This is a genomic window from Pedobacter jeongneungensis, from assembly GCF_039538295.1.
GTDB classification, from domain to species: Bacteria; Bacteroidota; Bacteroidia; order Sphingobacteriales; family Sphingobacteriaceae; genus Pedobacter; species Pedobacter jeongneungensis.
Map to the genome: position 1 here is coordinate 1 of NZ_BAABBY010000003.1, position 57,671 is coordinate 57,671.

Here is a 57,671-nt window from a genome sequence, read left to right on the forward strand (position 1 = left end):
CCATTCCGAACAGAGAAGTTAAGCCCACCAGAGCCGATGGTACTGCGGTAACACGTGGGAGAGTAGGTCGGTGCCAAATCTTAAAAGAAACCCTTTAACAGAAACGTTAAAGGGTTTTCTTCGTTTACAGGGGTTTGTAAATGACTTTTTAGCATTAAAGAGTTGAGAGAAGTTAAGGGTTGTTCCCGCAGATAGCGCTGATCGCCGCAGTGGCTGTTCCATTATCTATCTTCCATTTTACATCTTCCATCACCTCTATCCCTGGTTATATAGCCCTGATGGAAGCGATATCCCTTTTGGGCAAAGATGATTGCTTATGTTAGAATGATTTCCCCAAAAGGATTAAGCGTACAGCAGGACGGAACCCAACCTAAATGCACAGAAACCTGCGCTCCAAAAAAATATCAATATTTGATGATCTAAAGCCGCTTTGCATAATCTTTAAACTACGCATAAACCAATTTAAGCCAATGTTAATAATTTAGGTCACTTTTAAAACTGATTTAGCGCTAAATATGTTAATATCATAAGGTTTGCCACAATATTTGGTTATCTTTGTTGTTAACAATATATAAACAAAAATAATGAGTTTTTTTGCAGATAAAAGAAGGGAAGTAATGGTGCATATAGAAAAGTATATGCTGGAGATGATGGATACCTATCTTAAACCAATCGATACTAACTGGCAACCGTCTGATTTCCTTCCTGATTCTACTAGCGATACATTTTATCAAGATATCAGAATTCTAAGGGATAATGCAAAGGATCTTTCTTATGACCTGGTAGCGGTATTAATCGGAGATACCATTACAGAAGAAGCTTTACCTACATACGAATCGTGGTTAGCCATGGTGCAGGGACCGAGCATGAAAGAAGATGGCGGCTGGATGAAGTGGAACAGGCACTGGACTGCAGAGGAAAACCGTCACGGTGATTTGTTAAATAAATATTTATACCTGTCTGGTCGTGTTGATATGCGCCAAATGGAAATTTCTACGCAATACCTTATTGCTGATGGTTTCGATATCGGAACTGGTCATGATCCTTACCGTAACTTTATCTATACTTCTTTCCAGGAGATGGCAACCAATATTTCGCACAGAAGGGTAGCCTCTTTAGCAAAAAAAGACGGCGATACTTTATTGTCCAGAATGTGTGGTGTAATTGCATCGGATGAAGCGAGACATGCAAAAGCATATAAAGATTTTATGAACCGTATTTTCGAGGTTGATCCTAATGAAGCGATGCTGGCTTTTGAAGATATGATGCGCCAGAAAATTGTTATGCCAGCACATTTTTTACGTGAGGTAGGTTTAAAAATCGGTCAAACCTTTGGCCATTTTACGGATGCTGCACAACGTTTGGGTGTTTACACCGCAATTGACTATGTTGAAATTATGCAACAGTTAATTGTTGACTGGAAAATTGAGGGAATGCGTGATTTAAATGAGGCTGGTGAAAAAGCCCGTGATTATATTATGGCTTTACCTTCGCGTTTATTACGTGTTGCCGAAAGAATGAAAAACCCAACAATAGATTATAAATTTAGCTGGATTGCCGGATAATAGCATTTAACAGATATATGGAAGCCCCGATTTTACATCGGGGCTTTTTTGTGCGTTGCGTATCGTCGTCATCTCGACTGAAGCGAAGTCCCGAATGTTTGGGAGAGAGATCTATCTCGATAGATTTTGCTTCGCAGAGCCTTGGGTTCTCGTCTGCGCTGCACTCCGCTCGAAATGACGACTTCTTGCGACTTACTATCGCCATTTCATTTTTTTTGAATAAAAGATGATCTCTATTTAATAATAAACATCTCCTTGTTTTGCGAAGTTAAATCCATTTTTCAAAACCTGTTTTTGGGTGGTTGGATCCCAAAGCATAGGATTGGTATGGTTAAAATGGATCAGAAAGATCTTACTTTTAATGTTGCGGGCTTCTTTGCTGAACAATTCTTCCGTTTCGGTTACGAGTGGGTGTGGAACTTCGGCAATTGGCCTGTTTCCAAGTTCGTTATTGCTGTAAAAAGTAGCATCTATCATCGCTACATCGACTTTTTTTACCTCATCAATGATGTTTTTATTCCACTTGCTCCACTTATCTATGTCAGGAATAAATAGATACTTCTTGGTTGGTGTTTCGATTTTAAAACCAGCAGTCTCCGAAAATTCATCTCTATGCGGAACAGTAAAAGCTGTTATTTTATTATCAGCGATGTTTATAGACTGATCAGCTTTTAAGGTAATCAGGTTAATATTATTGAGTTTTACCAACTGGCTCCAGGGACCGTTCTGTTCGATAAATGATTTTAATTTAGGCAGTACATAAACCTTTAAACCATTTGTAGACATTACTTCTCTTCCAAATTCCATTAATCCGGTATAGTGGCCGATATGGGCGTGGGTAATGAAAATACCCTCAGGTAAATAGGGATAAGCTTCGTTTGTACTCTTTCTAAAATCCTGTAGCTGTTGTTTTATATCTGGTGTAGCCTCAAACAACCACCATTTTTTTGTTTGTGGATCTACTAATGCGAGTGAAACGACATTTTTTCTTAATTTTTCATCTTTCCATGCCATTTTACAACAGTTTTTCTGACAGCCCATATGTGGGTAACCGCCATCTTGTGCAACGCCCAATACCAGAATAAAAGATGACTTTGGTGCTTCCTGCGCCCAGGTTTTGAATGAAAAACTGAGCATGAAAAATAATACTATTGCTCTCATTTACATGTTTCTTCTATATTGACCGCCTACTTCATAAAGTGCTTTGCTAATCTGACCTAAGGAGCAGATTTTGCAGATTTCCATCAGCTGTTCAAAAATGTTATCACCTGCAATGGCTGATTTTTGCAATTGTTTTAACAAATCTGCCGAACGATCTGCGTTACGGTCCTGGAATTTTTGCAGTGCCGAAATCTGATACTGTTTTTCCTCTTCTGTGGCCCGAATTACTTCGCCGGGAACAATGGTAGGGGAGCCATTTTTGTTTAAAAATGTATTAACGCCTACAATCGGATATTCGCCGGTATGTTTTAAAGTTTCATAATACAAACTTTCTTCCTGGATTTTTCCTCGCTGGTACATGGTTTCCATCGCACCTAAAACGCCGCCACGATCGTTGATGCGTTTAAATTCAGCAAGAACGGCATCCTCAACCAGATCGGTTAGTTCTTCGATGATAAATGCACCTTGTAACGGATTTTCGTTTTTGGCGAGGCCTAACTCTCTGTTAATAATCAACTGGATGGCCATGGCTCTTCTTACCGATTCTTCAGTTGGTGTGGTAATGGCTTCATCGTAAGCGTTGGTGTGCAGCGAATTGCAGTTATCGTATATGGCATAAAGTGCCTGTAAAGTAGTACGGATATCGTTAAAATCAATTTCCTGGGCATGTAATGAGCGGCCAGAAGTTTGGATATGGTATTTAAGCTTTTGTGAGCGATCGTTTCCTTTATATTTATTCTTGATCGCCTTGGCCCAGATTCTTCTGGCTACGCGACCAATAACGGCATATTCAGGATCAATCCCGTTGGAGAAAAAGAAAGACAGGTTTGGCGCAAAATCATCAATGTGCATGCCCCGGCTTAAATAATACTCTACGAAAGTAAAACCGTTACTCAGGGTAAAAGCAAGTTGCGAAATGGGGTTGGCACCTGCTTCGGCAATATGATAGCCCGAAATGGATACCGAATAGAAGTTCCGTACTTTTTCGTCAATGAAATATTTCTGGATATCGCCCATCATCCGCAAGGCAAATTCAGTAGAAAATATACAGGTATTCTGCGCCTGATCTTCTTTTAAAATATCGGCCTGAACGGTTCCACGAACTGAGCTGATGGCTTTAGCCCTGATTTGCGCATAAATATCGGCAGGTAAAACCTGATCGCCGGTTACGCCTAAAAGCATTAAGCCTAAGCCATTGTTTCCTTCAGGCAAAGTTCCGTTATAAGTTGGTCGCGGTATTTTTTTTTTAGCTTTATAGATGGCAACAATTTTAGCCTCAACTTCTTTGGTTAAATCATTTTCGATGATGTATTTTTCACACTGCTGATCGATTGCTGCATTCATGAAAAAGCCCAGTAACATGGGCGCCGGGCCGTTAATGGTCATGGATACAGAAGTTGATGACGAACAAAGATCAAACCCGGAGTATAGTTTTTTGGCATCGTCCAAAGTGGCAATACTCACCCCTGAATTACCAATTTTCCCATAAATATCAGGTCTTACGTGCGGATCTTCGCCATACAAGGTAACAGAATCAAAGGCGGTAGATAAACGGTGCGCCGGCTGACCTAAAGAAACATAGTGAAAACGTTTATTAGTCCGTTCGGGGCCACCTTCACCTGCAAACATCCGTGTTGGGTCTTCGCCATCTCTTTTTAGTGGAAAAACACCAGCTGCATAGGGGAATTCGCCGGGAAGGTTTTCGGTTAGCAACCACCTTAAAATATCGCCCCAATCTTCGTATCTCGGTAAAGATACTTTAGGGATATTCAGTTTGGAAAGTGATTCGTAGAATAAGGGTTGTTTTATCTCTTTATCGCGTACTTTATAAATGAAAAATTCTTCTTTATAAGCCCTTTTGGTTTCGGGCCATTGGCGGAGCAGGCGTTTGCATTCACCATCCAATTGTTCTTCGAAGAAAGCATAAACCCCCTCTAAATCTCCCCCTGCTGGGGAGACTTTTGATTTGTCAGGTAAATTTGCCTCACTTAACAGATCAATTACACCTTTGAGTTGATACATTCTCCGGGCAGTGGTTGCCTGTTTATCTACCCATTCGTTATACATCTGGCTCGCTTCGGCAATTTCTGCTAGGTAACGGATGCGATCGGGTGGAATGATGTATATTTTTTCGGATTGATCGGAAGTTAATTCCATTTTGGCCTTAAAGTCGGTTCCGGTTTTTAATTTAATCTGGTCCATTAAGGCCACGAACAGGTTATTCATGCCCGGATCGTTAAACTGCGATGCCATGGTGCCATAAACCGGAATTTCATCGTCTTTGGCATCGAAAATATTATGGTTGCGTTTGTATTGCTTGCGTACATCACGCAGGGCATCTAAAGCACCGCGTTTATCAAATTTATTGATGGCCACGAGATCGGCAAAATCTAACATGTCGATTTTTTCAAGTTGTGTAGCTGCTCCAAACTCTGGCGTCATTACATATAAGGAAACATCACAGTGTTCGGTTATTTCAGTATCTGATTGGCCAATCCCTGAGGTTTCTACGATAATTAAATCGTAACCAGCTGCTTTACAGATATCGATGCTTTCCTGTACGTTTTTCGATAAAGCCAGGTTTGCCTGACGGGTGGCTAAAGAGCGCATATACACCCGTGGATTATTGATGGCATTCATCCGGATACGGTCGCCGAGTAAAGCGCCACCTGTTTTTCTTTTTGAAGGATCGACAGAGATAATGGCCAGGGTTTTATCTTTCACTTCTACCAAAAAACGACGTACCAGTTCATCTACAAGAGATGACTTTCCGGCACCACCTGTTCCCGTGATTCCCAAAATAGGCGCCGTGTTATTTTTGGAGAGTTTTTTTAATTCGTCGACAAATTTCTGGGCACCTTCGGGGTCATTTTCTGCAACGGTAATGGCTCCGGCAATGGCTTTAATATCTTTCGTCGGGATGGTTTCGAGCTCGTTGGTGATATGGGTTTTGGTAACGAAATCGGTTTGGATGAGCATGTCGTTAATCATGCCCTGTAAACCCATTTTACGGCCATCATCAGGAGAGTAGATCTTGGAAATTCCATAGGCCTGAAGTTCTTCAATTTCTGAAGGTAAAATCACACCGCCACCACCTGCAAATATTTTAATATGACCAGAACCCTTTTCCTGCAAAAGATCGTACATGTACTTAAAATATTCGATATGTCCGCCCTGATAGGACGTCATGGCAATACCCTGAACATCTTCCTGAATGGCGCAGTTTACCACTTCATCTACAGATCTGTTATGGCCAAGATGAATCACTTCTGCACCTGAAGACTGGAGGATTCGGCGCATGATGTTAATGGTTGCGTCGTGTCCATCAAAAAGGGAGGCAGCGGTTACAAAACGGATTTTATTTTTAGGCTTATAGATTTCTACTTGTTGCATACTATGGGATTTAAAAGACCGGCATGCTCAAATTACCAATCCTTGTTTCCAAATATATTTGGTATGCAAATGTACTAAAATATGCTGCTTAACGCGCGAATACCCTATACCGTTATGGCTTTTGGTTCAGTTATAAATCCTGTCCGAATTGTAGTAAATAACCGTTATTATCATAAATGGCAAACTCCCTCATGCCATAGTCAAAATCTTCCAGGGGATAACAGATATCACATTGATCTTTTAAATTTTCCCAAAGCGCAGCAACTTCATTTGTATTGATGTAGAGAGAACCGCTCATGATCGGTTTTGGAATGTTGCGGTGCTGGTTAGGAGCGCAGAACATCATTTCTATGCCATCTTTGCTGAGGGTTAACCAGCTAAGATCGTCAGATTTTGCTACGCAGGTGAAGTTTAATATTTCAGAATAAAAGGTTAGGGTTGCTTGCATATCATGCGATTCCAGCATGGGCGTGAGTTTGGTAGCGGTGTATGTTGACATGATCTAAAATAAGAGAAAATATGGAATTTTAACAAGTAGACATCATTTCTAGTGGGGTTACCTTAGCACGTCATTTTGAGCGGAGTGAAACGTAGTCGAGAACCCGAAGGCTCTGCAAAGCAAAATCTATCTTGAGATAGATCTCTCCCTGCCCGAAGCAGGCGGGCGCTCCACTGCGTTCCGGTCGAGATGACTATAAAACAAAAAAACTATGCTGGTGGGCATAGTTTTATTAAATTATTTATTGGTGATTTCTGTAATCGGTTCTCCGACGGTTCCGTTCGGAGTTTGGATATGCAGCAGTGCGGCCAGTGTTGGTGCAATATCTGTCATATAATGCATTTTGTTTGTTGCACCGGGTTTAATTCCCCAACCCATAAAAACCAATGGAATATGCGAATCGTAGGGATTCCAGTTTCCATGTGTGGTACCCGTGCTACCCCCGTTGAACCAGTTGGGCTGTAAAACGTAATAGATATCGCCACTTCTTCGTGCATTGTATCCATTGGTAATCATTTTTTTCTGTATTTCCTGAAGTGTAGATTGCGATATTTTAGCAATGTCAACCGCATTTTGGAAACCATCTAATTTTTTCAGGAATTCAACTGATGCTGCTTTAATTACATCGAAACTTACATCGCCTTTATCGGTTTTGTCATGATCGAAAATGATCTGGTTGTTTTGAGATCTTAAAACCACATTATTCACCTTAAATTTATCATTTAGGTAAGTGTTTAACTTGCTTGCAACATCACGGTCGCTTACTACACCTGAAGGTAATTTATTCTCCTGCATAAAGCCAGGTACATGTGCAGCACCATGATCGGCCGTTAAAAATACGGTGTAATTGCCTTTACCTACTTTTTTATCCAGGTAGTTAAAAAACTCTTCAAAATCTTTATCTAAACGCAAATAGGTATCTTCTGCTTCAATAGAATTCGGACCGTAGGCATGACCAACATAATCGGTAGATGAACAGCTTACCGCTAAGAAATCGGTAATGTTATCCTGACCTAAATCTTCTGATAAGATGGCTAATTTGGCCAGATCCAAAGTGATGGTGTTGCCATAAGGTGTACTTCTGATGGCATCGAAATTTTTATCAACGTTTTGTGTTAACTGGTGAGGAAATGTACTCGATTTACCCTCGTAAGCTTTCTCATCAGCTGTACTGTTTACATAGGTATTAATCGGATATAAAGTTTCCCAGTTTTTTGCGTAAAACTTATTCGCCAGTTTTAATTTATTGTAATCAGCAATCCAGGTAGGTACTTCTTTCATGTAATAGGTACTGGTTATCCAGTTTCCGGTGCTACCCTGGTACCAGTATGCCGCATTTGCCGCATGACCGGCAGGCAAGATGGAACCCCTGTCTTTTAATGAAATACCGATTACTTTTCCCCTGAAATTGGTGGCTAACCTTAACTCATCAGTAATGGTAGTGGTTAACATATTTTTCGGCGACATATTGCCTTCGGATGAAGGGGTACTGCCAACAGTTGATACTGAGGAATCTTCGGTACAGTAAACATTCTTTTTAGTTTCTGGATCATACCAGTCGTTACCGATAATGCCATGAACCGCCGGAACTGAACCGGTATAAATACAAGTATGGCCGCAGGCTGTATAAGTTGGTGTATAAGGAATAAATGTGTTTTCTACAGAAAAACCTTCGTTAATCAATCTTTTAAAACCACCGTTGGTATAGCGGTTATAGTAACGGTATAGATAATCCCAGCGCATTTGGTCGACCACTAAGCCAACCACCAATTTAGGGCGGGCAACTTCGGCGGGGAATGCTTTAGCAGTTGCTGTAGCAGGTTTTTTAGTTTGGGCTGAGGAAAGCGAAATCGAAAAAATAGAAATGGTAAAGATTAGACAGGATATTTTCTTCATTGTGTTTTAGTTAAAGGGCTAAAGTAATAACTTTTAAGTGAAGATATTTTGAAGTTTATGTAAAGATTTAGAAACTATTGCAATATTGACAGGCTAACCGGATATGTAGTATTAATTACGCGCAAACGTTTGCCTTATTGATACAAGTCAAAAAGCGGGTAATTGGTTTAATACTTTGATTTTGAGGCACAGAAATCATCAAGTTCGGATTAGGTATCTCATTTTTAAGCTGTTAAAATAATTATTTCAGGTCAAAAAGCGCAGTCAATCGTTTGTGTAGACAAAAAATAATATCAGCATATTTTTATGAGTAGCTTTAATTACCAAATACATTCTCAACCTAATCTAAAAAAATATGAAACCATTTACTTTTTTTCCCTGGTCGTTAACGGCTTGGATGATGCTGTTATTTTCACTGATGTCTTGTCAAAAAAACATTATTGCTGAAAATCCCCAATTATCAATCCCCAAAATGAGTTCGGTAAATACAGCTCTTGTCAGCGGAGAAAACGCTGCTCCATCAGAACATCTCTATTTTTCTTTTCCGTCTGATGCTATTGCCAAAATACATAAGATAAAAATTACACAATCTGCCAATGCCGAATATTTTTCTGTACATAATTATTCGGGTGGCTATGCAGGCTTACAGCAAACGCCTGATAATTCTTTTGGAACGCCAAATATCCTTATTTCTTCATTATGGGATCCGAACACTGCTGGCGGAATCTATTCTGAAGTGGCTTATACGGGCCCACAAACCATTAGCAGCAGATTTGGAGGAGAAGGTGATGGATATAAAACAATCAATCCATACCAATGGGCACTCAACACCTGGTACAATATAGCCTTAAGGGCATGGAAACGTGACGGGAAATTATATATAGGCACTTTTATTCAAAATCAATCGAACGGTGTCTGGTTTCATACCAGTACATTGGCTATTCCTGAGCGGACTACCTTTCTGGGTTCGGGTAACGATGCCTTTTTAGAAAACTGGGTTGGAAGCAATCCTGATTATGATGGAAGATATGTTAGAAAGGCATTTTTTAAGGATTGCTGGAACTTAAATACAAGCAATACATGGGAAAAACATACCAGCAGAAGTTTTAGTGCCAATGCAGGAGATGAAGGTAGAAACGGGATTTACGACAGGGCTTTTAATTCAGGTTATGATACTGCCGAAGATGCTTATTTTATGGAACATGGAGGAAATACGCAACCTGGTGCCGGTTTTAGCACTGGACGCACATTAAGCCTTCCGGCACAAAGCAACCAGGGCACTGCACCTACCTTAACCATTGGAGAAGTACAATCTGCAACAGCTATTGCCAGTGGTAATACGGTTACCGTAAACTGGGTAAATAATCAGCTGAAAAGTCCGCAACTTTCTTCAAAAATAGAATTACTAAATTCATCAGGTGGAGTAGTTAGTACGGTAAATGAGGTATTGCCTCAAGAAAGATCTGTAACCATTTCCAGCACCTTAGGAACAGGCAGTTATTCAGTCAGAATTACCATTACTGATATTTTTAACCAGAATTCAACACCATTAACAGTGCCGGTTACGAATGGCATTTCAGCAAATACCTGGTATAAAATAAAAAATGCATCAAGCGGACTTTACCTCGCCATAGAGAATAACAGCACAGCTAATAGTGCCTTTTTAGTTCAAAGTACCAATGCTACCGGAAATGGCCAGAAGTGGCAATTTAATACGCAGGGGACAAGTTATGTTGTTGTTAATGCCAACAGCACCAAAGCATTGGACATTTCAGGAGGGATACAGGCATTAAATGGTAATATCATTCAGTACACCGTTACAAATGGGGCAAATCAAAAATGGAATTTAATTCCTGTTGGCGCCAATAAATATGTAATTCAAAGTAATCTTTCGAATCACTATGTTCTTGACAATCCGGGTAGTGGTACAAGCAGTGGTACTAAGATTGTTCAGTATAGTATGAATGGTACTTCCGGATCATCAAACCAGCAATGGCTACTGGAAGCACAGTAGTTTAATATAAGCAAAGGAGATGATTTATTTGATCTCCTTTGCTTATATCGCTTCGGCTACCACAAATGTACTTCCACCAATAAAAACCAAATCTTTTGGATCCGCAGATTGAATGGCCTTTTCTTTGGCCTCGGCTACTGATGCATAGCTTTTTCCGTGTAAATGATAAGCTGCCGCCTGTTTTTTAAGTTCATCGGCTTTTAAACCGCGTTCTAAATCTGGTTTACAAAAATAGTAAGTGGCATTTTTAGGCATTAAGGATAAAACTTTCGAAATATCCTTGTCATTTACCATCCCGAAAACAATGTGCAGTTTTTGATAAGGGGTTTGCGCAATATTTTTAATTACTTCGGTAATGCCTGCTTCATTATGGCCGGTATCACAGATGACAAGTGGGTTTTTTCTCAGGGTTTGCCAACGCCCCTGTAAACCGGTTTGTTTTTTAACCAGACTGATGCCTTTATAAATTGCATCTTTATCAGTTTTAATTTCAGTTTTCTCATTCAGTACCGCTAAGGTTTCAAGAACGGTTAAAATATTTTTGTGCTGATAAATGCCGGTAAGATCACTTTGAAGATCTTTGTATTTAATATTTCCTGCCTTATAAACGTTTAGGGAAAGTTTACTGTTTTTGATTTTAAAATCCTGGGCAGTTAATACGGCGTCGGCAAAAATGATAGGCGCATCCTCAGCTTTTGCTTTTTTAATAAACACCGGTGCCGATTCTTGCTGCGTTTCGCCAATAACCACAGGGATATTTTTTTTAATGATACCTGCCTTTTCGCCTGCAATTTCTGCCAGGGTATTGCCCAGCATGTTCATATGGTCGAGGCTGATGTTGGTAATGACCGATATTTGCGGGGTAATGATGTTGGTTGAATCTAACCTTCCGCCTAAACCTACTTCGATTACAGCCACATCTACCTCGTGTTTAGCAAAATGATCGAATGCCATGGCCACGGTAACCTCGAAAAAAGAAGGCTCCGTTTTTTCGATCAGTTTTTGCTGGTCTTTTACGAACGATACGACTTCAGTTTTGCTGATCATTTTCCCGTTGATGCGGATGCGCTCGCGGAAATCTTTTAAGTGTGGAGACGTATATAAGCCTGTTTTATAGCCCTGCGACTGTAGCACGGAAGCCAACATGTGCGAAGTTGATCCTTTTCCATTAGTACCGGCTACATGGATGCTTTTAAATTTATCCTGTGGATTATCTAAAGCCTCACAAAGAATAATGGTATTGGTTAAATCCTTTTTAAAAGCAGACGCGCCAACGCGGGTAAACATCGGGAGTTTACTGTATAAAAAATCAAGCGTTTGTTGGTAGTTCATAATAGGAGCCAAATATAAGCGATTGGCGTTTGAAGTTCAAATGGGATTGGGCTCGTCTTCCGAAGTTTTGAAATTGCATGTGGGGTGGCGGAACTTCGGAAGTCTTTAACTGAACTTAGACAGGGACATATATATGCGGTGTTCTGTGAGGACACAGACCACGACGCGGGAACTTCGGAAGTATATGAGTTGATCTGTGAGGACACAGACCACGGCGGGATAAGCGGGGTTGGTGAATTTTGGAAGTATATGAGGTGGTTTGTGAGGAAATAAATCACTGCGTGGTGAATATTATGTTGAACAAAAAAGGTCTGTGAAAACACAGACCTTGGTTTATATAATATCTTAAAATTTTATTTCACTTTAAAGTTGAACATAACGATCCCGGTTTGTACATCGGGGGCAGATTCGAGTTTGTTTAAACTGGAGCCTAATACCGCCTGTTCGCATTTTCGCCAGAGCGCTAGATCAGATAAGGTAGTTCCTTTTGCACCAGCACGGGCCTGAACAACTTTTCCATTCTTATCCACTCGGATCTGAACGGCAATTTTACCTGCGCTTTGTCCATCATCCTGAATTCTTGGAATATCGATAAACTTTCTGCTGGCTAATGATAATTGTACATTGCCATTTCCAGAGCCACCTTCACCATAATTGGATGCTAACGGATCGCCGTCTTTATCACCCTGGTTTCCTGGTGTATTTCCGGTTCCATCACCCTGGCCCTGGCCGGTGTTTTTCTTGCCTTTGTAAAGCGCATTCTGGTTAATCACCGGTTTGGCAGGCTTATCTTCAGTTACCGGAGTGGGTGCCGTTTTGGTTGGTTTTGTAGGCTTGGTATTAACCGCAATGGCATCTTCAGTATTTTGTGTCTGCACTTCTTTATCGCTACTTTCGGTAGAAGTGGTTGGGGTAACTTTTTCCTCGGGTGTTACTTTTTCTGGTGGTTTCCCGTTTGCATCCGGATCTGCTGAGGGTTCTTCAATACTGGTATAATCGTCGCCCATACCTTCAGCCGAAGTTCCGTAATTTACCACCATACCGCCCATACCCACTTCTTCAGGTGGCTGGAATGAACCAATCACAATAAAAAAGCTGATCAACAACAAAAAGCCCATAATACCGCTTGCAATAGCAATGGCTTTAGGATAATTATTTTCCCCGTTAGGTACGTTTTGTGCTTTGTAGTTCATTATTTTTTAGGCTCAACGGCTACAACAAGTTTCAATTTTAATTTATTGGCAATATCGTTTACCACAAATCCATCCTGATAGGTTACATTACGTGATACATATAACAAAATGGTCATATCGGGTGCCAGTTTCTGGTATGAGGCCAATGTAGGCTCTAATTCTTCAATGCTAACCGGTTTCTTTTCAACGAAATATTTCAGGTTTTCGTCTATGGTAACGGTAACGGCTTTTTTGGCGGTCGATTGTTGTCCGCTGGATGATTGCGGCAATAATAATTTAACTACAGTAGGATTTACTACAGCCGAGGCCAGTAAGAAGAACAGCATCAGGAAGAACATAATATCGTTCAACGCTGAAGTATGTACTTCTACCGATCCTTTTGTTCTTTTGCGTAAATTCATTATTTGCCTGGTTCTTCTAGTAAATCAATAAAATCAATTGCATCGGTTTCCATTTTAAGGATGATTTTCTCCACCATGATGTTTAAAATGTGGTACAGTACGTAAGCGATGATACCGATAATTAATCCGGTTGCCGAAGTAATCATTTTGGTATATAAACCGCCAGAAATGGTACCAATTTCAATAGCACCCTTAATGGATACCTGGTGGAAGATGGTAATTACCCCCACAATGGTACCTACGAAACCTAGCATTGGTGCAATACCGGCAACAATACCCAATATACTGATGTTTTTCTCTAATTTAGAAACTTCGAGTTTGCCTACATTTTCAATGGCACCTTCAATATCTTTAATGGGACGGCCAATGCGTTTTAAACCTTTTTGCAGCATGCGCGAAAGGGGAGAGTTATTGTTTCTCAGCAATGACATGGCGCCGTCTAAATTACCCGACTGAATGTAAGACCTGATCTGCACCATAAGGTTGGCTTCGTCTTTAGTGGCCTTTTTGATGGTTAAGTAACGTTCAACAAAAATAATCAAGGCTAAAAAAGCAAGGAAGGTTAACGGGATCATTACCCAACCGCCTTTAAAAAGAAGATCGATAAAATGTAATTGTTCCTGTGGCTGTGTTACTGCCTGGTTAACCGCATTTGCGGTGTCTTGTAATGCTTGTGTGGTGTCCTGAATTAATAAATTTATCATTATGGTTGTGTGTTGTGTTTTTGTTGTACGAAATACCCTTTGCCTTTAAGTTTTTCCTGTAAAATATTTTTTTGTTTCAGTGCTTCCTGTTCAGATGGAAAGCTCGCTATACTTACCTTTTTTAAGCGGCCCGGCACGCTGGCAATTTCTGCTTTTAAACCGATTTTTTCCATTTGCTTAACAAATACAAGCGCTTTTTTTTCTGACTGGAATGATGCTGCAATAACATAAAACGTAGAAGGACCGGTGTTTGGTACAATTTTATCTTCTTTTGGTTTTTCAGCAGGTACGGCAGCTACTGGTTTTTCGGCTGTTTTAACAACTGCCTTTTTAACCGTGTCGGCTTTTTTCTGAACCTGATTAGCTTTTAAAATGCTATCAGTTTTAGCGATCGAATCCTGTTTTATTTTAGCTGAATCAACGGCTGTTTTTGGAGAATCGATAACCACAGGTGCTGTTTTTGCTACTTCGGTTTTTCCGTTAAAAAGCTCAGGCTTAACCAGATAAGTAATGGCTGCAATAATCACTAAAATTAAAATGATGATGGTTACTTTTAACCAGGTAGACATGCCCTGTGGCGGTTCCTGATCGTGTATAATCGGATCGTGACCAAAACGGTTAGGGTGTTCAGCATGCTGCTCCTTAATAAATTCCGGCGCTTCAATTACCGGTTCTTCCGGTTTGGTTTCATCTTCTAAATGAAGGTATGTTTTTGGCTCTTCGGTTTCCGGTCTGAGCGAAAAACGGCTCGAATATTCTTGTTTTGGTGTAGAAACCGACTCAGGAATTACTGTTTCGATAGATCCGGCAGAATTATTTTCGGCCTCTTGTGTGTGCCCAAAACGGTTAGGATTTTCTTCATGCTGTGCCACTACCGACTCCGGAACTTCAACTGCAGCAGGTTCATCAACTACCTGCGTTTCTTCCGTTTCTGCTGCATTTTGTTCTAATTCAGCTTCTTCTTCAACAGGTATTATAGTTTCTGCCGCATGATGTTCTGCTACAATATTTTCAACCTCTGTTTCCGGCGTATGGCCAAAGCGGTTCGGGTGTTCTTCATGCTGTGCCAGTATAGATTCGGGAACTTCTATCTCTTTTGGTTCTTCAGCTGTACTGGTTGCTGCAATTGAACCTTCTACCGGGTTTGTTTCATCAGTTTGATCAGTTTCAGCCGTCTGGTGTTCGGCAGCCACATTATCTACCTCCGATTCTGGTGTATGGCCAAAACGGTTTGGGTGTTCTTCATGCTGTTCCTTAATAAATTCAGGCGCTTCGGTAACTTCTTCTACAGGGTTTTCAGAATGTTGTAAAGTGTTTTTAAGATCGTCTTTAACTTCATCCAACTCTACATTTTCGATTACAGGATGGTGGTATGATTTATTTTCGAACGGAGATGGTACAACCGGTGCCTCGGCAATTTCATCGTACACTTCTTCCTCATCTTTTTGCGAATCGGGTTTTACCTCTGCAGTTGAAGTTTCTGGTAAAGAAGGCAACCCATAAAATTCAGAACCATAATTGATATTCTTTATTGGTTCGAAATCCAGTCCTTGCTCGGTAAAAAATAAACGGCCGGTATTTTCTAATTCGATTTCGTGGTTTAGCTCCAGTTTTTGATTTATCTCTTCAACAAACTGCGTAATGTAATAATTGGCGCTCTCGTTAGAGATATTCCTTTTAGCGGCAATAAAATCTGCCAAAGCCTTTTCTTCGCTTAAATCGCTGGAAAACTGAAGCGTATATCCCGGAGGTAAAAACGTTTGTTTTTCCTTATCGTATCTTCCCGGGTATTTCTTTTTATAAAAGGTGCCCAAGCCGGTAATACCAACTTCTTTGCGTTGCTGCAAGAGTTCTAAAAGGTATGATAAGATATCCATTCGGGTAAAATTAAGCGTTTAAAATTAAAAATTATATTCTACCTTCAAATAGTGTCTGCGGGTGTATTTATACATCCTACTCCAAAAAGGGGACAAAAACGAATACAGTGTTGTTATTTTGAACCTGAAAAAATCATGGTTGTTTAACCTAAACCTGTATCCGTGCAAAGATAACGGTTACAAAGATAGAAATGGTATGTTAGTAAGCAAATGGCTAAATCGATATAATATCGAGATACGATGTTCTGATGTCGGAATTTTGGCTAAAAAAAAGTAGAACAACTCTCGTCGTCCTACTCAAAAATGTTTGCAGCGATTGGAAATTTATTGTGTGCCCGTGATAATTATTTTATCAGTTAAGGCGTGTAGGTAGTGGTTTTACCGCCGTATAATTTACTTGATATACTCGACAGATAAGTGTGTACATCCGAATTTGGTAAATTATAATACAGGTAAACTCCATAACCATTGTTAACGGTTTGTGTAGCCAGAGATGCTGCTGTAGATGAACTTGTTGCCTGTATATCAACAGCTGCAGGACCCAGGTTTGCTTTGGCCAGGCCTGCAACATTTGGCACAGAATAAGTACCATAAATGGCATTCCAGCTATAATTTACTTTAGAACCAACAGTTACGCCATTATAAGATAATCTTGAAGCCGCCGGGCCATAAAAATAAAACGAAATAATTTTACTTGGTAATAGTTGCCTTAATGCCGTTACGAGGTACACAAATGAGCTGGCATTTGGTTGTCCGGTGCCGTTGTTACCATATTCGGCATATTCATCATCGAAATCGATACCATCAAGGCCATAAGTGTTAACCGCATTTGCCAATTGCTGTGCAAATGCCTGGGCAGAGGCCTGCGAGGTGAAATTACAGAAACCAGCACCCTGGTGATTGCCCAAAATGGAAAGCAAAACCTTTATTCCTTTATCTTGTAAAGGTTTAATGTAGGTGGTTTTGTTGTTCAGAATGTTCGAAACATTGGTGTTAAAACCGAGTTCGGCTTTTTGGGTTGAAGTATTGTAATTGATATTGGCAGCGAAAATGATTGCAATGTCGAATAATTGTTCTCCTGAAGAAAGTTTATATTTCCCGACGTTCCGGATATCAGCACCGTTCACTTCTACATAACATACACCCTTTGGACCAGTTACTCCAATGGCTGAAGTAGAGTTAGTCGCTTCTTTTTTAGCAGGACCGGTTAAGGTTTCATCTTGTGCAATGTCTTTTTTCTTACAGCCGCTGATGGCCAAGGTTAAAAATAAAGCCACAGATAAGGCGGCGTTTTTGCATGTTAACAATTTGGTAGTTGTCATAATTTTTTGATTTAAATTGGTTAGAAATTGGTATTAGGCTTGCAATCGCTACAAACAGATTTTATATAAAATGATCTTGAAGTTATTTACCAATAAAAAAGAGGGGAGCTGTTAACGGTAGCATACCGAAAACGGTTAGGTTTCTCATAGGTTTAAAATTTTGGTTAGAAATTGGTTTTTATAAAAAAGGTAGGATAACTTTCGTCATCCTACCCAGGTATTTGTGTGTTAAAAATTTGCTTTGTTTACGTCCCACCATAATCTGGTGCCGCCGTTATCTGGTCCTCCAAGCAAGGTTACTGCTTTACGTACCTCATCTTTGTTTCCGTTGCCGTATTCTGCTGTTGGATATGGCAATCTGCGGATCTGTAACTGGGTATTGATTGTGCCACCGCTATTGTTATTGGCTACAGTAAACAGTTTTGGATAACCTGTTCTGCGGAAGTCGGCCCATGCCTCAGCTCCGTCAGGAAAAATGGCTAACCATTTCTGGGTAATAATGCGCTCTAATTTTACTTCGTTAGAAGCAGCTCCATCCCATTTAACGGTAATGGTACTTACTGCGTCTGCGTTGTTTGCCGGGTTTTTCGGATCTACATAAGCAGTTGGCTTGCTTGTTGCATCAGCCAAATAACTACCAATAGTTGCGTTCCATTGTTGCATTGAAGTAGTTATACCTGTTTCATAATTGGTCTGTGCATCTCCTGCACCTGTCCAGCCACGTAGAGCTGCTTCAGCTTTTAAAAACCAAACTTCTGCAGCCGTCATCAGGATCTGTGGGGCTTTTTGTCCGATAGGTGACCTTGAGTTGTCAGGAATAGACGAATTTAAACTCGAATAGGTTTTGTAACCTGCTTTGGCTAAACCATTAAAAGAAGTATTAGCTCCCGATCTGATTCCTACAAACTTTCCTGCAAACAAGGGATCAGTGGCTGGGGTGCAATATATCGATAAACGCGGATCTTTATAACCAACCAGGTAAGATTGTAGCGCTGCACCCATAGCGTTATCACCATCATAATTTACGGTTACATTCCAAAGGTCGTTGTTTCTGTTGCCCGACTGTGCAACTGCCGCATTATCACCTGGTGTGGTCATTAAGCCTCCTGTTGCAGCCATTGCTTTTTCTGCCTGAAGTTTAGCCGTAGCCGGATCAACTTTAACAATGCGCATGGCTAAACGCAAGCGTAACGAATTGGCTAATTTAAGCCATTTCGCAACGTCTCCTCCATAAACCAGATCGCCGGTATCGAAATAAGCTTTTTTGCCAGGATTTGCTGCCATAAAAGTCTGCAGATTATTTGCTGCTGTATCAATCTGTTTAAAAAATTCGGTATAAACCGTTTTTTGGTCATCATAAGCTTGCGAAATCAATGATTTACCTGCCTGCGTATAAGGAATCGGACCAAATTTGTCAGTTACCCTATTCATCGCAATCACCTGTACTAAAAGTGAAATACCCCACGATTCTGGTGCAGTTGCTTTTAAAGGTGATATGGCTATCTTAGAAATTGGCGCCATTACATTGGTGTACTGATCGTTAAAGCCAGTTTCGTTCCAGCCGTTGTTAAGCGAATAATTCATATTGTTGATACCGCCACCAAAATTGTTTGGCGACATCATGTACCCGCTAAAAGCATCTGAACTTAAATTCTGTGCAATTTGGTAATTAGAAAAAATATTCTGTTGGATTGGGCCGATTGCTGATTTTAATAAAGCTAAACTCTGCTCGGTTGTAGGTAAATTATCGTTGGTGTTAAAACTTTCAAAATTCTTTTTACAGCCCTGGTTTAAGCCGGCAGCGGCTAAAAGTAAAACTAAAGACAAACCTTTAATTTTATGTTGAGATGAATGATATATCGATTTCATGTTTGTTCGTATTAAAATAAAACATTAAGGTTAAAACCAAAACTTCTGGTAACCGGCTGGTTAAAAACATCTATACCAGATAAACCATTACCGGTAGACATGGTAACCTCCGGATCATAAGGTGCTTTTTTGTAGAAATAGAATAGGTTTCTACCAATTAACGAAAGGCGCATGCTTTTAAATGTTCCTTTTAAAGGTAAATTATAACCAATTGAAGCTTCGCGCAAACGCACAACTGTAGCACTATACACATATTCGCCGGTTACACCATTTCTATCACCTAAGAAAGAATAATAGCTTTGTGGGTTAATGGTAGCCGAAACTGCTTTTCCGCTGGCATCAACACCGTCAATTTTAACACCACCCTGTGCCCTTGCATCACCTGATGCTTTAGAAGCACCAGCCTGATCCATCAATGCTTCAGTAAGTGAAAGCACCTTGCCTCCAAACTTACCATCTACTAAAAAGCTTAAGCTGAAATCTTTATAATTGAAACTGTTGTTCCAGCCCAGCTGAAATTTAGGATTTGCATTCGCAATTAAACTATAATCTGCACTTTTAACCGGAAAATAAGGATTTGTAGCTGTTCCATCACCATTTAAAATGATGCGGCCATTTGCATCTCTCTGTAAGGTATAACCGTAAATATCACCATATGATCCGCCTGTGGCAATACGCGAAATATAAGCATTGTTACCACCACCTGTTAAATCGATCGAATTTAAACCTTGCGAAGCAGCAACATCAATGATTTTATTTCTGTTCATCGATCCGTTGATGGCTGTGTTCCAGTTAAGGCCGTCGCCTTTTAATACATCAGCGCCTAATGTAAACTGTAAACCCTGATTCTGAACATCACCTGCATTTAAGTAGCCTGTTGCCACAAGTCCTGACGGTGCTGGTTTAACCGGAATATATTGGTTTTTGGTGTTCGTTTTGTAATAAGTAAAGCTAAAATTTAAACGGTTGGCCAGAAAACGCATATCAGTACCAATCTCGAACGATTTTGTTCTTTCTGGTTTTAACTCAGCAAATGCCCTGTTGGTGTTGATGGTAAGTGCACCACCGTTACCTAAAGTATTCTGGATAAAAGTTAAATAAGCCGGCACTGTGTTACCCACTTCGGCATAAGTACCTCTAATTTTGGCATAGGTAATTGCCTCTGGCAATTTAACCATTTGCGATACAATAAATGATAACCCTACTGATGGATAGAAATAGGAAATGTTCGGTGTAAATGCCAGGTTCGAAGACCAGTCGTTTCTACCTGTTAATGTTAAAAATGCCCAATCTTTATAGGATAAGTTCGCATTTGCAAATACCGCCTGTAATTGGCTGTGGTAAGCATCACTTGCTTTAGTGGTGTTCAATACATCTGAAGTATAAGTACCTGCATTGGCCACAATGGTATTGTTTGGGGTAAATAAATCAACAGCACTCAAATCGCCGGCTAAAGATAATCCTGTGGTTTTCTGATCATTGATGCTACTACCAATTAATCCGTTAATCTTAAAGTCTGATCCTTTTAATGGCACCGTAACATTTAAAATCGCATCGGCATATTTCTGAATAAAGGTTTGGGTATTCTGAGAAAGATATCCTCTTCCGTTTGAGTTAAAGTTTCCGTTTATACCCGAATAACGTCTGTTTTCAAAATCATCAGTCGTACGGTCTATATTTCCCCTTACCTGAAGATTTAACCACGGCGTAAATTCATATTTCACATTTCCACTGAATAAATAGCGGTTTCTGATGGCTGTATTTGGGTTAAGGTTGGTTAAAAACCATGGATTCTGACTAACATCAGCAGAGCCACCTAGCCAGTTCTGGCGGGCGGTACCCACATTACCAGCAAGCAGGTAGTTGTCTTTGTAAGGTGTGATATCAACTCCCCTTGGAAAAAGATATAATCCAACCAGGGGGTTGTTGTACAATCCAATTGACGGACTATTGTTTATCCGCTGGTTAATGTAACTTACATTTCCATCAACCGTTAATTTGTTGTTTAAAAACTTGGCTGTTTCGCGCAGGTTAATGTTATGCCTGTTTAACTTATTTCCTTCCTGTATGCCGCTTGCATATGTATTGGCATAAGAAAAATAAGTTTGGGCAATTTCCGATCCACCTGAAAAATTGATCGAATTGGTTGCATTTGTTCCGGTTTGGAAAAACTGATCGAGGTTATCAGTCGTGTTGCTGATAGCACCTCCCCAGCTGTCTCTGGTTGTTGCAGATGCAGGACCATAACTGTTCTGGAATTCGGGTTTGTAAGCAATTTTATCAAAAGTTAAACTCGATGAAAAACCGATTTGTGTTTTACCGGCTTTACCTTGTTTAGTCGTGATCAAGATTACCCCGTTCTGTGCCTGGCTACCGTATAGTGCAGCGGCAGAAGCACCTTCTAATACGGTTAAGCTTTCAATATCATCAGGGTTTAAGTTCGATATTCCATCACCACCATCCTGGCCACCGCCAAAAACACTGTTCTGTTGTGCATTGGCATTACCATTATTGCTGATTGGAACCCCATCAATTACATATAAAGGCTGGTTATTGCCGCTTACCGAACGGCTACCCCTTAAAATTACTTTGGCCGAACCACCAACTCCCGAAGAACTTGGACTAATCGTCATCCCGGCAACTTTACCATTCAACGAATTTACAAGGTTGGGACTTTTAACTTTATTTAGCTCTTCGCCCGATACCTGTTGTGTTGTGTAGGTTAACGACTTTTCTGAACGTTTAATACCCAATGCCGTAACGACTACAGTTTCGAGGTTTTTTGAGTCCGGAGTTAATGTAACATCAAGTGTGCTTTGGGTGCCTACTGTAACTTCCTTGCTTTGGTAACCGATAAAAGAGAATACCAAAACATCGCCGGTTTTAGCCGCAATGCTATATTGTCCTGAAGTATTGGTTTGAGTTCCGCCCTGCGCACCTTTTATCGTAATGGTAACACCTGGAACCGGGTTACCCGTTTCGTCTTTTACAGTTCCTTTAATCGCATCCTGATAAACGGAATGGAATGAAACTGCCCGGTTAAAATGATCTGCTGGAGTAGCTGCATACAGACCTGCTGAAGCATAAAGCAATAAGCATGTGAGCTGTAGAGATTTTTTCATATTCATTATGAATAATTTTGAATAAGTATTTGGTTAATTGTTTGCCGCCTTCGGGATTTCCTTCCGTCAGGTTTATAGTAAGAGCATTTTACTTACACAAATTGCCTACAAGGAAACTGAATTATTTTTAAATATTTTTTTTAGGTGATTTACTGATTGATAGACAAACAGATAGCGGTGATAATTTTAGCCACGGAAGCACTGAAAACACGAAGAATGATTCTACATTTAGCAGCAGTATAAATGAGAGAAATGTTAAAATAACACTGATTCAATGTCATAGCGGATGTTTGCGCCTAAATTCGTTATTACGAGGCACGAAGTAACATTTCTAAAAAGGCTTACTAATTAATACCCCATTTGTAATTTGGTTCACTTCCCATAATTAAGGTAAGGTTACCACCCTTTAACAATTCAGCGCTGGGAAATGAAAAACTATTCAACACTTTACCGTTAAGTATGGCACTCTGAATATATTTATTGACTCTCGAAGTATTTTTAGCTTCAATAGTAAACGATTTCCCCCTGCCATATTGATTTCCGAGATCAATTACAACTTTACTAAATAGCGGGCTCCCGATTTCGTATTGTGGATTGGTGTTGCAACCGCCATCAGTTTGAAAAAGCCCCAGCGATGCCATCATAAACCAGGCACTCATTTGCCCCTGATCTTCGTCACCTAAATAAGCATTGGCGATGTCAAAGCCGTAATACCTGTCGATAATTGCCCTGCTCCATTTTTGAGTAAGCCAGGGCTTTTCTACAAAGTTGAAAAGAAACGCAAAGTGCATTGATTGCTGGTTGCCCTGCATAATCGGATAATCCCAATAGGCATCATTCGGCGCATTAAAACGCCATTTATAGCTTTCATTAAAGCCCCATTCCAGTCTGTCGGTAAATTTTTTCTTTCCAATAATGCTGGCAAGTCCGCGTATATCCTGCGGGACAAAAAAAGTTAGCTGCCAGGCATTTCCTTCTACATAATGTTCGTTGGCGCCTGATTTAAAAGGATCAAAGTTTGGGAACCAGGTGCCGTCGGATTTTTTCATTCGTGCAAAACCCGAAGCAGTATCAATTACATTTTTCCACCAGTTGCCGCGGTCTGCAAATTCTGAATATTCTTTGTTTTTACCCAAAGCTTTTGCAAACTGACTTACCGTCCAGTCATCGTAACTATATTCTAAACTGTTGCTGAATCTTCCTTTATCATAAGGCACATATTTATGCTCCAGGTAAGGCAATAAATCTTCGTTGCCGGCCCTTCCTTTACCAACTGCTGCGGCGGGTTGCGTTTGCATTTTGTACACGGCAGAAAAAGCTTTTTGGGCATCATAATCGCGGATCCCCATCTGGTAGGCACCAACTATAAGCGGAATTTCGTGCTCGGCAACCATCACCGGGATATACTCCATGCCAGCCGGCCCTTTTGCCAGGTACCCGTTTGCATCGTACATGGCCAGTTGCGATTTAACCCATTTGGATGACCATTCGGGCGTAACCAGGTTCCAGAACTGGTTTAAATTCCAGAAGGTATTCCAAAAAGCATCACAGCCTAAAGCCACGTCGTTAATATTGGCTAATTTTCTTTTCTGCTCCGTAGCATCAATCCATGAACCATCGGTATCGCTCCAGGTGTTGCGGCTGCATAAAGCACGGTACATGTTGTTGTAAAATCTTGTTTTTTCACGGCTATCGTCTGAAGAAACGGCTACTCTATCCATTAACTTATTCCAGGTGTTTACATGCGCGGCACGTACGGCATCAAATTTCCAACCGAAAGGCTGTTCTATTTCCTCCCTGAGGTTACGTGACGCACCTTCGATACTCACTAAAGATATTCCCGAACGGGCCTGCACCACATTATTTTTTTTCGTATCAAATTCAACATACATGCCAACATTATCTACAGCTGCACCTGTTATGCTGGTTCCCGTTACAGGTTTACCATTAATCCATCCGCCGGTTTTTTTAATGTCCTGATCAAATTCGATCACAAAGTTTACGGTATAATCCTGATCTACTCCTCCTGACCATGCATTTGCCGTTTGCTGTACGCTATAACCCTCTATCCGGCGGGTATTTACTTTAGTAATCTGGAAACTCTTAATCTTATAATCGTATTCGGCTGGTACCTTAAGATCGATCATTACCCTGCCATCTCTCGATTTTGGGAAAGTATATCGTTGAAAGCCGCACCTGGTGGTAGAAGTTAATTCTGCTTTAATGCCATACTTTTTAAGCATTACTTTATAATATCCGATGGGCGCTTTTTCACTGTTTTTATCAATGTCTGACCGGTAACCATCGTTTTGATTCTCCTGAGAGCCGATCTGATATTTAATTTCGCCATTTACCGGCATCATCCCCAAACCTGCCATGGTCCACTCGTGGATGTGACTAAAGGTGCCAATACTTTCTACTGTTGGATCATAACCCGCCATCCAACCCGGGTTTTGGTTGTCGGGACTTAGCTTAACCATACTAAAAGGCATCCACGGACCAGGTGCAATCATCCACCTGGAGTGCGCCGTGCCAATTTTGGTGTCAGCATATCCGGCACTGGTTTTTAATGGTTGATCTGAAACCAATACGGTGCCTGCTGCAATGGTTTTACCTGCAGAAATGACCTGCCAGGTTGCTTTTTGAGCTTGTTTTACTATTGGCATTGGCACTTCCAGTACATAGCGGCCGGTATCAATTTGCGTACTTAATGCATTTTTACCGTTAATTTTTACAGAAACTACAGGGTGATTGGCCAGATGTTCGATATCTACAAGCAAGGGCTGTACTTTATTACCATTTTTGGTAATGGTGTAATCTGCGGCTTTAACATTCCTGATATAAAAATCTTTTGATGCCAGCGCACGGATTTCTGCGTTTCCTTCCAGTCTGATATCGTCAAACACCAGCCACGAACCTTCCAATATCGTAAGTGTAACCGCGTTGCCTCCCTGATGGAGCAAACCAACCGGAATATCGATTTTATAGGGAGTTGCCTTTAAATTTTTAGTATCTCCGCTAATTCCGTCCATTCTTTCATTTTGGGTGAAGCGGAATTTAAAGTCTTTTCCATTAACCGTTACTTTAAATAAAGGTGGTTTTTTCCCGTTATATGCCAAAATATCAGTAATCAACTGAAATTTTTCTGTCGCCTTAAAGGGCTGTAGATCAAATAATATATTTAACTGGTGCGAACGGATGCCCGAGGTAGGACCGGTACCGCCCCAACCATCTGCAGTGCCAGGCAACACATAAGGCCAATCGGTAGCAGGTTTAGATTTTCCAATGAGGTAGTAGCGGTCTTCCCAGCCAAAATCGTTTGCCAGAAATTGCTGATAATTACCTGGGGCCAGCGCAAAGCCATCTGTTTTATTGTCTTTTTCGCCTATTTTCCACACAATATGACTTTGGGCAAAGCTTAAAGTGGAAAAAATCAAAGGAACGATAATTAATAAATACTTCAATAAAACTTTATAATTCTTCATGTTGATTGATCTAACAGGGACTTGTGATCATCTGTACTTTTTAAAATTGACAGATATGTATGTACAAACATATGGTGCTGATCGTTAAAATCAAAATTTAAATTTTAATGGATTAAAATGCTTTTATACAGTATGATAAATGATCTTTAGCAAAATATAGAATACATTTAGATATTTATAGCAGAAATATTTGAAAATTAAATTAATGTCTATATGTTTGTACATATACAATTTATTCAATTCGAACCAAATAATAGATTATAACATCCTTATGAATAAAAATATTGCACTGGCAGCACTGATTACCCTCGCTCTTCCTGGTATTACCTTCGCGCAAGAAACAACGGCTACGGCAAAAACGCTGCAAAATGCTCAGCCTGAGGTGATGGATAAAGTAAAAACCATGGCCGAAGAACTGATCAAAAAAGGTTTTACTGCCGGTGATGGTTATGGAGAAGTTTGGATAAGGGATTTGAACACCTTTATCGAACTGAGCTGTAAAGTGAATGATAAATCGCAGATCAGAAAGCACCTGATCACATTTTTTCAGTTTCAGCAGCCAGATGGTTCTATTTTGGATGGTTACATTCCCTCAGAAAAAGCTGGCAGTGAAGGTAAATTTTACAAATCTGACCTGGTTCCCGGATTTCTCGGTCACAAAAATACAGTAGAAACCGATCAGGAAACTTCATTGATTCAGGCCATTGCAAAATATATCCGCGTTACCGGAGATAAAACCATCTTAAACGATAAAGTTGCAGGTTTAACGGTTAAAAGGCAGATGGAAAGGGCGATGGATTTTCTGATGAAAGAGCGGTTTAATGAAAAATATGGCTTAATCTGGGGCGCAACCACTGCCGATTGGGGCGATGTACAGCCAGAGCAGGGCTGGGGAGTGGTAATAGATGAAAATACTCACCGGGCAATTGATATTTATGATAATGCCATGTTTTTAATCGCTATTGAAGATTTTATGGCTGTTGGAGATTTAAGTGCCGGCCAAACCCAAAAATGGAAAGGGATTTACAAGAATGTGCGTCAAAATATCAACAAATACCTGTGGGACGAAAAGGCACAAAAATATATTCCGCATGTTTATTTAAACGGTTCACCTTTTCCGGCATCCTTTGATGAATCGAAAGTATATTACCATGGCGGTACAGCGGTTGCCATTGAGGCCGGTTTGTTAACTAAACAACAGGTAAAAGAAGCTTACAAAAAAATGCAGCAAAATGTAAAAGATGCCAATGCGGCAACAATCGGTCTTACACTTTACCCGGTTTATCCTGCAGGTACGTTTCAGAATAAGGTAATGGGACCATATTCTTACCAAAATGGAGGCGATTGGACCTGGTTTGGAGGCAGGATGGTTACCCAGCTTATCCGTTATAATTTATTGGCAGAAGCAAAAGAAGCACTGGATCCGATGTTGGCCAGGGTAATCAGTAACAATGGTTTTTACGAATGGTACACACCCGATAATAAACCAAAAGGTTCATCGAGTTTTAGAGGGGAAGCCGGCGTATTGTGGACGGCCATTACGGAGTTAGAGAAAAAGAAATAGAATAGGGGAGAAATTTGATATTAAAATAATCATTCAACACACATACAATGAGATGGGGTAATAAACGATAGGTTTATTGCCCTTTTTTATTGATAAACTATTGAAAAATACTTCGCAAGATCGTCATTCTCAACTCAATTGGGAATGACGACTTATCTTTGAAAATAACAGAATTAATGAATGATCTGATAATCCCGTTACTTTACTCATCAATACACATCTTTCGGCGTTTTATCCATCCTGATCAATAATTTTCCGCCATTTTGGATATCTTTAAGTTTCATAAATGGCGTTTTTAACGGATAGCCATTAAGTGAAAATGAGGCTACATATCTATTTCCTTTGTTATTATTTTCGGTTTCAATTTCGAAATCCTTTCCGCTGAAATATTTTTTATTGCCTTTAATCCTGATGGTGTTAAACACCGGCGCCGATAACCCGATTTCCGGCGAAGCATCGCTGAAACCCTTTACATCAAAAAGCCCCATCGAAGCCATTACATACCAGGCACCAAGCTGACCCTGATCTTCATCCTGTCCGTAGCCATAACCGTGTATGCCTTCGGTACCGTAAAAATCATCCAAAATTTTTCTCACCCATTTTTGGGTAAGCGATGGTTTCCCCGCGTAATTGAACAGCCAAGAAATGTGTAAATTGGGTTGATTGCCATGATTATACAGACTTTCCAATCCGGAAAAGGCATCTATTGTAGTGCCTCCGCCAAATTTATTTTTTTCGGATACGGTGAAAATACTGTCGAGCCTTTTGTTAAAATCATCTTTACCAATGGCCGATATTAAGCCCATCGGGTTTTGCGGAACATAAAAAGTGTATTGCCATGCATTTCCCTCCTGAAAACCTCTCCATGCGGCTTTTGGATTAAAATTAGCAATAAATTTTCCCTGCTCATCCTTAGGCCTGATGAATTTGGAGCCCGGATCAAAAATGGTTTTCCATGCGTCTGAAAGTGTGGTTAACCGGTTATAATCGTCCGTTTTGTTCAACAGTTTTGCCCATTGGCTTACGGCATAGCAGCTAAAAGCATATTCGAGTGTGTGAGAAGCCGAAAATTTCCAGTTTTCATCTGCTCCATTACCCTGATCTAAATGATTTACATAGCCATATTTTAAAAACCTTTCCAAATCAGGCTTTCCGGCGCCAAAAGGCCGGTTTTTAAACTCCAGTTCGTTTTTAAGTGCGGCTTCGTAACCTGTTTTTACATCAAAATCACGAATGCCAGAATTGTAAGCCGATGCAATGGCCAAACTCACAAAATTTGTACCCACGCCTGATACATAACGGCTATTGGCTATGCCATCAGCCAGCCAGCCAGAATCTTTATACACCAATAACTGACTTTTAACCCAATCAGAATAATATTCGGGATAGGCGATGGCCCAAAGCTGCGTTAAATTCCAGAAGGCACCCCAAATGGCATCAGTATTATAATGGTTATGAAGCGGGACATTGTTTTTATCAAGTGGGATATGTCCAATGCTTCCATCGTTTTTCGGGTAGGCACCGTTTACATCGCTCGCTAAGCCACGTCCAGATAGCGCATGGTATAATCCGGTATAAAATTTTGTGAGGTCATTTTTATTATCTGAAGTCACCCTGATTCTTCCTAAATAGCTTGCCCAGGTATTGAGCGCCTGCTCTTTTGCCTGATCGAATGAAAGCTGAGCGGCTTCCTGTTTTAAGTTTAGCCTGGCATTTTCAATGGAGGTGTAGGAGAGGCCTGCTTTTAAGCTGATGCTTTCATTTTCCTGAGTTGAAAAAGTGAGGTACAATCCTGCACCTTTACCACTGGTACTTTTTGTTCCTGTTGAAATACTTTCTCCGTTAAAAGTGCCAAAAGCAATGGGTTTTTTATTGACTACTGCTGAGAAATACATTTTCACGTCGGCCCCGGGCTGATATTTTTGTACATAAACCGGTTGTGTAATCACATAGCCCTCAATTCTACCATCTGCGGTAAGGTACACTTTTGCATCGGTTACCACGCCGCTCTCGCCTTGTTGATGCCCGATATCAAAAATAATATTTGCCTGTTTTGTTTTCGGGAAGGTATAACGGTGAAAAGCCACCCTTTTGGTCGAAGTGAGTTCGACTTTAACTTTATAATCTTTTAATAATACCGAATAATAGCCTGGCATGGCAATTTCATCTTTGTGGTCAAAAGTAGAACGGTAACCTGTTTCCGGGTGTTCTAAACTTCCCGCTAATGTTTGCAGTTTCCCTACAGATGGGGCAAAAACCACTCCTCCGATCTGAAATTCGTGAAAATTGGCGAAACCTTCGATAGAAGTATGCCTTTGGTCGTAACCTACCGCTTCCCAGCCACTTTTATTGCCGTATGATCCATTGGTTGATGGTGCCTGTTTTGCCATTCCGAAGGGTACCGCTCCAGGTGTAAAATAAAACCACCTGCTGTGCGCTGTGCCAATGCGCGGATCTGCATAAGCCAGTAAATCGCGGTCAGATTGTGCTTTTACCTGGCTGCCAAAAAACATGGCCAGTAATAAAACGGCGATTCGAATGTTCAATGTTATGTTCATAATGCATTTGGTTAATGAAAAAATACTGGTTTATCGGTATCCTCTTTCCAGTCGCTTTCTATTTGTTCGAGTGATTTTCCTTTGGTTTCGGGCAATAATTTATAAACTACAATAAATGCGACAACACAGAAAAAGGCGAAAAACCAAAAGGTACCTGCGCTGCCAATTTGATTGAGCAAAACAGGGGTAATCTGACCTACAATGGTATCGGCTACCCACATCACCATAATGCTGATGGCCAGGGCTCTTCCGCGTATTGCCCCGGGAAATATCTCTGATGCCACTACGAATTTTAAGGGACCGATTGAGCAGGCAAAACAGGCCAAAAACGCCAAAACGCACACTAAAAGCCAAATGCTTGAAGTGGCATTGAAATAGAAACAGATACCGGTGAGGATCAATGAAATTGCCGCTCCCGCAGTGCCATAGAGGTAAAGTGGTCGCCTGCCCCAGCTATCTACTTTCCAGATGGCAAACAGCGTGAAAATCATATTTGCCAAACCAAAAATGATCTGGCTGATCAGCGAATTGCTTAATGATATGCCTGCGTTGCCGAGTATTCTTGGTCCATAATATATAATGGCATTAATACCACTAAATTGTGAAAATAAGGGTAATAAAATGCCGATTAATAAGGCCTTACGCATAGCCGGTGCAAATAATTCCTTATAAGAGCTTTTAGCACTGTTGTTTTCTGTTTTAAGCTGTTCTTGTTGAATTTCGGGTAATGTTTGTCCGGTAATGCTGCTGATGATTAAAGCGCCTTCTGCTGTCCGGCCTTTTTGTATCAGCCACCTTGGGCTTTCGGGAATGAGCAACAGGCCAAATAAAAACAAAACTGCAGGCAGTACGCCCATGCCCAGCATCCCGCGCCAAACTTCCTGGTTGAAAATGCTGCTCACAGTGGTAACCGTATGTTGAGTAGAAACTCCGTTTAAGAGCGCCGCATTGCTCAGATACGCGACTAAAATGCCCAGCGTAAGTGCAAATTGATAATAGGTGACTAACCTGCCCCTGATGTTTGCCGGTGCTATTTCTGAGATGTAAAGCGGTACCACATTTGAAGCGATACCAATACCGATACCACCTAAAACCCGAAAAGCAATTACGCCGGAGAGGTTAGGCATTAAAGCACAGCCCATAGCGGATGCGACAAAAAGAACGGCGGTTAAGATCAATGGTTTTTTCCGGCCGAACCTGTCGCTCAGTTCGCCTGAAAGAGCAACACCGATAATACAGCCCACCAGTGCTGAAGATACAAACCATCCTTCCTGCGATGCACTTAAGGCAAACTGCTTTTGTACCAGGGGTAAAACCCCGGATATCACGGCCATATCGAAGCCAAATAAAAAGCCGCCCAAAGATGCTACAAGGGTTATCAAGAGCACACTGGTTTTCTTTTGCTTACTCATAATTTATAATTTGGTTAAATATCTATTATTTGTGTTTAGCCACAGATCTATACAGATAAACTGTTTTTCTTTGCTTAATTATTATGTTTAGCCACGGATGCACCGATAAACACGGATAGAATACGCCCTATCTGTGTTCATCCTTTTTATCTGTGGTTAATTGTACGTTTTAGCCACGGATGCACCGATAAACACGGATAGAATACGCCCTATCTGTGTTCATCCTTTTTATCTGTGGTTAATTGTACGTTTTAGCCACGGATGCACCGATAACACGGATAGAATACGCCCTATCTGTGTTCATCCTTTTTATCTGTGGTTAATTGTACGTTTTAACCACAGATGCACACAGATAAACACAGATTTGATATGCCTTATCTGTGTTTATCATTTTTATCTGTGGTTAATTATTTTTTAGCCAAGATAAACACAGATTTTATTTTTCCGTGTGCATTATTGGCGCATCAAAATTCACTTCATCTTTTACAAATGCCTTAATTACTTTAGCCCTGCCGGCACCGGTATTAATTAATGTATAACTTCCCGCTGCGGCAGGTATTACAAAAGTTTCGGCATAATGAAAATCAGTAAGCTGACCATCGCTGTTTTTTACTTTAATGGCCGTACCTTCTACAAGCATTAATATGTGACAAACATCGTTTGTTTTTACCGTAATTTCTGTATCAAACTCCAGTCGGTGAACATCATAAAAATGTTCCTGATGGGTTGGAAGATGAATTAGTTCCCAATCTGATCCTTTTTCAATTACCGATGGTTTGGAAATTAATTCTTGGGTAACAATATTCCCTTTTCTGTTGAAATTTAAGTTTTTAAAAGCATGCTCAATATTAATGGGCCTAGGCTGGCCATCTAATCCCAAACGGAGCCAATCGTACATTTTAAAGGTAAAGATGTAGGGTGTTGCACTGATCTCGAGTACTAAATTATTGGCTCCGGCACTGTGCACAGTACTATTTGGAATTAAAAAAAGGTCGTGTTTTTTTGCATTGTGCACCTGCACATATTTTTCAATGTCTATTTCCCGGCTTAACTGCTGACTGTCGGTTAAAGCTTTATTAAAATCGGCGGGTTCGATATCTTCCTGAAAACCCAGGTACACTTTAGCATCCTCTTTACATTCCAAAATATAATAGGTTTCATCCTGGGTAATGCTTTCGCCAAATTCCTCCCTGATGTATTTTAACGAGGGGTGGCATTGAACCGAAAGATTTCCACCATCCATGGTATCCAGAAAATCAAACCTGATCGGAAATTCAGTCCCAAAAATTGGAGCATGTTTACCCAGTACCGATTCATTTTCGGTCAACATTAAAAAATCAAATGCAACTTCGAGCAGGTAGCCGTCACTTTCGAAAACAATGCCATTTTCTGGTACAATCAGCTCAAAAGACCAGGCATAATTCACCTCGTTTTTATTGAGTCCCTCAATATTTTCCTGGAGCCAGTGTCCGCCCCATGCACCGGCTTCAAACCATGGCCTCACGCGGAACAAAGATTGGCTGATCTGTTTTAAGCCTTTTTTAAGGTCCTTTGCTGAAACCCAGTTCATAGACGATTGACGCTGCATATCGGCTACCACACTGATCCGATCTAAAATTTGAGCTTTATGTGCATTCAGTACTACCCAATCTACAAAATAAAATCTTTTGTACATTTCAGCGGCACTTGTTGGTTTATCTGCGCCAAGGTTGGCAACCCTATTGGCACGCATACGGTACTGGATTTCGTTTTTAGGAATATCAAGGTAAATGATAGGGGCATCCCGGTTAATTAATGCAGCACCCATTCCGATAATAATGTTTACCTCATATTGATCATCAGTCGGGATGTTAAAAAAGCTGTCATCAAAAAAATCTTCGAGTTTAAGGGTCGTTTTTTTGCCCCAAACACTTTTATTTTCTCCCAAAAACGGGTTAACCAATTGCGATAGCTCATCAGTGCTTTTCAGGTATTCTGATGATCGGATCCAGTTAACTTTTACATTCCTTTTTGTAAATTCCTGTTGTAAAAAAGACTCAGTTTGTTGCCAGAATACGCCAATATAACCATCAATAATCACCGTTTTTTTTTCAATAATCCATGAGGCTAATGATGGATAGCCATTAAATATTTTGTTGTTGCCTAAAGCGTGTACAGGATACAGGTTATAACTATTTTTTGGTAGATCGAAGCGATCAATGTTTTCAGGCAAAATTCTTTCACCGCTTTTTCTCCACTTATTAATGGACGGTGATTCCTGAACGTTATTTTTTACTTCCATAAATTGGGCAAATCATTGTTTAATAACAAATGTATATATGTATGTACATATATCCTAATTTTTTAAAATAATTCTTTTTTCGTATGGAATTAAGGCCGTTTAACTGAAACCATTACTTTTAGAGTGGGCATGTATAATGTACCTACATCTCTATATGTCTACATCATATTTCTGTTTGTAAGTGCTTTTTTTATCTTTGCTAAGCTGCACTCGTATTTTCTATTGCCTAAAGAGCTGCATCATAAAAAAATGAAATTTTCAATTGATCATAAAAGCCCTGTGCCCTTACACATTCAGGCAGAAGAATTATTGCGTAACCTGATTAAAGATCCTGAATATGCGACCAAATTTCTACCCAATGAAGTAGATATGGCTAAACAGCTGGCGATATCGAGAACCACGCTTAGGCAGGCACTAAATAAACTGGTTTATGAGGGTTTACTGATCCGCAAAAAAGGTATCGGGACTAAAGTTGCAGAAGTTTCGGTGAGTTCTAAAGCAACCAACTGGTTAAGTTTTTCGCAAGAAATGCAGGCACGTGGCATTCCGGTCAAAAATTTCGAACTTCACATCAGCTGGGTATTCCCTGATGAAAAACTGGCTCACTTTTTTGATATTGTTACCGATAAAAAAGTGCTAAAGTTAGAACGTTTAAGAGGAAAAGCTGAAGGGGCTTTTGTTTATTTTATCTCTTATTTTCATCCGCGGATCGGGCTCACCGGAGATGAGGATTTTAAACGTCCGCTATACGAGATTTTGGAGAAAGACCATTCCGTAATTGCCAACTTATCCAAAGAAGAAATAAGTGCTAAAGCTGCTGATAAATTTATTGCTTCAAAACTGGATGTAGAGGCTGGAAGCCCGTTACTCTTTAGAAAACGTTATGTTTTCGACCAGGGAGACAGGCCCATTGAATATAATTTAGGCTATTATCTTGCCGATAGTTTTATATATACGGTAGAGAGCAGGAGGGATGCGTAGTATTAGATAATATTATTGAAATAACATTTTAGAAACGCCTTAACTAATTCAATTCGGCACCCTGAATTTATTTCAGGGTCCACCTAGCAAGAAAGATGCTGATCCCAAAACTCCGGGACCGCAAGAAGGATCGCGTCAGGCAATTACACCTTTCCTACACTTTCTTTCTCCTGCACCGCCCAGCAACCTGCAGCACCAACCAAAGCAGCATCTTCATTCAGCTTGGAAATATGTATCGGACAATTGATGCCCTGCGATTGAAGGTATTTAATTACACCTGGTACAAAACGGCTGGAGGCATTGGCAATGTTACCACCGATTACAATGGCTTCGGCCCCATGAGCCTGTTGAAAATCTTTGAGGAAAAGACCAAGATTATGACCAAATTCGGTAAATATTTTTCGCGCCGTAGCACTTTCATCATAAAGTAGGGCAAGTTCGCGTACATTCAGGATATTTATTCCCGAAAGTTCGTAATAACGTTTCAAAAACCAGCGTGTAGAAAGGTAATCTTCGGCAATGCCATCCAAAAATGGCGAACACCATAAATTCGCGTCTGAAATTTTTCCTTCGGCGCAAATTGCGCTTCCTAAACCCGTGCCTAATGTAATGCCAATCAGGTTATTGTAATTACGCGCTTCGCCTGCAAAAACTTCTCCTGCTAAAAAACAAGAGGCGTCGTTACTCATTAAAATCTGGTCGCTGCTAATCTGCAGTTCAGTGGCCAGCATATCTTTTACATTAAGGCCGTAAAATGCGGCGTACTTATCGTTTCCGGCAATATAAGAAATGCCATTTTCATAGTCAAAAGGCCCGGGCATGGCAATACCTAAACGGCCAATCTGGATGTCGACTTTTTTATAGGCAGCTTTAATGTTGGTACACCAGGTTTTTATAATCTGGTCGGTTGTGCCATGTGAGTTTACACGATCGCGGGTATAGGAGTTTTTAAGGATATTGCGCTGCTGCATATCGATTACAGCCGCGGTAATGTGCGAACCGCCAATATCAATGCCCAGTACATAATTGATTTTATTCATCGTTTCAGCTTCAATAGATCTATAAATGGCCAGTGCCATAACCTGGCACTAACAGAAGAACCCTTTTTTTTGACAAATTGCCTACAGCGGCAAGATTTTTTTATGAAATATTTTTTATTACCTTACATTTGATTCAAAAACTAACCAAGTTGAAAGCAGCTAAGCTAGATCTAGTCGTTTTATGGAAGAAAATTTGCCTCAGTGATGATATTACATCTTTTGAGCAGCTTTATCGCTTTCTATATGGCAGACTGCTTAAATTCTCTGTTTATTATGTCACTGATAAACAGGTTGCCGAAGATATCGTTACTGAAGTATTTGTTAAATGCTGGGAAAACCGGAAGGAAAGTACCCATGTGCTCAACCCCGAAAGTTATTTCTTTATCGCCGTAAAAAATCAATCACTTAAATACCTTAAAAAAAATTCCTCTGTTACGTTTATCGATTTAGCTGATGCCGGAGATGATGTTTCGGTAAATATGCATACCCCCGAATACCTGGTTGAAAATAAAGAACTTCACCGCCAGCTTGATAAAGCCATAGCAGGTTTGGCGCCTCAGGCCGCCACAGTTTTCAGGCTGATTAAAGAAAGCGGAATGAAATACAAGGAAGTGGCTGAACTGCTGGATATTTCGCCACGCACGGTGCAAACTCAATTGTTCAGGGCTATTGCCAAACTCCGTGTGGTGCTGCAGCCTTTACATATAAAAGATAAGGGCAGTGATGAAAAAATGATTGGAAAAATCATCTCTCTGGTTATCTTAGTAGGTACTTTATCTTTTTTATATTTTTTGTAGGCAATTTTCTCATAAAAAGGAACATATCATAAAGGACGGAAAATAAAATGACAGATCAAAGATTTACAGAATTGCTTGGAAAACAATTGGCCGGAGAAATTTCGCCGGATGAATCTGTTGAGCTGAAATCTATTTTGGCCGATCACCCCGTGCTGAGAAAAGAACATGATGTGCTGGTTAACTATTTCGAATCAGAACCTGTTGAAGATGAAAATACTGATCCTGTTTTCGAACGGATCAAAGCGCAGATTAAAGTTCCTGAGCAACCAGTTTTAACAATTAGGAGGCATAAATCTTATGTTACCTGGTTAAAAATTGCCGCTGTTCTTGCGATTGCATTGGCTGCGGTACTGATTTATAACCGCGGAACAATTTTCTCTCCAACAGCTGATTTATTAAACGTACAAACCAAAGCTGCTGAAGTTAAAACCATTGTACTGGCTGATGGCTCTACCGTTAAAATAAATTCGGGCAGCAGCTTAAAATACCCCGCGCAGTTTAAAGCTGATACCAGAGAGGTGTACTTGTCGGGCGAGGCTTTTTTCGAGGTACAAAAAGATCCTGCGCATCCCTTTATTGTGCATACCAGCCAAATGGCGGTAAAAGTACTGGGTACCGAATTTGATGTTAAAGCCTACGCGAATGATGCTTTTACCGAAACCATTTTGATCAGGGGAAAGGTATCTGTTTCGCTTAAAAATAATGCAGATCAAACTTTTATCTTAAAACCGAATGATAAATTTACTTTATCCAGGGGTAAAGGAAGTATAAGCCAGCTGACCCTTTTTAACGGAAGCGGGGCAGATAAAATTATTGAAACCGCCTGGCTCAACCACGAACTTATCTTTAAAAACAACCGTTTTGATGAAGTAGCCAAACTTTTCGAGCGCTGGTACGGTGTAAAAATAAACTTTAAAGAATCTGAACTTAAAGCAGTACAGTTTACAGGTCATTTCGGGAAAGAAAGTCTTACCGAAGCCTTAAATGTGTTAAAACTGATCGAAAACTTTAATTATTCGGTAAAAGGTAAAAATGTGTACATCTACCGTTAGCACACAACGGTTTAGCCATGTATATTTGTGGCCATGAATTTTGTGCAGCGGACCATATTACTAATTGGATTGATTTTTCCACTATGTGTACATGCGCAAACCAAAGTAAATCTGAATTTTAACGGAGCCAGTTTCGAACAGGTAATCGAGAGCGTACAGCAACAAACTGTTTATCATTTTGTGTACAGCGAATCTAAAATCCCTAAACACCGCGTATCGGTTAAGGTAGAAGATGAAGAAGCCCTGAAGGTAATCGAACAGTTGCTCCACAACAGCGGTTTTACTTATTCGGTACTGCCCAATAACCTTATTGTAATCAGAAAAAATGTTGAAGGCAAACTAACTGCTGACAGTGTGCATCTTTTAAAAGAAGTGGTAATTACGGCGCTGGGCATCGAAAAAGACAATGAAAAAGTAGGTTATGCCTTAACTACCATAAAAGGTTCGTCTATTGCAAAGGCCAGGGAAAGTAATATGATTATGGCCTTGCAGGGCAGGGTAGCGGGGCTTAACATTACTGGTGTTAATGGCGGTCCCGGATCTGCCGCAAGGGTATTAATCCGCGGGGTTTCGAGCATGACTGCTGCCTCTCCCTTATTTATTGTAAACGGTGTACCCATTGATAACAGCATCAGGGGCAGTGCAAATGAATATGGCGGGGCCGATTATGGCGATGGCATCAGCAACATCAATCCGGATGATATCGAAACCATTACGATATTGAAAGGTTCGGCAGCTTCGGCACTGTACGGTGCAAGGGCCGCTAATGGCGTGATCCTCATTAACCTGAAAAGTGGCGGAGAAAATACCAGGGCAAAACTGGAGTATAACACCAACCTCTCTTTTGATGTTCCTGTAAATGCCACCGATTTTCAATATATTTATGGGCAGGGGGCGCAGAATAAACGGCCCACCGATCAGTATAATGCTGTTTCTACCAGTTTATTAAGCTGGGGAGAAGTGATGGATGGAAAACCGGTTACACAGGTTGATGGTTCAGTACGTCCGTATTTACCGGTTAAAAACAACATTCAGACTTTCTACCGCACCGCTCCGGCTTTTATCAATACGCTCTCGTTGGTTGGCGGCAATAACCTGAATAATTACCGGGTTTCGGCCTCTAATTTAGATTACAGTTCGCTATTAATCAATAGTGTTTTAAACCGTAGAACCTTTAACTTTTATGGTACAGTAGCTTTAAGCAGTAAGTTATCGCTAAGCCTTACCGGAAATTACATTTACGAAAAGAATAAAAATAAAAGTTATTTAAGCGACGGGCCGCTCAATGCCAATTACGGTATTTCGGCTTTAGCCACAAGTTTAGATCAATCGATATTGTCACCAGGTTTTGATGCAGAAACAGGTTTCGAAACCCGTTGGAATCCGGATGAATATAAAACCAATCCGTATTTTTTAATGAATAAACAGGCCGATTATGCCACCAGGAACCGTTACATTACTTCGGCGGTATTAAAATATCAGCTGGCCGGCTGGGCATCACTTCAGGGTAGGGTTGGTTACGATTCAAGCAAAGATGAGGTAGTAAGTATTTTACCTACGGGAACGGCTTTTTCGATTAACAGGCAGGGCGGAATTAATGCCTACAATCAAAACCATACTTCAGAGCTAAACAGCGATATTTTATTCAGCGCCACTCATCATCTCAGTGATAACCTGAACTTCGAACTTTCTCTGGGGGCAAATTACCGCAACAGAAAAGGTACAAATGAAAAACTTGTTGGCTCACAGTTTAAAATTCCTTACCTGTACGTTCCTGAAAACCTCATCACCAGTACAAAGACACTGGGCGTATCTAAAATTGTAACCGAATCGGCTTATTATACCGCTGATCTCAGTTATAAACGCTTTCTTAATTTCTCGGTTACGGGTCGTTACGATATTTATTCAACCCTGCCTGCAAACAACCGTGGTATATTTGTGCCCGGGGTATCGGGAAGTTTTATATTTTCTGATCTGTTAAAGATAAAGGGACTTGATTTTGGTAAACTAAGGCTCGATTTTGCCAAAACCAGCGGAGAACCTATTGTTCCTTACACCACACAGATTTATTATACGGTAGATAATCAGGTAAATGGTGTTCCTATAGGCGGTTTTTCAGGCGACCTGCCCAATTATAATTTAAAGCCTTTTACCTTGAATGAAGTAGAGGCCGGCCTCGATCTTAAGTTATTCAACAGCCGTTTGGATATCGATTTTACCTATTTTAACCGCCTTACCCATAACGAAATCATCAATGCCAAGCAGTCGGTTACCACTGGTTTTACTTCTGCTTACGTTAACCTCGGTGAAACCCGGAATGCCGGGATAGAACTGGCGCTAGGTTATACACCAATCCTCACCCAAAATGCAAAATGGCAGGTAAACCTGAACATGACCAAGGTGAAAAATACCCTGCTTTCAATAGATGGCAACAGTAATTATACACTAACAGGTACTTACAGGCCTCTAAATGCCAATACCGCATTAGTGGTAGGCAAACCGATTACGCAGATTATGGCATATGATTATTTACGCGATGCCAGCGGAAATGTAATCATCGGATCAGACGGAATACCCAAACGGGGTAATTTTATCCCAATGGGCGGTACTATGCCCACTTTATATGGAGGCATTACCAACAGTTTTAATTACAAACAGTTTAGTTTCTCTTTCTTGATTGATTACCGTTTTGGCAATAAAATTTTATCGGCAACTGCTTATTATAGTTATGTGCAGGGTTTAAATAAGGCTACTCTGGTTGGCAGGGAAACCGGGATTGTGGCTGATGGCATATCGGAGAATGGGCAAAAAAATACCATTAATGTGCCTGCTTATACCTATTATCCAGAGTTAGCGACCAATATTTCGGCATTATCGGTGCTCAACGGCAGCTTTATTAAGTTGAGGCAGGCCACTTTGGGTTATACTGTAAATCCGCGTTATTTGAAAAAAACACCTTTTAGCAGCGTAGGGATTGACCTGGTCGCGCGAAATTTGCTTACTCTGCTTAAATATAGTGAAAATATAGATCCCGAATCGGAATTTTCGCCTACTTTAGGCTATGCAGGGATAGAAGGGGCTTCCTTGCCTGCAACACGAACATTTGGGATCAATTTTAACTTTAAATTCAAATAGGAAGGTGATGAAGAATTTTTGTATAACCGGCATATTCTTATTGCTTTTAACGGGCAGCTGTTCCAAAGCCAGGCTGGATGAGATTAATACAGATCCTACAAAACTTACCGAAAATAATTATGATCCGAATAGCTTGCTGTCGCAGGCGCAGTTAAAATATGCCAATTTGGGTTATTATCAGTTGCTGTACCAGAGTACCATGATGCAGCTGCTGGCCTCAACCTATTATTATTATAACAATGGCGATAAGTATATCAATGTTGGCAGTTTTACCGATTATCAGGGGCGTATTTTTGACGAAGGTTATATGGACGCTTCCTACATCAGGGAAATGCAGCGCCTGGCCAGGCTAAAAGATCCTGTAGCTTATCAAAACCTGATTGCCATAGGCGATATCATGTTCGTACTGATTTTGCAACGGATTACTGATACTTACGGTGATGTACCTTACAGCCAGGCGGTTAAAGCCATGCAAGGGATTAAATATCCGGTTTACGACCGTCAGGAAGATATTTATACGCAGATGCTGAATGATCTTGAGGCTGCTACACAACAACTGGATGCCGACAAACCCTTACCAACCGCCGACCTATTTTACAAAGGTGACATTAACAAATGGAAAAAGTTTGGCTATTCTTTAATGGTGAGAATTGCCATGCGATTAACCAAAGTAGATCCGGAAAAAGCCAGAATCTGGACAGAAAAAGCTGCCGGTAAAACTTTTCAAAACATTAATGACAATGCAATCTTGTTAACCGATGCTTCTTCTTTTAATAGTCAGAACGGAACATCGCTCGCCTTACGGACCTATTCCGATTACCTGGAAGTTCGGTGGAGCAAAACTTTGATCGATCAGTTAAGAAACACTAACGATCCGAGGCTGGGCATTATCGGTGAAGTACCAAAAGATGGGCTGGCAAAAAATGCAGATCAAAACCTCACAGGGAACAGCGATGCCAGTGTTCAATTGGGAATGCCAAACGGATATGACCTGCAGGGCGGAATTACGGATATCAGCCATTCTCCGGATTATCCTGGCGGCACAGGTACTGGAAGTGATTTTGCACCACTTGGCAAATACTCCAGGCCGCGCACCGGAATGTATCTCAAACTGGGTGGGCCGATTTTTGTGCTGAGTTATGCCGAAATCGAATTTTTACTGGCCGAAGCAAAGGTAAGGGGCTGGAATGTTGGTGGAACTGCAAAAGTGCATTATTCCAATGGGTTAACAGGAGCCATCCAGTCGCTAGCACAATTGGATCCCATGGCTGCGGTTGATGCCAATAAAATTATTGACTTTGTGAATCAAAACCCACTTGATGAGACAAATACAGAAAATGCGTTGAATGCTATCAACACGCAATATTGGGTTACCACCGGAACTGATTTTAATTTTATTGAGGCATGGTTAAACTGGAAAAGAAGTGGTTATCCTAAACTTGTACCTATAAATTACAAGGGCAATGTAACCAATGGCACCATACCAAGGCGCCTGATTTACCTCTCCACAGAAATCCTGAACAATCCGCAGAACTATAAAGATGCAGTGGCCAGGCTTGCAGGGGGCGATGTGCTAACGGCAAGGGTATGGTGGGATAAGTAAACAGTTGGCGGCAGGCCTAATCAAGTTTTTTGCAAGACAAGAGCAGTTTTTATAGTTGAAGCAGTAGCGTTAAAAATTATAGATATCATTTGCACGCAAGTTTTCAATAGCTAATTCGGCATCAGCCTTTAAGGTGAGCAACATGCGTGTTTCTTCCTCTATTGGTATTAAAGGTTTATATCCGTACTGACTAAAAAATGATTTGGTATGCGCCTGATAATCCGTTAAAAATTCAGTTAAAGAAACTACATCAGCATCGAAGCCTTCACTTTCAAAATTAAACTGACAGGAACTTTTATAGGAAATAAATTCTTCTTCGCCTAGTGTAAACGATACTTGCACATCCCAGGTGTGTGGTCCAGTGGGTGTAACAATATTTTCTTCATCTTCCTGGTGTTCTACACAGTAAAGAATACTAAACTTAATAAAAATTGTATTTAATGATTCAACCTTTTCGCCAGTAATTTCAAAGCCAGACTGATAATTCCTGGATGTTTTGCTTTCTTCCAGATATTCATCATTGAAGATGTATTCATTTATAATGATGGGCTTTACGTTAAATATTTTCATTGCAGCGTTTTATAAGGGTTTATTTTGTGGTTTAACGAAGCCAGCGGAATAGAAAAGTGTCTTCTTATTAATTATTTTATCATTAAGGCAAAAGGGTTACATCTCCCCAATATAAAAAATCCTTTGAAAACAATAGTCAATAAGATTTGGAAATTGAAAGATAATTATTTTTCTATTGGTTGATGTCTTCTAACTATGAAAATAGCTGTTTGGCTATTAATCTTTAGCAAACTAACTCAGTTTCGGTTGATGAGATATGCCAAAAAAATGAAAAAAAGTTTATTAATAAAAAATGCCCCCAAATAGTGTCTAACTTTTTGGGGGCAGTCTAAAATCGGAAGGCATTTTTTGTTCGTATGAAGATCTACTTAAAAAGAATAAGTCAAACCTCCGAAAATATTAAATCCGTTTACCTGATAATATAAATACCTGCTGTAATTGCTATTCAAGATATTGTTTGCTTTAGCAAAAACAGAGAATTTATTGTTAATCCTGTATTCTGCACCAAGACCTAAATCTACATAACCTTTAACCGTAGCAATCGATTCGATAGCCGGGTTCGGAATCACATATTGTGACGCAGGAACCGGGTTTGAAATATTTACTTTCGCTTTTACATCATCCTGAATCACTACACCTGCATTAAAACTTAATTTTTTGTTGTAGGTATATACAAAGTTAGAGCTTACCTTTAAACCTGGTTTAAACCATGAGTAGGTTTCGGAGGCTGGCTTCCAGTCATCAAGGTTTAATTTACCTGTCCATTTTAAGGCATCGCTCACCTGAACTGAAATTTCGCCTTCCAAACCGGTTAATTTCGTTTTACCGAAGTCGTAGATTACATCGAACTTGTTAAAATCAGTAAAGTTGTTTACGAACAAAGGCATATCATCAAACTGTTTAACATATACACGCACTTTGTAACCAAAACCCGGACCTCCGGTACCTTTAATACCTGCACTGAAACTTAATTTTTCTACGGTGTTCTTTACAACGATATTGCTGTTTAACCAGGGGTTTTCATCAGTAAAGCCTTTTAAAGAATTTCTGTTAACATCACCTTTAACTTCTCCAAAAACCTGTAAATAATCCGGGATCAGGGTAAAGTCTGCGGTAACTGCCGGGAATATTTTAGAGCTGCTGTATGCGCCAAACTCCTGTACAAAATTAATTCCGGCAGTAATTTTAGCACCTTTAACCTGTAAACGGATATAAGGGTTTAAACGCAGCAGGTTATTGCCAACGCTGGTTAAAGCATCTTTAGTATTCCCAAATTCGGTAGATGCAGCTAAGCCCAGGTTTAACGAATTAATGCGTTTGTTTACATAACCGTTTAAGCTCAGGTAATTTTCCTTAGCGCTGAATTTATCATTCCAGATATAACCATTGGCTTTTAAAGCATAACTGAATGCATCTTCATCTTCGGTAAAGTTTTTTACCAGCTCACCTTCCAGTTCGATAGTGGTTAAGGCCTGCTTATCTGGATTAGGATTTAACAAAGGTCTGGTATCGTCAATCCCATAAAAATGAACGCCATTACGCTCAAAACTAATTTTACCGCTAACCGTATTCTGATCTAAAATGCTACGACCAAAAACGCTTAACTGCTGGTTGCTGCTGTTTTGTTTGTTCAGCTTACCTTCCTGACTAAAGTGTTTAAAATAACCACCCAGCTGTAACCCTTCATCTTTTCCGGTATTAAAATAAGCTTCGCCTAAAAGCGTAGCCAGCGAACCGAATGCCCCTTTAACGTAATTATTTACCAAAATGCTTGCTTTTTCTTCAGCAAGGGCCTGCGCCTGTAACTTTTGGATATCACTGTTCAGTTCTAATTTTCTATCCAGAATGCTGTAATTCAATTTTGCCTTATAGGTTTTAACATCATCCAGGTTCGGACTTCTTCTTAACTTCACCGCCTCAGCCAAAATGGGTTTGTATGGGCGTACTACTTCAATCTCTTCGTTTACAACACCTTTTTCGTCGGCCTTTTTATCCTGCGCCTGGGCAGTCATTAATCCAGCAGCTAAAAAAAACAGTGAACTATATATATATTTAATCGATTTCATAATGCTACTTCTTCTGGTTTAGTTTTTCTAGTTTTTCTTTGGCTGTAGGGATGATATCATCCTTGCCGTCGTAATTATCAATAATACTTAGAAGTGTGCTCTTTGCCTGTAAATTGTCTTTCAGGGCAACATAATTGTCGGATAAAAGGATAAATGCCTTCGCTACCCAATAATCGTAAGCGGCCATGTTGTTGATCAGATCAAAACAGGTTTTTGATGAAGTTTTGAAATCACGCTTATTGTATTCTAACAAAGCCAGGTTGTACTTCGCTTCGGCAGCGGCAATGGTTTTTGTTTTGGCTACTACATTTTTAAATTCTTTAATGGCGGTAGTGGTATCGCCTTTTAACAGATAAGCTTTACCCGAATATAAGCTCGAACTGTTTTTCTCTTCCTCTGATGCTTTTTCTGATTCTTTGGTCAGCTGTGCATATTTAAGCATATCATCAGGCATGTTTAAAGCGGTATAAGCTTTTAACAGGTTGTTGATGGCGAAACTATAGTGCGATTTATAATCGGTGGTTGTTTCTAGTCTTTTCAGGTACACAATGGCCTCGTTGTATTTCTTCTGGTTTAAGAAAAGCTGAGAAATACTTACCAATGAGCGCTCGGTATAATCGCTGGTCCAATCGTTTAAAATAAATTCATAATCGGCAATGGCCTCATCCGGACGACCGAGTTTAACCAAAGATTCTGCCCTGATAAATTTAGCTTCTTTCTCATGGTTTGCTTTCGGGAATTTATCAAAATAAGCATTTACCGCCTGGAATGCGCCGTTAGCATCGCCTTTTAAATAGGTATTGTTAACTGCGGCAAAAACGATGTTATCCTGCTCAGAGCCTGAATAATTTCCAAGAGGAGTGGTGGCAGCATAAGCAATAAAGCCATTTGCATCACCACGATCAACATAGATGTTTTTGATCGACTCCATGGCTTGCTTTGCTTCGTCGGCAGTAGGGTAATCGCGGATTACCTTTTTAAACGATTCTAAAGCGGCATCATCCTGATCCTGATTGTATTGTACCAGGCCAATGGTTACCAATGCTTTAGCAACGTAGCTACTGCGTGGATATTTGGCTACCAGTGCCACAAGATCTGATTTAGATTTATCAAAATCGCCCTTATTAAAGTAAGTATAGGCTGTTTCGAAACCGGCATCATCTGCATAATTCGAATTAGGGAAAGCCTTTAACAAGCTTTGCATGGTCGAAATCTTTGCATCGTACTGGTTCTCTAAACCCTGGATCATCCCTTTCTGGAAAGTTGCATAATCCTCAGAAGTGGTGTGCCTGTTGATGATCTTATTATAATTCGCCATCGCATCACCATAATTCTTATTTACGAAATAGGAGTCGGCTAAACGTATGGTCGCATCATCAATTGTTTTCTGATCTTTATCGTTACCAGCCAGGAATTTTTCGAAATAAGTAGCTGCTTTGCTGTATTTTTCATCTTCGAAAGCCGCGTAAGCCAAAGCATAATTTGCGAAATTGTAAACACCGGTTTTATCGGCATCGGGCATTTTCAGGAATTTCTCAAAAGTGCTAACTGCTTCTCCGTATTTACGCAGTTCGTACATTGATTCTGCCTTCCAGTAAGTATTTAAAGCGTTGATCTCATTATCTTCAGGGAACTTTTCTGAACGCAAGAACATCGATAAAGCATTAGGAAATGCCCTTTCGTTGTAGAATTCCAGTCCGCGGAAATAAGTTACTTTCTGATAAGCTTCTTTAGCTTCCAATGTTTTATCAGGAATGGGCTCTAAAATATCTACAGCGGCTTGGTAGTTTTTGGTGGTTAATAAAACCTCGCCCAATAAAGTTTTCGCTTCGTTTATTTTGCGCGATTTAGGGAAAGTTTTTAAGAAACCCTGCGTAGCCTCCAAAGCCTGCTGGTGAAACTCGAGTTCGTAGCTTAATTTGGCATAATTTAACCAGGCTTCTTCCTGAATCACTTTATCAAAACTTAAACGCGAAGCCCTGAAAAATGCGCTCTGGGCTTTTTGTTTATTGCCCAGCTGGATAAAATCTTTACCCAGGGTAAGCATACCATTTTGCAGGTAAATATCGTCGTTGTTCAATTTTTCTAAAACAGCAACAGATTCTTTGTACTTTTTATTCTGAAATAAAGAGTAGCCATATTGGTAAATGAAGAGGTTGTTTTTGGCTTCGCTCTTATCTTTTGCATAATACTCGGCGAAATACTTTTCGGCGTTTTTAAATTCAGATTTTGCGAAGTAAGATGCCGCCACCAGGCTCAACATTTCGGGTTCGAACTGTTGTTTGGTTTTTTGCATGGCAGGCAAAGCATAGCTGATTACATCATCATAACGCTCATCTAAATAGTACATCGAAGTGATGTAATACGGATAACTGGCCTCGTAGGTAGGAGAGCCCTTTAACTTTTCGAAGTTGGCCAATGCCGTTTTATACTCTTTGTTTAAGTAGTTGATGTAGGCAAAATAATAAGTGGCACTTTCCTGAAAATCGCCTTCTTCTTTTTTAACTTTTTCGAATAAAGGCTCTGCTTTTTCGTAATCTTTTAATTCAAAATAGGCATAACCCTGTTTAAACTGGTACTCATTCCTTTGTTTACCCGAAAGGGTAGAAGGATCGGTTTTTTCGAACCATTCTAATGCTTTTTTGTAGTTTTTCTGGTTGAAATAAGTTTTTCCAACATAGAAATAAGCCAGTTTGGTGTTCGGGTTTAGCGGATAATCGCGGATAAATGACTGAAATAAACTTTCAGCATCGCTGTTGGTCAGCTCTAAAGCACAAACGGCTGCATAAAATTTTGCATTCTCTTTAAGTAACGAGAGTTCGGCATTGCTTTCTGTCTGGGTAGAAGGTTTATAACGTTGCAGCTCAACAAGTTTAAACTGTTGTGCAGCTGCAGTGTATTTCTCTTTGTCTAATAATTCTAAGCCCGTTTGATAGTTTTTATTGAGGTTTTGCACTGCGCTAACTTGGGCATAAGTGCTAAAACTTCCAGCTAAAAGTAGCGGAATTAGTAAGTATTTTTTCTGCATTGGTTTCAAATATGGTTGGTACTAAATTAAAGATAGTATCAGAGCTTATCAACATAAGTAATTAACATCTGTTAATAACACCAATTAACGACAGGATTTTGGGTTTGGTATCAGGGGTGGAGCGAATGTGGAAAAATGATGAAGTTCATTGGTTCAGTTGTCATTAGTTCAATGGTAGATTATATCTGGTAAACCAAATAGGAGAGTTTGGTTAATTGTAATGAATAATAATCAATCACCAATAAGCAATTATCAATGGGCTGTACTAATCTATGCATCCTGTACTAATGAACCAATGACAAATGAACTAAACTATGAATCATTTAACTGGAACTCACGACTAGGCTATCAACCATGAACTAATAAACCATTGACCAATGAACTATTGAGCCTAACTACCCCTGGCTCGCCAACAGATATAGCACTGCCATCCTTACCGCCACACCGTTTTCAACCTGTTCTAAAATGATAGATTGTTTGCTGTCGGCTACATCGCTGGTAATCTCTACACCGCGGTTAATCGGGCCCGGGTGCATCACGATGATTTCTTTATCAAGGTTATCTAAGATCTGTTTATTTAAGCCATACATCATGGCGTATTCCCTTAAAGATGGGAAATATTTTATGTCCTGCCGCTCCAGCTGGATACGCAGCATGTTGGCTACATCGCACCAGTTCAGGGCTTTAATAAGATTGTGTTCAACCTTTACTCCAAGTTGATGTATGTGTTTTGGGATTAACGTGGTGGGCCCGCAAACCATAACCTCTGCGCCTAAACGTTGCAGGCAAAGGATGTTCGAGATGGCTACACGCGAGTGTAGGATATCGCCAACAATCACCACTTTTTTACCTGCCACATCGCCCAGTTTCTGGCGGATCGAGAAAGCATCGAGCAAAGCCTGGGTAGGGTGTTCGTGCGCACCGTCGCCGGCATTTACTATCTGTGCTTTTACGTGTTTGCTTAAAAACTGACCCGCACCGGCATAAGGGTGACGCATTACCACCATATCAACTTTCATTGATAAAATGTTATTTACCGTATCAATAAGCGTTTCGCCCTTGCTTACCGACGAAGATGAAGCCGCAAAATTAACCACATCTGCCGAAAGCCTTTTTTCAGCCAGTTCGAATGAAAGTTTGGTACGGGTAGAGTTTTCGAAGAAAATATTGGCGATGGTAATGTCGCGGAGCGAAGGGACCTTTTTAATCGGCCGGTTAATCACTTCCTTAAAATTATCTGCAGTTTCGAAAATCAATTCGATATCATTCCGGTTAATATCTTTAATGCCTAAAAGATGTCGGGTTGATAGTTTTTCTGCTGCCATTTTTATTTATTATTTTCGGATATTAAAATCACTTTATCTTCACTTCCTTCACTTGCCCAGGTTACTTTTACCTGCTGCGAGTTTAAGCTATCTACCTGATGCCCAATGTAATCGGGTTCGATAGGTAAATGCCTGCTAAACCTGCGGTCTATCAAAACCAAAAGTTCTACTTTCTCTGGTCGGCCATATGCAAGCAGGGCATCAAGTGCTGCCCTTATGGTTCTGCCTGTCCAGAGTACATCATCAATTAAGATTACTTTTTTGCCTTCGATAATAAAATCGATCGAGTTGCTGCTGGCGGTAACCAAACCATCTTTACGCCTAAAATCATCTCTAAAGAAAGTAATATCAAGATTTCCTTTTAATATTTTCTTGTTTTTTAGAATGATCTGAAGTTCCTGGTGGATGCGGTCTGCCAAAAAAATACCCCTCGGCTGGATGCCAATTAAAACGGTATTCGCGAAATCGTCGTGGTTTTCAATTAATTGATGGCAAAGCCTCTTAATTGTAATCTGAATTTTTTGTCCGTCAAGAAGTGTTTTCTTTTGCATTGAAGAAGGATTGGGCAAATATATAAAAATGTTTTAAGGTTGTAAAGTTGAATGTAGATTGTTTTAAGGTTTCATTGTTAAATTGTTCTTTATCAAAACGTAATGCGTAAAATAAATTTTTTGAAGAGCAGAAAGGATAAAACTGAAAGATAAAAGAACAGGGACCAAATAGAATATTCACATCAGAGTTAAAATAACCCATGCACCTTTAGTCTTTTGCCTTCACCTCTGGTCTTTCTGCTTTAAGCTTATCATTCTACTCTGGCAATCAAGAGAAAATAGGAGTTTATTTTTGCAGGTCGTTATTCTTTTTACGCGGCGACCATAACCATAGCGAGAGCAAAATTAAAGGAATACAAATACTTAGTGCAATTATAATCAGGATAGGTTTTTGCTTAACCATATCCGGCTCGGTAGAAATAAAAACATATACCGCTTCTTTAATGGCAAATATGGTAATGATGGTAGAAAGTACGGCAAGTAGTTTACGCATGATTTTGTTTTAAACGCAAAGATTGCATTTATTTTTAATTAGTGAAGAATCTTCATGACGGTAATAATTAAAGTCCTAATGGCTGGCGGATGCCACTTATTATATGCAACAGCTCATACATTAGTTTTCTAAATACCTTTTCGAATAAGTAATTCCCATTAAATCGTACCGTTTAAATTGTGCTTTAAGTCTTTTCCGGAAATCAGGATAATTGCGTTTTTCTTTGGGGCTCCATAAAATTTCGCTCAAGGCATCCAGTCTGGGGAAAAGCTGGTACTGTACTTTAGCCGGATTGGTGATGTATTCGCTCCAAAGGCAACCCTGACCGCCCCATATGTACTTTGCCTGCTCGGCAGTTAATTCGGCAGGTACAGGTTCGTAGTTATAAACCTCAATTAGTGGCGAAAATTTATTGGCCGTTAAGCTATCTTCTTTCGCGAACTGTGCATGGTTAAAGTACATTTTAATTTCTGGTGTCATAATTACTTTGTGCTGTTGTTTAGCGGCTTCAATACCACCTTTTTCGCCCTGCCAGCTCATTACCACCGCATTTGGTGCCAATCCGCCCTGCAAAATTTCGTTCCAGCCAATAATGGTTTTGCCTTTACTGTTTACAAATTTTTCCATTCTGCGGATAAAATAGCTTTGTAGTTCGCTTTCGTTTTTTAGACCATTGGCTTTCATAATATTTTGTGAAACAGCAGATTGCTTCCACCAAACTTTCGAAGCTTCATCACCACCAATGTGGATGTATGGCGAAGGAAATAAGTCCATTACCTCAGTTAGTACGTTTTCCAAAAATTTAAAAGTAGTATCAGAAGCTTGCAGTACATTATTGTATTTATTCATCATTCCCCAGGTTTGGGCAACTTCATACTTTTTATTGGGTTCGGTACCCAGCTCCGGGTATGCGGCCAATAAAGCCATGCTGTGTGCAGGCATTTCAATTTCAGGGATAATGGTGATGTAACGTTTGGCTGCATAATCAATTACATCCTTTATCTGCTTCTGGGTATAATAACCGCCATGTTTAATGCCATCGGTTTTAAGTACAGCATCTTTTGGTGTAATTTTTACTTCTGTTGGTAAAACCTGATATTTAATGTTTTCATTTCCTTGTCCCGGCCATAAGCCGATAATGCTTCCGTTGCGCCATGCACCGATTTCAGTTAGTTTTGGGTATTTTTTGATTTCGATCCTCCAGCCATGATCGTCGGTTAAATGCCAGTGGAAATAATTCATTTTATGTAATGCTAAATAATCGATGTACTGTTTTACGAAGGCCACATCAAAAAAATGGCGGCTCACATCGAGGTGCATGCCACGGTAATCGAAACGGGGATAGTCTATAATATCAACAGATGGGATGAAGAGTTCATTCACAGTTGTTGTTACAGGTAAAAGTTGGATAATGCTTTGAACTGCATAAAATAAGCCCTGTTCTGAAGATGCTCCTGCATTTAAAGTTGTGGAAAGTACTGATACAAAATATTTGTTTGGGTTTTGATACAATTGGTCTGATAATACAAGTTTAATACTGTTTTTATTTCCGTCTCCTGCAGTATTACTTATTTTAAGATTGAGTTTGTAATGTTTAAATAAATATTCTGCTAAAAATGTAGCAGAATTCATCGCTTTATTATCTGATATGAAAATAATAGTCTGATTATCAATTTTAAATTTATCGGTTGGGTAAAGTCCTGGTCTTAATTGTACCGGCTGCGGGATAATATTTATTTCCTGAGCATAAAGATTAAAGCTAAATGCCGAAAGGAAAAATAAGATGATCAGGTTTTTCATAATCTGTGATTTCGTTTTCAAAAGTAATCATTCTATACGGATGAACGGAAAAGGTTTGGTAGAGCGAATTACAGATGTTACATAAACCCGATGGGAGCGGGCAAGAAGTGTAACGGAATAAAGCGGAAAGCGGGACAGGAATTACCGATATAGGATTGCGTTCGTTTTCAAATATGGAACCATATAAGACATTTAAGAAAATATAAGCTCATGTTGCAAATTTCTTCAATGTTCTTACATTTCCTATATGGTGAATGAAAATGAGATTGTTTCCCCAAAAATCGGGGCAGGCTGTCGGCTGAGAAAGCCTGCCCACAATTAACGATCCATCAAAGAAATCCATGTTTCCGTGGCAAAAAAAAGCAAAAAAAATCCCGATAACTTTCGCTATCGGGATTAAATTATTCAGTTAAAAAGAACTAGCCTTTTTTAGCTTTGCTTTCTTCGCCTTCTAATTGCGATTTCAATTGAGCCAATACGTCTAAATCTCCTAAAGTAGATTTCTCTACAGAATCTTTAACTTTTTTAACCGCAGTTACAGCAGCTTTAGCTTCTTTTTTCTTAGCATTTCTTTCTTCTGCTACAGCTTCAGCTTTAACCTCTTCCCAGATACGGGCGTGAGATACTACGATACGTTTTGCTTCTTTGTTAAATTCAATGATTTTGAAGTCATTGGTTTCTTCAGCTTTAACCGAAGTACCATCTTCTTTAACCATGTGTTTAGTTGGTACGAAACCTTCTACACCATATGGTAAAGCAATAACAGCACCTTTATCAGTTACTTTAACAACTGTACCCTGGTGAACCGAATCTAAAGTGAAGATCGTTTCGAAAGTATCCCAAGGGTTTTCTTCCAATTGTTTGTGACCTAAGCTTAATTTACGGTTATCAACATCAAGTTCTAAAACAACTACATCTAATACATCACCAACTTTAGTGAATTCGTTAGGGTGGTTTACTTTTTTAGACCAAGATAAATCAGAGATGTGGATTAATCCATCGATACCTTCTTCAATTTCAACGAAAACGCCGAAGTTAGTCATGTTTTTAACAGTTGCTTTGTGCTTGCTTCCAACAGGGAATTTAGCAGCAACTTCTTGCCATGGATCGTTAGATAATTGTTTAATACCTAAGCTCATTTTGCGCTCGTCTCTGTCTAAAGTTAAAACTTCAGCTTCGATCTCATCACCAACTTTTAAGAATTCCTGTGGATTTCTTAGGTTTTGTGACCAGCTCATTTCAGAAACGTGGATTAAACCTTCAACACCAGGGATGATTTCTAAGAAAGCACCGTAATCTGCAACGGTTACGATTTTTCCTTTTACTTTAGAACCAACCTGAATGTCGGTGCTTAAGTTCTCCCAAGGGTGTGGCGTTAATTGTTTTAAGCCTAAAGCGATACGTTTTTTCTCATCATCGAAATCTAAAACAACCACGTTGATTTTTTCATCTAATGATAATACTTCTTTCGGATGCTCTATGCGGCCCCAAGAAATATCTGTAATGTGAAGTAAACCATCAACACCACCTAAATCGATGAACACACCGAAATCAGTAATGTTTTTAACAGTACCTTCCAATACCTGACCTTTTTCTAATTTAGAAACGATCTCTACTTTTTGGCTTTCTAAATCGTCTTCAATTAACACTTTATGAGAAACTACAACGTTTTTAAACTCATGGTTAATTTTAACAACTTTAAATTCCATTGTTTTACCCACGTACACATCGTAATCGCGGATAGGTTTAATATCAATTTGAGATCCTGGTAAGAAAGCTTCAACGCCCATGATATCAACAATTAAACCACCTTTAGTACGGCTCTTAACGAAACCGTTGATGATTCTATCATTTTCAAGAGCCTCGTTAATCGCTTCCCATGATCTTTGGGTTTTTGCTCTTTTGCGGGAAAGGATCAATTGACCGTTAGCATCTTCTGGTGCTTCAACGAAAACGTCAACTGAATCGCCGATTTTTAGATCGGGTGTATCACGGAATTCTGAAGTAGAAACTAAACCGTCTGATTTGAAACCTACGTTTAATACTACATCTTTGTTGTTGATTGAAACAACAATACCGCTGATGATCTCACCTTTAGTGATCTGGTTGAATGTTCCGGCATACATATCTTCAAACTTTTTACGGTCTGCATCATTGTAATTACCGAAAACTTTTTCATCTGCATCCCAGTCGAAATCTTCGGTTGGTGTTGCTAATGATGATTTGATCGATTCGATCGAAACTGAATCAGCTTCTGATTCAATCGTTTCTTTTTCAGTAAGGCGTCCGCCTTCTCCCTGAAGTTCAGCTGTTTTTGCTGCTAATTCTTTTTCTGCTACTTGTTTTTTAGCCATTAATTAATTATCTCCTTTTTTCCCTATTTAGGGACTGCAAAGGTAAAAATATTTTAATTAATAGAAAAGATTTTTTTAATAAATGTTGCTGATTTTTAGCGTTTTATAATTCCCCTCCCATGGAGGGCCTGCTCCGATTCCTTCGGAGGGTGCCTGAAAGGAGGGGTGGTTATTTGATTTTGCCTGTTATGCTTTTAGAATGTGAAAGCATAATATAATGATTTTTAATCTAATGATTTGAAAATGAGCGTGCAGTATTTCTTCTTAAACAGCAGCCCCGCTATCGCTTATAGTCCTCTCCCGATGAAAAAATCGGGATGCGGGCTATTCCGCTCTATCGGGTTTAGAAACAAAGGATTGTGTAAAAAAACACCAAACGTTCCTTAGGAACGTTACGCAAATAACAAAATGTTATTTGCTACCTAGGAGGCGTCCCGATGGGACGTGCTAGGTTGAAGTTTATCACAATTGTTTATAATTTGTTTGAATGGAAGGCTAGATTTAAAATTCACTGCATTCGTTTATCATTCGTCCCATCGGGACGGATCACGGGTAGAAAAAAATGACAATTTTTTTTCGTTCCATAGGAACGTTTGGTGATTCTTGGATTATTTTTTCGTAAACGTTCCCCTCGTAAAGCCTTCGCCAATTAAGGTATGGTCATCTCTGATCAGCAACATAATGGTATTTTGCTGATCATACAATTTAATCATATCGCCATCAATTACATACTTAGAGGTAAAAATCGAATCTTTATAGGCATCGGCAACCGTTACCGAATCTTTCGATTTAAAATTGAAGGTTTTGTATTGTATGTCTTCAGTGCTTGCAAAAGTGCCCGAAACTATTTTTTCCTGTATAAAGGTAATGTAACAGAAATAACCGATCACGAGGATTACAATAACCGCAAAACCAATTAAAAATTTATTTCCACTCGCATATTTGATCGAAAAATATAATATGGTAATCAGTATTAAGGCAACAACAGCAAAAAAGATAATGTTGGTATAACTCCTGGTTTCTAAAGGCACCGATGCAGCAACTGTTGCTTTATCTACAGGTTTATTTACTGGGGAAATCCTGACTAAAAACTCTTTACTTACCCAACCTTCGCCATTGGTTACTTTAATTTTATAGAAGCTTGTATTTGATGAATCGATAACAGCAACATTTTCATTTTTAGGCAAGTGTCCAACTATTTTGCTATTCGGATCTGCTTTTTCCCTCACCCTTAAGTCGTCGGTTGTGGTACGGTACATATCATTGCTTGTAGCTGCCGGCGTTGTGGTTGGCTGTGCCGTGTTTGGTTGTGTAGTGGCTGGTTTAGTTGCCGGAGCAATTTTTTCCAGGAAATCTTTACTGGCCCAACCTTCGCCGTTTTTTAATTTTACTTTATAAAATTTAGCATCACTAGCATCTAATACAGCTACATTTTCATTTTTCGGGATAAATCCTACGATTTTACTATTGGCATTTTTGGCTTCCCTAACACGTAATTTATCGGCGGTAACACGGTACATATCTTGCGCATTTACGCTGGTAGAAAAGATAATGAAGGCAAAAAAGAGGAATAAGATTCTAGTCATGTTGTTATTTTTGGTAGATGCTTTAACAGAGCGTTAACTGCATAAAAGGCATCAAATTAAGATGCATAACGAGCCATTATTATGCCAAAAATAGAAATTCTTTTAGTAATGGTTCCAGAAGATTGGAAAAGATTTCTTCACAAATTTTATCCGATACCAGATCAGGTACTAAAAAGGACTGATTATTATTTCCTTTTAATCACATAAAGTCCGTTTCCGCCACGGTCGCCAATGTTTGTTCCGTAAGAAAGGATAATAAAAGCAACATCCGATTTATTTTCAAATGCTTTTGGTACCTGGTATAAATCGAGGTTAATTTGTGGCTCAGCAAATCCAACATCTTTAACCGCAATTTCTTTAAACCTGATCAGTTGATTTTTATGTTTCAATGTTAAATAAGCATCGCCACCCCAGGTTTGAGGCAGTCCGGTATATGGCGCCCGGCCCTGCAGGTTTTCCTTTTTGAAATATTTTAAGTTGACGGGGTTTTTAGAATCTTTCCAGTTATAAGACTGGTTTTCGATATCGCTACGGTTTTTATAACTCAGCAATGGATATTTTCCGGTAATACTGCTTTTTAAAGCAATAAATCTGTTTCCCTTAAGCGGATACCCCTTAAAATCAAGCTCATTTTCCGAACCCACATCCTGAAAAATCCGCTCATCATCTTTAAGGCTATTCATGGCCAGCCAGCCTTTCTCCGTTTTAAAATAAAAAGTTAAAGAATGCCAGTCTTTTGATGGTTTATAAGTTACTGCCGATGCATTTTTGTAATGGGTTTCAAAAATTTCCGCCCAGGCCTTTTCGTCCATTTTAAAATCATGGTTCAAAAAATCAACAAAAGGTTGTCTGTTTTTATTGCCTGATGTACACCAATCGATAAAATAATCTTCGCCAAAAACAACACCTTCGTTATGAAAAGTGTGGATGGCGCTGGTATCATTAACCAGTGAATCTGTCGAATTTCCCTTTGCATCGAGTTTATGGTACACTTCAAAAGCCTGGTTTACATGTGCTGTGGTAACAATAAAACCACCTGTTTTGGTGTCGTAATCTATATTTGCCGGATCGTAGAAAAGATAATCCACCTCAAAATTTTCCGATTGGGCGCCCTCATTTAAATAGGGGTAATGTTTAAGCCGGCTTGGGAATGATAGATTAGACAGCGCTATATGAATAGCCGTAAACTTCGCCAGGTAGATAACGAGCAGAACAAGGAGTATGGCTATTGTAATCAAAATATTTTTTCTGGTCATTTAATTTAGTTAAGACTACCAGCTTCCGCCCGTACCACCTCCGCTGCTGCTGCCACCACCCCAGCTACTGCCTGATGAAGATGAAGAGCTGCTGCTACTGCCCGAAGAAGAGGATGATGAACCGGATTCGACCAGCATGGCCAGTGTAATCCATTTTATAAATTCTGTTTTTTTTGCAAAAACTACATTCATTTATCAGCTTCGCTTGTCCATCGTGGCTATAAGTAGCCTCGCGTGTGGTAACACGTTTATTCAATTTATATGTTCTGAAATAGCATGCAGGGCATTCGGTATAGCTGTTGTAGGCTTCGGCTGGCCAAGGCTTAATCAGGTGCTCTTTATGATCGGTACTCTCCCAGATGTCGTAATCGTAAGCTTTTACCATC

At 39.9% G+C, this 57,671-nt stretch carries 37 protein-coding genes and 1 rRNA gene (1 of these 38 running past the window's edge); 9 read left to right on the forward strand and 29 right to left on the reverse strand.

Annotation, left to right across the window (positions count from 1 at the left end; translation table 11 throughout):
* A 5S ribosomal RNA gene (rrf, locus tag ABD769_RS24995) occupies positions 1–79 on the forward strand; the annotation flags it as partial.
* 505 nt (positions 80–584) lie between these two features.
* Positions 585–1,565, forward strand: a complete 981-nt coding sequence (locus tag ABD769_RS06085) for an acyl-ACP desaturase (protein ID WP_025144634.1) — start codon at positions 585–587, stop codon at positions 1,563–1,565.
* A 237-nt stretch (positions 1,566–1,802) separates the two neighbouring features.
* Here ABD769_RS06085 and ABD769_RS06090 read toward each other — a convergent pair whose 3' ends face one another.
* The 4 genes from ABD769_RS06090 to pafA form a co-directional block, all read right to left on the reverse strand.
* A complete protein-coding gene (locus ABD769_RS06090; protein WP_344850287.1) occupies positions 1,803–2,726 on the reverse strand; it encodes an MBL fold metallo-hydrolase in 924 nt (307 codons plus the stop codon).
* Positions 2,727–6,119 carry a methylmalonyl-CoA mutase family protein gene (locus tag ABD769_RS06095; RefSeq protein WP_344850289.1) on the reverse strand — a complete coding sequence of 1,131 codons (3,393 nt, stop codon included), beginning with the start codon at positions 6,117–6,119 and terminating at the stop codon, positions 2,727–2,729.
* A 130-nt stretch (positions 6,120–6,249) separates the two neighbouring features.
* Positions 6,250–6,618, reverse strand: a complete 369-nt coding sequence (locus ABD769_RS06100) for a VOC family protein (RefSeq protein ID WP_344850291.1) — start codon at positions 6,616–6,618, stop codon at positions 6,250–6,252.
* Between the two features lie 237 nt (positions 6,619–6,855).
* A complete protein-coding gene (pafA, locus tag ABD769_RS06105) occupies positions 6,856–8,514 on the reverse strand; it encodes an alkaline phosphatase PafA (RefSeq protein ID WP_344850292.1) in 1,659 nt (552 codons plus the stop codon).
* Between the two features lie 355 nt (positions 8,515–8,869).
* Between pafA and ABD769_RS06110 the strand changes: the two genes are divergently transcribed.
* On the forward strand, positions 8,870–10,528 hold the full coding sequence (locus tag ABD769_RS06110) for a DUF3472 domain-containing protein (RefSeq protein WP_344850293.1): 1,659 nt from the start codon (positions 8,870–8,872) through the stop codon (positions 10,526–10,528).
* 42 nt (positions 10,529–10,570) lie between these two features.
* Here the strand turns inward: ABD769_RS06110 and ABD769_RS06115 are convergent, their stop codons facing one another.
* From ABD769_RS06115 to ABD769_RS06155, 9 genes are all read right to left on the reverse strand, one after another.
* Positions 10,571–11,860, reverse strand: a complete 1,290-nt coding sequence (locus ABD769_RS06115) for a bifunctional folylpolyglutamate synthase/dihydrofolate synthase (protein WP_344850295.1) — start codon at positions 11,858–11,860, stop codon at positions 10,571–10,573.
* Positions 11,861–12,213: 353 nt separating this feature from the next.
* Positions 12,214–13,053 (reverse strand): energy transducer TonB, encoded by an 840-nt coding sequence (locus ABD769_RS06120; protein WP_344850296.1) that lies wholly within the window; start codon positions 13,051–13,053, stop codon positions 12,214–12,216.
* Complete coding sequence (locus tag ABD769_RS06125; RefSeq protein WP_025144642.1) at positions 13,053–13,454, reverse strand: ExbD/TolR family protein; 402 nt, start codon at positions 13,452–13,454, stop codon at positions 13,053–13,055. Before ABD769_RS06125 ends, ABD769_RS06120 begins: the two co-directional genes overlap by 1 nt.
* Entirely contained in the window at positions 13,454–14,158 is a 705-nt protein-coding gene (locus tag ABD769_RS06130) for a MotA/TolQ/ExbB proton channel family protein (protein ID WP_344850298.1), read from the reverse strand. The genes ABD769_RS06125 and ABD769_RS06130 overlap by 1 nt, the downstream gene beginning before the upstream one ends.
* Entirely contained in the window at positions 14,158–16,035 is a 1,878-nt protein-coding gene (locus tag ABD769_RS06135; RefSeq protein ID WP_344850300.1) for an HU domain-containing protein, read from the reverse strand. Before ABD769_RS06135 ends, ABD769_RS06130 begins: the two co-directional genes overlap by 1 nt.
* A 356-nt stretch (positions 16,036–16,391) precedes the next feature.
* The gene (locus tag ABD769_RS06140; protein WP_344850302.1) at positions 16,392–17,357 is read right to left on the reverse strand and encodes an endo-beta-N-acetylglucosaminidase H; all 966 of its coding nucleotides are present in this window, start codon (positions 17,355–17,357) and stop codon (positions 16,392–16,394) included.
* Between the two features lie 228 nt (positions 17,358–17,585).
* The gene (locus ABD769_RS06145) at positions 17,586–19,226 is read right to left on the reverse strand and encodes a SusD/RagB family nutrient-binding outer membrane lipoprotein (RefSeq protein WP_344850304.1); all 1,641 of its coding nucleotides are present in this window, start codon (positions 19,224–19,226) and stop codon (positions 17,586–17,588) included.
* An 11-nt stretch (positions 19,227–19,237) separates the two neighbouring features.
* Positions 19,238–22,348, reverse strand: coding sequence for a SusC/RagA family TonB-linked outer membrane protein (locus ABD769_RS06150; RefSeq protein WP_344850306.1), 3,111 nt, complete (start codon positions 22,346–22,348; stop codon positions 19,238–19,240).
* A gap of 344 nt (positions 22,349–22,692) precedes the next feature.
* Entirely contained in the window at positions 22,693–25,833 is a 3,141-nt protein-coding gene (locus ABD769_RS06155; protein WP_344850308.1) for a GH92 family glycosyl hydrolase, read from the reverse strand.
* 271 nt (positions 25,834–26,104) lie between these two features.
* Between ABD769_RS06155 and ABD769_RS06160 the strand changes: the two genes are divergently transcribed.
* Entirely contained in the window at positions 26,105–27,397 is a 1,293-nt protein-coding gene (locus ABD769_RS06160) for a glucosidase family protein (protein WP_344850310.1), read from the forward strand.
* A 209-nt stretch (positions 27,398–27,606) separates the two neighbouring features.
* Here ABD769_RS06160 and ABD769_RS06165 read toward each other — a convergent pair whose 3' ends face one another.
* From ABD769_RS06165 to ABD769_RS06175, 3 genes are all read right to left on the reverse strand, one after another.
* Entirely contained in the window at positions 27,607–29,955 is a 2,349-nt protein-coding gene (locus ABD769_RS06165; RefSeq protein ID WP_344850312.1) for a GH92 family glycosyl hydrolase, read from the reverse strand.
* An 11-nt stretch (positions 29,956–29,966) separates the two neighbouring features.
* Complete coding sequence (locus tag ABD769_RS06170; RefSeq protein WP_344850314.1) at positions 29,967–31,367, reverse strand: sugar porter family MFS transporter; 1,401 nt, start codon at positions 31,365–31,367, stop codon at positions 29,967–29,969.
* Between the two features lie 436 nt (positions 31,368–31,803).
* The gene (locus ABD769_RS06175; RefSeq protein ID WP_344850316.1) at positions 31,804–33,648 is read right to left on the reverse strand and encodes a class I mannose-6-phosphate isomerase; all 1,845 of its coding nucleotides are present in this window, start codon (positions 33,646–33,648) and stop codon (positions 31,804–31,806) included.
* Between the two features lie 249 nt (positions 33,649–33,897).
* On the opposite strand from ABD769_RS06175, the gene ABD769_RS06180 reads away from it, so the two are divergent.
* Positions 33,898–34,629, forward strand: a complete 732-nt coding sequence (locus ABD769_RS06180) for a GntR family transcriptional regulator (protein WP_344850318.1) — start codon at positions 33,898–33,900, stop codon at positions 34,627–34,629.
* A gap of 143 nt (positions 34,630–34,772) precedes the next feature.
* Here the strand turns inward: ABD769_RS06180 and ABD769_RS06185 are convergent, their stop codons facing one another.
* Positions 34,773–35,708, reverse strand: a complete 936-nt coding sequence (locus ABD769_RS06185) for an ROK family protein (protein ID WP_344850319.1) — start codon at positions 35,706–35,708, stop codon at positions 34,773–34,775.
* Positions 35,709–35,818: 110 nt separating this feature from the next.
* Here ABD769_RS06185 and ABD769_RS06190 point away from each other — a divergent pair, with 110 nt between their 5' ends.
* Genes ABD769_RS06190 through ABD769_RS06205 form a run of 4 tightly spaced genes read left to right on the forward strand, consistent with a single transcriptional unit; the run spans position 35,819 to position 42,256 of the window.
* Positions 35,819–36,466: an RNA polymerase sigma-70 factor gene (locus ABD769_RS06190; protein WP_344850321.1), complete on the forward strand. Its 648-nt coding sequence runs from the start codon at positions 35,819–35,821 to the stop codon at positions 36,464–36,466.
* Between the two features lie 47 nt (positions 36,467–36,513).
* Positions 36,514–37,518 (forward strand): FecR family protein, encoded by a 1,005-nt coding sequence (locus ABD769_RS06195; RefSeq protein WP_344850323.1) that lies wholly within the window; start codon positions 36,514–36,516, stop codon positions 37,516–37,518.
* 33 nt (positions 37,519–37,551) lie between these two features.
* Positions 37,552–40,653: a SusC/RagA family TonB-linked outer membrane protein gene (locus tag ABD769_RS06200; protein WP_344850325.1), complete on the forward strand. Its 3,102-nt coding sequence runs from the start codon at positions 37,552–37,554 to the stop codon at positions 40,651–40,653.
* 7 nt (positions 40,654–40,660) lie between these two features.
* Positions 40,661–42,256 carry a SusD/RagB family nutrient-binding outer membrane lipoprotein gene (locus ABD769_RS06205; protein WP_344850327.1) on the forward strand — a complete coding sequence of 532 codons (1,596 nt, stop codon included), beginning with the start codon at positions 40,661–40,663 and terminating at the stop codon, positions 42,254–42,256.
* 69 nt (positions 42,257–42,325) lie between these two features.
* Here the strand turns inward: ABD769_RS06205 and ABD769_RS06210 are convergent, their stop codons facing one another.
* The 12 genes from ABD769_RS06210 to ABD769_RS06265 all read right to left on the reverse strand — a co-directional run.
* Complete coding sequence (locus ABD769_RS06210) at positions 42,326–42,826, reverse strand: hypothetical protein (RefSeq protein ID WP_344850328.1); 501 nt, start codon at positions 42,824–42,826, stop codon at positions 42,326–42,328.
* A gap of 368 nt (positions 42,827–43,194) precedes the next feature.
* Positions 43,195–44,892, reverse strand: coding sequence for a porin family protein (locus ABD769_RS06215; RefSeq protein ID WP_344850330.1), 1,698 nt, complete (start codon positions 44,890–44,892; stop codon positions 43,195–43,197).
* 4 nt (positions 44,893–44,896) lie between these two features.
* Entirely contained in the window at positions 44,897–47,920 is a 3,024-nt protein-coding gene (locus ABD769_RS06220) for a tetratricopeptide repeat protein (protein ID WP_344850332.1), read from the reverse strand.
* 395 nt (positions 47,921–48,315) lie between these two features.
* Complete coding sequence (locus tag ABD769_RS06225; protein WP_029279355.1) at positions 48,316–49,245, reverse strand: aspartate carbamoyltransferase catalytic subunit; 930 nt, start codon at positions 49,243–49,245, stop codon at positions 48,316–48,318.
* A gap of 2 nt (positions 49,246–49,247) precedes the next feature.
* Positions 49,248–49,796, reverse strand: coding sequence for a bifunctional pyr operon transcriptional regulator/uracil phosphoribosyltransferase PyrR (gene pyrR, locus ABD769_RS06230; RefSeq protein ID WP_344850336.1), 549 nt, complete (start codon positions 49,794–49,796; stop codon positions 49,248–49,250).
* 286 nt (positions 49,797–50,082) lie between these two features.
* On the reverse strand, positions 50,083–50,289 hold the full coding sequence (locus ABD769_RS06235; RefSeq protein ID WP_344850338.1) for a hypothetical protein: 207 nt from the start codon (positions 50,287–50,289) through the stop codon (positions 50,083–50,085).
* A 120-nt stretch (positions 50,290–50,409) separates the two neighbouring features.
* Entirely contained in the window at positions 50,410–52,110 is a 1,701-nt protein-coding gene (locus tag ABD769_RS06240) for a beta-N-acetylhexosaminidase (RefSeq protein WP_344850340.1), read from the reverse strand.
* Between the two features lie 398 nt (positions 52,111–52,508).
* Positions 52,509–54,443: a 30S ribosomal protein S1 gene (gene rpsA / locus ABD769_RS06245; protein WP_010600211.1), complete on the reverse strand. Its 1,935-nt coding sequence runs from the start codon at positions 54,441–54,443 to the stop codon at positions 52,509–52,511.
* Between the two features lie 608 nt (positions 54,444–55,051).
* Positions 55,052–56,029 carry an SH3 domain-containing protein gene (locus tag ABD769_RS06250; RefSeq protein WP_344850343.1) on the reverse strand — a complete coding sequence of 326 codons (978 nt, stop codon included), beginning with the start codon at positions 56,027–56,029 and terminating at the stop codon, positions 55,052–55,054.
* 185 nt (positions 56,030–56,214) lie between these two features.
* Entirely contained in the window at positions 56,215–57,285 is a 1,071-nt protein-coding gene (locus ABD769_RS06255) for a hypothetical protein (RefSeq protein ID WP_344850345.1), read from the reverse strand.
* A 15-nt stretch (positions 57,286–57,300) separates the two neighbouring features.
* Positions 57,301–57,423 carry a hypothetical protein gene (locus ABD769_RS06260; protein ID WP_344850346.1) on the reverse strand — a complete coding sequence of 41 codons (123 nt, stop codon included), beginning with the start codon at positions 57,421–57,423 and terminating at the stop codon, positions 57,301–57,303.
* Positions 57,380–57,671: the 3' portion of a TPM domain-containing protein gene (locus ABD769_RS06265; RefSeq protein ID WP_344850348.1), read on the reverse strand. Its footprint extends 1,124 nt past the window's final position; the window shows 292 of its 1,416 coding nt (coding positions 1,125–1,416); the start codon falls outside the window, past its right edge — the gene reads right to left on this strand; the stop codon is at positions 57,380–57,382. The genes ABD769_RS06260 and ABD769_RS06265 overlap by 44 nt, the downstream gene beginning before the upstream one ends.

Coding starts and splice junctions, on each gene's coding strand:
- ABD769_RS06110 (WP_344850293.1), top strand. CDS start 8,870: ATGAAACCATTTACTTTTTTTCCCTGGTCGTTAACGGCTTGGATGATG.
- ABD769_RS06130 (WP_344850298.1), bottom strand. CDS start 14,158: ATGATAAATTTATTAATTCAGGACACCACACAAGCATTACAAGACACC.
- ABD769_RS06175 (WP_344850316.1), bottom strand. CDS start 33,648: ATGGAAGTAAAAAATAACGTTCAGGAATCACCGTCCATTAATAAGTGG.
- ABD769_RS06210 (WP_344850328.1), bottom strand. CDS start 42,826: ATGAAAATATTTAACGTAAAGCCCATCATTATAAATGAATACATCTTC.
- ABD769_RS06145 (WP_344850304.1), bottom strand. CDS start 19,226: ATGAAATCGATATATCATTCATCTCAACATAAAATTAAAGGTTTGTCT.
- ABD769_RS06100 (WP_344850291.1), bottom strand. CDS start 6,618: ATGTCAACATACACCGCTACCAAACTCACGCCCATGCTGGAATCGCAT.
- pafA (WP_344850292.1), bottom strand. CDS start 8,514: ATGAAGAAAATATCCTGTCTAATCTTTACCATTTCTATTTTTTCGATT.
- ABD769_RS06255 (WP_344850345.1), bottom strand. CDS start 57,285: ATGACCAGAAAAAATATTTTGATTACAATAGCCATACTCCTTGTTCTG.
- ABD769_RS06205 (WP_344850327.1), top strand. CDS start 40,661: ATGAAGAATTTTTGTATAACCGGCATATTCTTATTGCTTTTAACGGGC.
- ABD769_RS06260 (WP_344850346.1), bottom strand. CDS start 57,423: ATGCTGGTCGAATCCGGTTCATCATCCTCTTCTTCGGGCAGTAGCAGC.
- ABD769_RS06170 (WP_344850314.1), bottom strand. CDS start 31,367: ATGAGTAAGCAAAAGAAAACCAGTGTGCTCTTGATAACCCTTGTAGCA.
- ABD769_RS06180 (WP_344850318.1), top strand. CDS start 33,898: ATGAAATTTTCAATTGATCATAAAAGCCCTGTGCCCTTACACATTCAG.
- ABD769_RS06140 (WP_344850302.1), bottom strand. CDS start 17,357: ATGACAACTACCAAATTGTTAACATGCAAAAACGCCGCCTTATCTGTG.
- ABD769_RS06185 (WP_344850319.1), bottom strand. CDS start 35,708: ATGGCACTGGCCATTTATAGATCTATTGAAGCTGAAACGATGAATAAA.
- ABD769_RS06200 (WP_344850325.1), top strand. CDS start 37,552: ATGAATTTTGTGCAGCGGACCATATTACTAATTGGATTGATTTTTCCA.
- ABD769_RS06195 (WP_344850323.1), top strand. CDS start 36,514: ATGACAGATCAAAGATTTACAGAATTGCTTGGAAAACAATTGGCCGGA.
- ABD769_RS06090 (WP_344850287.1), bottom strand. CDS start 2,726: ATGAGAGCAATAGTATTATTTTTCATGCTCAGTTTTTCATTCAAAACC.
- ABD769_RS06125 (WP_025144642.1), bottom strand. CDS start 13,454: ATGAATTTACGCAAAAGAACAAAAGGATCGGTAGAAGTACATACTTCA.
- ABD769_RS06135 (WP_344850300.1), bottom strand. CDS start 16,035: ATGGATATCTTATCATACCTTTTAGAACTCTTGCAGCAACGCAAAGAA.
- ABD769_RS06250 (WP_344850343.1), bottom strand. CDS start 56,029: ATGACTAGAATCTTATTCCTCTTTTTTGCCTTCATTATCTTTTCTACC.
- ABD769_RS06150 (WP_344850306.1), bottom strand. CDS start 22,348: ATGAAAAAATCTCTACAGCTCACATGCTTATTGCTTTATGCTTCAGCA.
- ABD769_RS06215 (WP_344850330.1), bottom strand. CDS start 44,892: ATGAAATCGATTAAATATATATATAGTTCACTGTTTTTTTTAGCTGCT.
- rpsA (WP_010600211.1), bottom strand. CDS start 54,443: ATGGCTAAAAAACAAGTAGCAGAAAAAGAATTAGCAGCAAAAACAGCT.
- ABD769_RS06220 (WP_344850332.1), bottom strand. CDS start 47,920: ATGCAGAAAAAATACTTACTAATTCCGCTACTTTTAGCTGGAAGTTTT.
- ABD769_RS06160 (WP_344850310.1), top strand. CDS start 26,105: ATGAATAAAAATATTGCACTGGCAGCACTGATTACCCTCGCTCTTCCT.
- ABD769_RS06115 (WP_344850295.1), bottom strand. CDS start 11,860: ATGAACTACCAACAAACGCTTGATTTTTTATACAGTAAACTCCCGATG.
- ABD769_RS06120 (WP_344850296.1), bottom strand. CDS start 13,053: ATGAACTACAAAGCACAAAACGTACCTAACGGGGAAAATAATTATCCT.
- ABD769_RS06085 (WP_025144634.1), top strand. CDS start 585: ATGAGTTTTTTTGCAGATAAAAGAAGGGAAGTAATGGTGCATATAGAA.
- ABD769_RS06225 (WP_029279355.1), bottom strand. CDS start 49,245: ATGGCAGCAGAAAAACTATCAACCCGACATCTTTTAGGCATTAAAGAT.
- ABD769_RS06095 (WP_344850289.1), bottom strand. CDS start 6,119: ATGCAACAAGTAGAAATCTATAAGCCTAAAAATAAAATCCGTTTTGTA.
- ABD769_RS06155 (WP_344850308.1), bottom strand. CDS start 25,833: ATGAAGAATTATAAAGTTTTATTGAAGTATTTATTAATTATCGTTCCT.
- ABD769_RS06165 (WP_344850312.1), bottom strand. CDS start 29,955: ATGAACATAACATTGAACATTCGAATCGCCGTTTTATTACTGGCCATG.
- ABD769_RS06235 (WP_344850338.1), bottom strand. CDS start 50,289: ATGCGTAAACTACTTGCCGTACTTTCTACCATCATTACCATATTTGCC.
- pyrR (WP_344850336.1), bottom strand. CDS start 49,796: ATGCAAAAGAAAACACTTCTTGACGGACAAAAAATTCAGATTACAATT.